Origin of the sequence: Pelagimonas phthalicica, assembly GCF_004364805.1 — a bacterium.
GTDB lineage: Bacteria > Pseudomonadota > Alphaproteobacteria > Rhodobacterales > Rhodobacteraceae > Pelagimonas > Pelagimonas phthalicica.
The window spans coordinates 621,397-676,649 of sequence record NZ_SOAP01000001.1 but is presented as its reverse complement, the minus strand read 5'-3'; the positions used below and the strand labels follow the sequence as shown (position 1 = coordinate 676,649).

At 57.6% G+C, this 55,253-nt stretch carries 58 protein-coding genes (2 of these 58 only partly in view); 37 read left to right on the top strand and 21 right to left on the bottom strand.

Annotation, left to right across the window (positions count from 1 at the left end; all coding sequences use genetic code 11):
- The 26 genes from CLV87_RS03325 to CLV87_RS03200 all read left to right on the top strand — a co-directional run.
- A protein-coding gene (locus CLV87_RS03325) for a phage tail protein (RefSeq protein WP_099243452.1) crosses the window boundary here: on the top strand, positions 1–176 show its 3' end. It extends 364 nt beyond the left edge of the window; 176 of the gene's 540 nt are visible here — the last part of the coding sequence; its start codon lies beyond the left edge, outside the window; it ends in the stop codon at positions 174–176.
- Positions 169–696, top strand: coding sequence for a hypothetical protein (locus CLV87_RS03320; protein ID WP_099243453.1), 528 nt, complete (start codon positions 169–171; stop codon positions 694–696). Before CLV87_RS03325 ends, CLV87_RS03320 begins: the two co-directional genes overlap by 8 nt.
- The gene (locus CLV87_RS03315) at positions 689–1,096 is read left to right on the top strand and encodes a phage baseplate assembly protein V (protein ID WP_166652652.1); all 408 of its coding nucleotides are present in this window, start codon (positions 689–691) and stop codon (positions 1,094–1,096) included. Before CLV87_RS03320 ends, CLV87_RS03315 begins: the two co-directional genes overlap by 8 nt.
- Entirely contained in the window at positions 1,068–1,484 is a 417-nt protein-coding gene (locus CLV87_RS03310; RefSeq protein ID WP_235871820.1) for a GPW/gp25 family protein, read from the top strand. Before CLV87_RS03315 ends, CLV87_RS03310 begins: the two co-directional genes overlap by 29 nt.
- Complete coding sequence (locus CLV87_RS03305; protein ID WP_099243456.1) at positions 1,481–2,383, top strand: baseplate assembly protein; 903 nt, start codon at positions 1,481–1,483, stop codon at positions 2,381–2,383. Before CLV87_RS03310 ends, CLV87_RS03305 begins: the two co-directional genes overlap by 4 nt.
- Positions 2,376–3,029: a phage tail protein I gene (locus CLV87_RS03300; RefSeq protein ID WP_099243457.1), complete on the top strand. Its 654-nt coding sequence runs from the start codon at positions 2,376–2,378 to the stop codon at positions 3,027–3,029. The genes CLV87_RS03305 and CLV87_RS03300 overlap by 8 nt, the downstream gene beginning before the upstream one ends.
- Positions 3,026–3,550 carry a phage tail-collar fiber domain-containing protein gene (locus tag CLV87_RS03295; RefSeq protein WP_099243458.1) on the top strand — a complete coding sequence of 175 codons (525 nt, stop codon included), beginning with the start codon at positions 3,026–3,028 and terminating at the stop codon, positions 3,548–3,550. Before CLV87_RS03300 ends, CLV87_RS03295 begins: the two co-directional genes overlap by 4 nt.
- Positions 3,551–3,565: 15 nt before the next feature.
- Entirely contained in the window at positions 3,566–4,237 is a 672-nt protein-coding gene (locus CLV87_RS03290; RefSeq protein WP_099243459.1) for a hypothetical protein, read from the top strand.
- Between the two features lie 12 nt (positions 4,238–4,249).
- Entirely contained in the window at positions 4,250–4,615 is a 366-nt protein-coding gene (locus CLV87_RS03285) for a hypothetical protein (RefSeq protein WP_099243460.1), read from the top strand.
- Positions 4,616–4,838: 223 nt separating this feature from the next.
- Positions 4,839–5,498: a hypothetical protein gene (locus tag CLV87_RS03280; protein ID WP_133840678.1), complete on the top strand. Its 660-nt coding sequence runs from the start codon at positions 4,839–4,841 to the stop codon at positions 5,496–5,498.
- Positions 5,499–5,608: 110 nt separating this feature from the next.
- Entirely contained in the window at positions 5,609–6,790 is a 1,182-nt protein-coding gene (locus CLV87_RS03275) for a phage tail sheath C-terminal domain-containing protein (RefSeq protein ID WP_099243462.1), read from the top strand.
- Positions 6,790–7,296 carry a phage major tail tube protein gene (locus tag CLV87_RS03270; protein WP_099243463.1) on the top strand — a complete coding sequence of 169 codons (507 nt, stop codon included), beginning with the start codon at positions 6,790–6,792 and terminating at the stop codon, positions 7,294–7,296. The genes CLV87_RS03275 and CLV87_RS03270 overlap by 1 nt, the downstream gene beginning before the upstream one ends.
- A gap of 9 nt (positions 7,297–7,305) precedes the next feature.
- The gene (locus CLV87_RS03265; protein ID WP_099243464.1) at positions 7,306–7,596 is read left to right on the top strand and encodes a phage tail assembly protein; all 291 of its coding nucleotides are present in this window, start codon (positions 7,306–7,308) and stop codon (positions 7,594–7,596) included.
- Positions 7,597–7,716: 120 nt separating this feature from the next.
- Positions 7,717–10,272 carry a phage tail tape measure protein gene (locus CLV87_RS03260; RefSeq protein ID WP_099243465.1) on the top strand — a complete coding sequence of 852 codons (2,556 nt, stop codon included), beginning with the start codon at positions 7,717–7,719 and terminating at the stop codon, positions 10,270–10,272.
- Between the two features lie 2 nt (positions 10,273–10,274).
- Entirely contained in the window at positions 10,275–10,688 is a 414-nt protein-coding gene (locus CLV87_RS03255) for a phage tail protein (protein WP_099243466.1), read from the top strand.
- Positions 10,657–10,875, top strand: coding sequence for a tail protein X (locus CLV87_RS03250; protein ID WP_235871819.1), 219 nt, complete (start codon positions 10,657–10,659; stop codon positions 10,873–10,875). The genes CLV87_RS03255 and CLV87_RS03250 overlap by 32 nt, the downstream gene beginning before the upstream one ends.
- Positions 10,866–11,873: a phage late control D family protein gene (locus CLV87_RS03245; protein ID WP_099243468.1), complete on the top strand. Its 1,008-nt coding sequence runs from the start codon at positions 10,866–10,868 to the stop codon at positions 11,871–11,873. The genes CLV87_RS03250 and CLV87_RS03245 overlap by 10 nt, the downstream gene beginning before the upstream one ends.
- Positions 11,874–12,496: 623 nt before the next feature.
- Entirely contained in the window at positions 12,497–12,715 is a 219-nt protein-coding gene (locus tag CLV87_RS03240) for a ribbon-helix-helix protein, CopG family (protein ID WP_133840677.1), read from the top strand.
- A gap of 106 nt (positions 12,716–12,821) precedes the next feature.
- Complete coding sequence (locus tag CLV87_RS03235; protein WP_099243470.1) at positions 12,822–13,556, top strand: hypothetical protein; 735 nt, start codon at positions 12,822–12,824, stop codon at positions 13,554–13,556.
- A gap of 104 nt (positions 13,557–13,660) precedes the next feature.
- Entirely contained in the window at positions 13,661–13,924 is a 264-nt protein-coding gene (locus tag CLV87_RS03230) for a hypothetical protein (protein WP_133840676.1), read from the top strand.
- Positions 13,925–13,937: 13 nt separating this feature from the next.
- A complete protein-coding gene (locus CLV87_RS03225) occupies positions 13,938–14,216 on the top strand; it encodes a hypothetical protein (RefSeq protein WP_099243472.1) in 279 nt (92 codons plus the stop codon).
- On the top strand, positions 14,209–15,678 hold the full coding sequence (locus tag CLV87_RS03220; protein WP_099243473.1) for a hypothetical protein: 1,470 nt from the start codon (positions 14,209–14,211) through the stop codon (positions 15,676–15,678). Before CLV87_RS03225 ends, CLV87_RS03220 begins: the two co-directional genes overlap by 8 nt.
- 166 nt (positions 15,679–15,844) lie before the next feature.
- The gene (locus CLV87_RS03215; RefSeq protein ID WP_099243474.1) at positions 15,845–18,523 is read left to right on the top strand and encodes an HD domain-containing protein; all 2,679 of its coding nucleotides are present in this window, start codon (positions 15,845–15,847) and stop codon (positions 18,521–18,523) included.
- Positions 18,524–19,229: 706 nt separating this feature from the next.
- Complete coding sequence (locus CLV87_RS03210) at positions 19,230–19,883, top strand: protein-L-isoaspartate O-methyltransferase family protein (protein ID WP_099243475.1); 654 nt, start codon at positions 19,230–19,232, stop codon at positions 19,881–19,883.
- A gap of 22 nt (positions 19,884–19,905) precedes the next feature.
- Positions 19,906–21,366, top strand: a complete 1,461-nt coding sequence (locus CLV87_RS03205) for a TolC family outer membrane protein (RefSeq protein ID WP_099243476.1) — start codon at positions 19,906–19,908, stop codon at positions 21,364–21,366.
- 72 nt (positions 21,367–21,438) lie between these two features.
- Complete coding sequence (locus CLV87_RS03200; protein ID WP_099243477.1) at positions 21,439–22,611, top strand: hypothetical protein; 1,173 nt, start codon at positions 21,439–21,441, stop codon at positions 22,609–22,611.
- Between the two features lie 123 nt (positions 22,612–22,734).
- Here CLV87_RS03200 and CLV87_RS03195 read toward each other — a convergent pair whose 3' ends face one another.
- Positions 22,735–23,055 (bottom strand): DUF6280 family protein, encoded by a 321-nt coding sequence (locus CLV87_RS03195; RefSeq protein WP_099243478.1) that lies wholly within the window; start codon positions 23,053–23,055, stop codon positions 22,735–22,737.
- A gap of 214 nt (positions 23,056–23,269) precedes the next feature.
- Here CLV87_RS03195 and efp point away from each other — a divergent pair, with 214 nt between their 5' ends.
- On the top strand, positions 23,270–23,833 hold the full coding sequence (efp, locus tag CLV87_RS03190) for an elongation factor P (protein WP_099243479.1): 564 nt from the start codon (positions 23,270–23,272) through the stop codon (positions 23,831–23,833).
- A 90-nt stretch (positions 23,834–23,923) separates the two neighbouring features.
- Positions 23,924–24,382: a GNAT family N-acetyltransferase gene (locus tag CLV87_RS03185; RefSeq protein ID WP_099243480.1), complete on the top strand. Its 459-nt coding sequence runs from the start codon at positions 23,924–23,926 to the stop codon at positions 24,380–24,382.
- Between the two features lie 75 nt (positions 24,383–24,457).
- Here CLV87_RS03185 and ygfZ read toward each other — a convergent pair whose 3' ends face one another.
- Positions 24,458–25,195, bottom strand: a complete 738-nt coding sequence (ygfZ, locus tag CLV87_RS03180) for a CAF17-like 4Fe-4S cluster assembly/insertion protein YgfZ (protein WP_099244823.1) — start codon at positions 25,193–25,195, stop codon at positions 24,458–24,460.
- Positions 25,196–25,256: 61 nt separating this feature from the next.
- On the opposite strand from ygfZ, the gene CLV87_RS03175 reads away from it, so the two are divergent.
- Entirely contained in the window at positions 25,257–25,934 is a 678-nt protein-coding gene (locus CLV87_RS03175) for a TIGR04283 family arsenosugar biosynthesis glycosyltransferase (protein WP_099243481.1), read from the top strand.
- A 2-nt stretch (positions 25,935–25,936) separates the two neighbouring features.
- Here the strand turns inward: CLV87_RS03175 and CLV87_RS03170 are convergent, their stop codons facing one another.
- Positions 25,937–27,700 carry an ABC transporter ATP-binding protein gene (locus tag CLV87_RS03170; protein WP_099243482.1) on the bottom strand — a complete coding sequence of 588 codons (1,764 nt, stop codon included), beginning with the start codon at positions 27,698–27,700 and terminating at the stop codon, positions 25,937–25,939.
- Complete coding sequence (locus tag CLV87_RS03165; RefSeq protein WP_099244825.1) at positions 27,693–28,421, bottom strand: fused DSP-PTPase phosphatase/NAD kinase-like protein; 729 nt, start codon at positions 28,419–28,421, stop codon at positions 27,693–27,695. The genes CLV87_RS03170 and CLV87_RS03165 overlap by 8 nt, the downstream gene beginning before the upstream one ends.
- A gap of 154 nt (positions 28,422–28,575) precedes the next feature.
- Here CLV87_RS03165 and CLV87_RS03160 point away from each other — a divergent pair, with 154 nt between their 5' ends.
- Complete coding sequence (locus CLV87_RS03160; protein WP_099243483.1) at positions 28,576–29,775, top strand: pyridoxal-phosphate-dependent aminotransferase family protein; 1,200 nt, start codon at positions 28,576–28,578, stop codon at positions 29,773–29,775.
- A 107-nt stretch (positions 29,776–29,882) separates the two neighbouring features.
- Here CLV87_RS03160 and CLV87_RS03155 read toward each other — a convergent pair whose 3' ends face one another.
- On the bottom strand, positions 29,883–30,140 hold the full coding sequence (locus tag CLV87_RS03155) for a histidinol phosphate aminotransferase (RefSeq protein ID WP_235871817.1): 258 nt from the start codon (positions 30,138–30,140) through the stop codon (positions 29,883–29,885).
- 125 nt (positions 30,141–30,265) lie between these two features.
- The gene (locus tag CLV87_RS03150) at positions 30,266–31,378 is read right to left on the bottom strand and encodes a pyridoxal phosphate-dependent aminotransferase (protein WP_099244829.1); all 1,113 of its coding nucleotides are present in this window, start codon (positions 31,376–31,378) and stop codon (positions 30,266–30,268) included.
- Positions 31,379–31,559: 181 nt separating this feature from the next.
- Here CLV87_RS03150 and CLV87_RS03145 point away from each other — a divergent pair, with 181 nt between their 5' ends.
- Complete coding sequence (locus tag CLV87_RS03145; RefSeq protein WP_099243484.1) at positions 31,560–32,885, top strand: lipoprotein-releasing ABC transporter permease subunit; 1,326 nt, start codon at positions 31,560–31,562, stop codon at positions 32,883–32,885.
- 98 nt (positions 32,886–32,983) lie between these two features.
- Positions 32,984–33,667: an ABC transporter ATP-binding protein gene (locus tag CLV87_RS03140; RefSeq protein WP_099243485.1), complete on the top strand. Its 684-nt coding sequence runs from the start codon at positions 32,984–32,986 to the stop codon at positions 33,665–33,667.
- A gap of 3 nt (positions 33,668–33,670) precedes the next feature.
- Here the strand turns inward: CLV87_RS03140 and CLV87_RS03135 are convergent, their stop codons facing one another.
- Positions 33,671–34,105, bottom strand: coding sequence for a DMT family transporter (locus CLV87_RS03135; protein ID WP_099243486.1), 435 nt, complete (start codon positions 34,103–34,105; stop codon positions 33,671–33,673).
- 134 nt (positions 34,106–34,239) lie between these two features.
- Here CLV87_RS03135 and CLV87_RS03130 point away from each other — a divergent pair, with 134 nt between their 5' ends.
- Together CLV87_RS03130 and CLV87_RS03125 are read left to right on the top strand one after the other, a co-directional pair.
- Positions 34,240–34,650: a c-type cytochrome gene (locus tag CLV87_RS03130; protein WP_099243487.1), complete on the top strand. Its 411-nt coding sequence runs from the start codon at positions 34,240–34,242 to the stop codon at positions 34,648–34,650.
- 1 nt (position 34,651) lies between these two features.
- Positions 34,652–35,062 carry a c-type cytochrome gene (locus CLV87_RS03125; RefSeq protein WP_099243488.1) on the top strand — a complete coding sequence of 137 codons (411 nt, stop codon included), beginning with the start codon at positions 34,652–34,654 and terminating at the stop codon, positions 35,060–35,062.
- A gap of 194 nt (positions 35,063–35,256) precedes the next feature.
- Here the strand turns inward: CLV87_RS03125 and CLV87_RS03120 are convergent, their stop codons facing one another.
- Together CLV87_RS03120 and CLV87_RS03115 are read right to left on the bottom strand one after the other, a co-directional pair.
- Entirely contained in the window at positions 35,257–37,566 is a 2,310-nt protein-coding gene (locus CLV87_RS03120) for a TRAP transporter permease (protein WP_099243489.1), read from the bottom strand.
- A 73-nt stretch (positions 37,567–37,639) separates the two neighbouring features.
- On the bottom strand, positions 37,640–38,695 hold the full coding sequence (locus CLV87_RS03115) for a TAXI family TRAP transporter solute-binding subunit (protein ID WP_099243490.1): 1,056 nt from the start codon (positions 38,693–38,695) through the stop codon (positions 37,640–37,642).
- A gap of 137 nt (positions 38,696–38,832) precedes the next feature.
- On the opposite strand from CLV87_RS03115, the gene CLV87_RS03110 reads away from it, so the two are divergent.
- Together CLV87_RS03110 and CLV87_RS03105 are read left to right on the top strand one after the other, a co-directional pair.
- On the top strand, positions 38,833–39,354 hold the full coding sequence (locus CLV87_RS03110) for a MarR family winged helix-turn-helix transcriptional regulator (protein ID WP_166652651.1): 522 nt from the start codon (positions 38,833–38,835) through the stop codon (positions 39,352–39,354).
- Positions 39,351–41,027, top strand: a complete 1,677-nt coding sequence (locus CLV87_RS03105; RefSeq protein ID WP_099243492.1) for a sulfatase-like hydrolase/transferase — start codon at positions 39,351–39,353, stop codon at positions 41,025–41,027. Before CLV87_RS03110 ends, CLV87_RS03105 begins: the two co-directional genes overlap by 4 nt.
- A 171-nt stretch (positions 41,028–41,198) precedes the next feature.
- On the opposite strand, the gene CLV87_RS03100 is transcribed toward CLV87_RS03105, so the two are convergent.
- The 9 genes from CLV87_RS03100 to CLV87_RS03060 form a co-directional block, all read right to left on the bottom strand.
- The gene (locus tag CLV87_RS03100) at positions 41,199–42,740 is read right to left on the bottom strand and encodes an acyl-CoA dehydrogenase family protein (protein WP_099243493.1); all 1,542 of its coding nucleotides are present in this window, start codon (positions 42,738–42,740) and stop codon (positions 41,199–41,201) included.
- 49 nt (positions 42,741–42,789) lie between these two features.
- The gene (locus tag CLV87_RS03095) at positions 42,790–43,653 is read right to left on the bottom strand and encodes an alpha/beta hydrolase (protein WP_208293324.1); all 864 of its coding nucleotides are present in this window, start codon (positions 43,651–43,653) and stop codon (positions 42,790–42,792) included.
- Between the two features lie 14 nt (positions 43,654–43,667).
- Entirely contained in the window at positions 43,668–44,132 is a 465-nt protein-coding gene (locus tag CLV87_RS03090) for a DUF3237 domain-containing protein (protein WP_099243494.1), read from the bottom strand.
- The gene (locus CLV87_RS03085) at positions 44,132–45,007 is read right to left on the bottom strand and encodes an amidohydrolase family protein (protein WP_099243495.1); all 876 of its coding nucleotides are present in this window, start codon (positions 45,005–45,007) and stop codon (positions 44,132–44,134) included. Before CLV87_RS03085 ends, CLV87_RS03090 begins: the two co-directional genes overlap by 1 nt.
- Before the next feature lie 9 nt (positions 45,008–45,016).
- A complete protein-coding gene (locus CLV87_RS03080) occupies positions 45,017–46,828 on the bottom strand; it encodes a feruloyl-CoA synthase (RefSeq protein WP_099243496.1) in 1,812 nt (603 codons plus the stop codon).
- On the bottom strand, positions 46,825–47,286 hold the full coding sequence (locus CLV87_RS03075; protein WP_099243497.1) for a MarR family winged helix-turn-helix transcriptional regulator: 462 nt from the start codon (positions 47,284–47,286) through the stop codon (positions 46,825–46,827). Before CLV87_RS03075 ends, CLV87_RS03080 begins: the two co-directional genes overlap by 4 nt.
- A gap of 4 nt (positions 47,287–47,290) precedes the next feature.
- A complete protein-coding gene (locus CLV87_RS03070) occupies positions 47,291–48,055 on the bottom strand; it encodes a crotonase/enoyl-CoA hydratase family protein (protein ID WP_218012913.1) in 765 nt (254 codons plus the stop codon).
- Positions 48,056–48,065: 10 nt separating this feature from the next.
- The gene (locus CLV87_RS03065) at positions 48,066–48,824 is read right to left on the bottom strand and encodes an SDR family NAD(P)-dependent oxidoreductase (RefSeq protein WP_099243499.1); all 759 of its coding nucleotides are present in this window, start codon (positions 48,822–48,824) and stop codon (positions 48,066–48,068) included.
- A 312-nt stretch (positions 48,825–49,136) separates the two neighbouring features.
- Entirely contained in the window at positions 49,137–49,586 is a 450-nt protein-coding gene (locus tag CLV87_RS03060) for a MarR family winged helix-turn-helix transcriptional regulator (protein WP_208293323.1), read from the bottom strand.
- A 129-nt stretch (positions 49,587–49,715) separates the two neighbouring features.
- Here CLV87_RS03060 and CLV87_RS03055 point away from each other — a divergent pair, with 129 nt between their 5' ends.
- Positions 49,716–51,602, top strand: a complete 1,887-nt coding sequence (locus CLV87_RS03055) for an FAD-dependent monooxygenase (protein ID WP_099243500.1) — start codon at positions 49,716–49,718, stop codon at positions 51,600–51,602.
- Between the two features lie 17 nt (positions 51,603–51,619).
- On the opposite strand, the gene CLV87_RS03050 is transcribed toward CLV87_RS03055, so the two are convergent.
- The 3 genes in view from CLV87_RS03050 to CLV87_RS03040 are tightly spaced (each overlapping or abutting the next) and all read right to left on the bottom strand, a layout consistent with a single transcriptional unit that may run on beyond the window.
- A complete protein-coding gene (locus tag CLV87_RS03050) occupies positions 51,620–53,584 on the bottom strand; it encodes a hypothetical protein (RefSeq protein ID WP_099243501.1) in 1,965 nt (654 codons plus the stop codon).
- Positions 53,581–54,708 (bottom strand): VWA domain-containing protein, encoded by a 1,128-nt coding sequence (locus CLV87_RS03045; RefSeq protein WP_099243502.1) that lies wholly within the window; start codon positions 54,706–54,708, stop codon positions 53,581–53,583. Before CLV87_RS03045 ends, CLV87_RS03050 begins: the two co-directional genes overlap by 4 nt.
- A protein-coding gene (locus CLV87_RS03040) for a DUF5682 family protein (RefSeq protein WP_099243503.1) crosses the window boundary here: on the bottom strand, positions 54,705–55,253 show its end. Its footprint extends 1,857 nt past the window's final position; 549 of the gene's 2,406 nt are visible here — the last part of the coding sequence; its start codon lies beyond the right edge, outside the window — the gene reads right to left on this strand; the stop codon is at positions 54,705–54,707. The genes CLV87_RS03045 and CLV87_RS03040 overlap by 4 nt, the downstream gene beginning before the upstream one ends.

The window sequence follows — 55,253 nt, the reverse complement described above, 5'->3', positions numbered from 1 at the left end:
TCATGGTGCGTCACGGCTCCAAGCGGTGGCAAATTGGCGAGGCTTTGATGCCCGTTTCAGATCGCATGATGATCTATCTCGAAGACAATGTTTTCGTGGATGTCGATTCCATCTTCATGAAGCATTTCGTGTCCGAAATTCGGGCCAGAACAATTCTGGGGGTTGGCAATGCCTGAAGAAATTGACCTGGGCGAGGCCCTCAACACAGTGGTTGAAACGTTGAAAGCCCAGTTTCCAACCTTCAAAACGGTGGCTGCCGAGGATCAGGACCGCAAAGAGCTGCAAATTCCGGCTATAATTGTTCAGATGACTGAGTTGGAACCGGATCTTGATAGCGATGCTCATACCGGACAATTTCCATGCCTTATCCACCTTGAGGCGCGTATTGTGATGGGGCATCGCACCCCCCAAGTTCGGCGCGAAGTCGTTAGGGCGGCGGGTGCTCTTTCAGCCTTTATTCATAGCGCGCGATTGGGGGTTGGATGGGGCGCGGCGCAGATCCTAGCTGTTGAGCCGGATGAATTTTCGCCCGTCGCTAACAGCTATGAAGTCTGGATGGTTGAATGGGTGCATTCTGCCGATATCGGGGAAAGCTATTTCGTCGATGACGGGGTGACGCCGACCCAGGTTTTGACCTCTTGGACTCCGCAAATAGGCGTGGATCATGAGGCCGATTACGAGGCGCAACATGTCTGAGTTCGCACTTTCTCAAATCATGCAGGCGATCGAGCGCATGGTGCGTGTTGCCACCGTTTCGCGCCGCCAAGGTGATCGGGTCAAAGTTATGTGGGCAGACGGCGCGGAAAGCGCTTGGCTAAAGCTGGCACAGTTGGGGTCTAACGAACAAAAATTCTGGATACCGCAAAATGAAGGTGATCAGGTTTTGGTGCTTTCCCCAGGCGGCGACACAACGCAAGGAATTGTCTATCCCGGCCCGTTTATTGGTGGGGCTCCGGGGCAGAACTTTCATGGCGATTTTACGTTTCAGGGCACGGTTCAGGGGCAGGGTGATGTTGTTGCCAGCGATATCAGCTTGGTTGAACACGTCCACAAGGATGTAACGCCTGGTGCAAGTGATACCGGGAAGCCGAAGTAGTGGGAAACCGCCAGAGGAAGCCGAAGGCCACCTGCGCCACTCTGGCGACATGTATGGCATTGACGCATCTACAGGCCGGAAGCTGGGCGGGCTTGACCATCTCCGCCAATCTATCCGCGATATTCTGACGACCCCGATCGGGTCGCGGGTGATGCGTCGTGACTACGGGTCGCGACTTTTCGAGTTGATCGACGCCCCTTACACATCAGCGACGCGCCTCGCGATCATTGCCGCGACCGCCGAAGCTTTGATGATTTGGGAGCCGCGCATTTATGTGGAGCAAATCAACCTCGTTTCCTATGAGCCTGGTCATGTGGTCATTGACTTGATTGGGCGGTACTTGCCAGATGGCAGGGAAATCAACCTCGACGGGGTTGAGATCACATGAGCGCTTTTACTGCGATTAATCTTGAAAAACTGCCAGCGCCGGAAGTGATCGAGCGCAAGGATTTTGAAGGCATTCTGGCCGAGCTCAAAGCATGGTTGATCGGTCGGGAACCCGGGCTTGAGCCTATTCTTTCGCTCGAAAGCGAACCGATTACCAAAATTCTTGAGGCTTGGGCCTATCGGGAAATGCTATTGCGCGTTGAATTTGATGACGCGGCGCGCGGCAATATGCTGGCCTTCGCCACAGGTGCGCAGCTTGATCACCTGGCGGCGTTTTATGGCGTCACTCGCCAAATCGTCCAGCAGGCCGACAACTCAGTCATTCCGCCCGTACCCGAGCTGACAGAAAATGACGCGCGCTTGCGTTTGCGCGTTCAACTCGCCCTTGAGGGGTTCACCACGGCGGGCCCGCGCGGTTCCTATGTGTTTTGGGGGCTTTCAGCGTCGGCACTGGTTAAAGATATCGGGGTGGAATCCCCAGCGCCGGGGCAAGTGCTTGTGACAGTTCTGGGGAGTGAGGGCGATGGATTGCCCACCTCCGACGTTCTTGATGCAGTCACCGCGCAGCTCAACGATGAAGATGTGCGCCCGCTGACCGATCAAGTCACTGTTCAGGCCGCAACGATTATTCCTTACGAGGTGTCGGCCTTGCTCACCTTATACGAGGGGCCGGATGCTGAGGTTGTGCGGCAAGCCGCCTTGGCTGCTGTTACCGCCTATGTGTCAGAGCATCACCGCCTAGGCCACGACATCACGATATCCGGGCTGCACGCGGCCTTGCATCAACCTGGCGTCCAAAAAGTCACGCTCACCAGCCCGATTGCGGATATCGTGGTGGCAACGTCCGAAGCCGCCTTTTGTGAACCACCCACCGTAGAAGTTGGGGGGCGCGATGTCTGACTTGCCCACATTGTTGCCGCCAAATGCGCGAAAGGTGGAATATGACCTAGAACAGCTTTCCAGCCGCTTGCAAGGCATGGCCGATCCGGTGGCCGCGCTTTGGGATGCAGAGATTTGCCCTGTTCATTTGCTACCCTATCTCGCCTGGGCGTTTTCGGTTGAGGTCTGGGATGCGTCCTGGTCTGAACAGCAGCGCCGCCAAGTTGTGATTGATGCGATCAAAATTCACCGCCGCAAGGGAACGGTTGGGGCGGTACGTAAAGCGCTGGCCGGTATCGGGTTTCGCACGGATCTTACCGAATGGTTTGAAACCGGGGGAGAGCCTCACACTTTCCGAATTGACGCCTTTGGTGATGATGTTTTCGAGGCGGGCTTTGGTATCAATCCCGAGCTGTTTCATCTGGTGACCCTTATTCTGGTCAATGTGAAGCCGGAACGCTCGCATTTCACGTTGCGGATCGGTGAAAAGAAGGGCGGCACCATCGAAACGGGTGTGGCGTCTTGCCAGCGGGTGAAGAATTGCAGGGTCGCAACGCCTGCGGTGCCAAGTGACGTTCACCAAACGACGATCAATGTGCGCGCGAACAGTGTGCAACGGGCGATCAGCCGTCAAAACCATACATTTTCTCTGGGAGATGCCGCATGACTGATGGGGTCGATATCTATACCAATCTGGGCCTTCGCAAGATCCGCGACGCGGCGGGCACCGCCAATAAGGTGAAGATCAAATTTATTGCTTTGGGTGATGCGGCAGGCGTGCCCTATGCCCCAGAAGCCACCCAAACAGGCTTGCGTCGAGAGCGCCTTCGCACCGAAATCGAACGCCACTACCCGGTCGGTGATAACGCTTGGTATGTGAAGGCTGTTTTTCCGTCTGGCTCCACCGAAATCACAGTGCGCGAGATGGGTTTTTTTGACGAAGATGGCGACCTCATCGCGTTATGGGCCGGTACGGATGTGGGCAATGGGCGCGGCACTGGCCCCCATGAATACCTCATTCAGCACGCGCTAGATTTTCGGGCCGTCGAAAGCGGCCTGATCATGATTGATGCGCCGCTTGATGACTACATCGATCATGCCGTGCTGAAGCTGACAACGGACGCAATCCAAACGGAGCTGTTGCTTAAGCAAGCCAAGAAATTTCGCGATATCGAAGTCGCGGCTTAACGGAGGATATCCAACATGGACCCGATGCAGAATTTGAACAACGCGGCGGATGCCCTCAACCTGGTGGCGCAACGTGCCGGGGGGTTTTGGGACGATGCCGATGCACGTATCTCCGCTAAGGAAGCCGAGGTTAACGCGTTTATCTCGGGCGCGCGCGACGGCATCATCAAGGCCGCGACGCTTCACCATGACCCGTCCGTCATTCATACCAAGGTCAGCTTGGCAGCCGCGGCGGATCCAGCAAACAACTTGCGTACAGAGTGGATCGAAATCGATCCGCTGCATAGTGATGCAGTCATCAGCGCGCAGGAAAGCGCTACTGCGATCTTGCACTTGTCGCGCCAATACTCCTTCAGTGATGGCGGGTTTGAAGAGCCGCCTTATTCTACCAACTGGTCCCGAACATGGTTCCGCGCGGTTCTCGCAACTGCCGGGACCACAAGCTCTGACATTGACAATCGCCTCGCAGAATTGGCCTTGGTGCCGGATCTGTTCGGCTCATGGGGCTCAACAGTCGCGGCGGTTGAAGTGCCGATCGTTGATGGCGTCGATGGGGGGTGGAACAAGCGGTTATTCATCCGCTTCGAGAATACCACACATTCCGGCACCGGTGCGCCCCAGCCGGTCCTGACCCATGGCGGTAATGCACAAATCGCCGTGAATGGCGTGTCGGTCTACAACGTTTAAGGAGCCTGTAACATGTCAGAAGCCCAAATCACCTTAGAGCAGCACGCGGCCCTAGAGGCCGAAGCGAAGCGCTCGCAAATTCGCCAATCCATTGCCCGCGATGCTGGCGACGTTGCAAGCTTGCTTGGGACAACATCAGACGCCGTGGCGCTCACCTTTTTCGGGTTGGCGCAAATGGCAGCGCAGCTATCAACGGCAAACAGTCTGGCAGAGGTGCGGGCCGCCACCGAGCCTTTCGCCACGCTATCAGCCGACTTTCTTGCCAAAGTGGCAAGCGGCGAGGTGGTATTGCCCTTTGAAGTCAAAGGGACCGACGCCGTATTGGCCGAAATCGAGCAGCGCGCGACCGCCGTGTCCAGCGCTTTGCAAGAGGCGTAGGAAGAACCGAAATGTGAGCGCTCGCGTTCTCTTAGGGCGCGGGCCGCATTGATAATTGCATGATAGTTTGCGTCGCTCGATTTGCGTTCAGCGATTTGAAGCCTTTTGAAATCGTGAGTCTAATTCACCACGGCACCTGTTCGATGTGGGTGAAACGATGAACAGTGTTTTTCCCCAGCCCCTGTGCTATTCGTTACTCTCAGTCGTGGGTTGGGAGCTGGGAATGCTGGGAAAGGATGATTTTAAAACGGAAGAAGGCCAGGCAAAAGGTTACCTAGCTTTGATGTCTGAGGCTAGGTTTCGGTTGCATGCAATCAACCTTTCGTATGCAGCTAAGTCCGAGTTGCCCCCTGCGATTGTGCGTGAGAACTGCTTTCTCCAATTGCGGATGCTTTGCGAACTGATATCTCTAGGATGCTTAGTCGCTCATGGTGATATTGAGTATGGAGCAAAGGTCGAAAAATCATATAAACCCAGGTTTATCTTGGAGAAACTAAAAGAACTCAGAGGCTCGTTTTTTCCTCAGGCAGTAAGGGTGCACCGTCCAAATGGGCGGTTTAAAATTCAGATAAATAATGAAGATTGTATTACTCAGGCCCAAATTTACGAGTTGTGGAACCTCGCTGGTAGCATTCTGCATCGAGGATCCGTCAAAAATATCTTTAAAGGGCCGGTAGCAAATCCACAGGACTTTTCTGACGTCTTTTACTGGACTAGGTTAATGACAAATTTATTGCAGGAACATTTAATAGTTCTAGAGGAAAATAAAGTTTGCATGTTGGTTGGCTTGAACGAAGAGAGTACCGGCCAGCCAAAGATATCTCGCCTTGAGTTTAAAGAAGCAGGTGGGCTCGATATATCAAGTTTCGATTTGAAACCGTGAATTGACCAGAGATGATCTAACAGACCTGCCCGTGGGGGAACCGCCAGAGGAATAGGCCAAAGGCAAGTGGAATGATGCGTCAAAGAACATCATCCGCAAGCGAGGCTCACATGGCATTTCTTCACGGCGTCGAGGTCATTGAAATCGATGCAGGCCCCCGCCCAATTCAGACAGTCAAATCGTCTGTGATTGGTGTTGTTGGTACTGCGCCGGACGCAGACGCCGATATCTTCCCGCTCAATACCCCGGTTATGGTGGCCGGATCTCGCGCCAAGGCCGCGAAGCTCGACACCACGGGCGACCGTAAGGGCACACTGCCCGCGGCGATGGGTGGCATTTTCGATCAGGCCGGGGCTGCGGTCGTGGTTGTTCGCGTTGCAGAAGACAACGACACTACCACCCAGCTTGCCAATGTGATCGGCGGTGCGCATGCCGGAACCGGGAATTATGAAGGGGTGCATGCGCTTTTGGGGGCCGAAAGCATCGTTGGGGCGTCACCTCGCATCATCATCGCGCCAGGCTTTACCCATCAGCGGCCCAGCAACCTTGCAAACCCTGTTGTTGCTGAGCTTCTGGGTATCTGTGACCGCTTGCGCGCGGTGCATTTTGCCGATGGTCCGAACACAAACGATGCGGACGCGTTGCAATTCGCCAGTGATTTCGGCTCCAGCCGGGTTTATGTGAGTGACCCTTGGCACAAGGTGTTGAGTGGGTCCGACATTATCGACGTTCCACCCTCGGCGCGTCTTGCCGGTATTCAGGCCCGTGTTGACAATGAAATCGGCTTTTGGGCTTCGCTGTCAAACCAACTTATCAATGGGATCATGGGCACCACCCGACCTGTTGATTTCAAGCTGGGTGATGCCAATTGTCGGGCGAACTTGCTGAATGAAAGCAAGATCGGCACCACCATTCAGCAAAACGGCTATCGCACCTGGGGCAATCGCAGCCTCACAGCGGATAGCAAGTGGCACTTCCTTTGTGTGCGTCGCACTGCCGACATCATCAATGACTCGCTCTTGCGCGCGCATCTGTGGGCCGTCGATCGCGGTATCACCCGCACCTATATCGAGGATGTTGAAGAAGGGGTGAACGACTACCTGAGCGGCCTTGTCGCCATGGGGGCCATTCTCGGCGGCAAATGCTGGGCCGACCCGGATCTGAACACGCCCGCGAATGTGCAGCTTGGCAAGGTGTTCTTCAACTTCGATTTCACCGCGGTTTACCCCGCTGAACACGTCACTTTCCGTTCCCATCTGGTGAACGATTACATCGAAGAGGTTTTTAACTGATGGCCGCTGAAGACATCCTCAAATATCTGAACCTTATTGTCGATGGTCGCGGCTATGCGGGCAAAATCGACGAGTACAGCCCGCCAGATTTGACCGTCTCCACCGAAGAATTTCGGGGCGGCGGCATGGATATCCCGATCGACATCGACATGGGCATGGAAAAGCTCACATGTTCCTTTGTCCTGACATCTTATGACGCGGATGTTTTGGCCCTATGGGGCGTCAAAGACGGGTCTACTGTGCGCATGACGGCCAAAGGGTCTTTGGAGAGCCCAGACGGTACGAAAACGCCGGTTGCGCACTTCATGCGGGGCAAGCTGACCTCTGTTGCCCGTGGCACCTGGGGATCTGGCGCGCGGCCTTCTCTGACCATCACGCTCAGCCTCAATTACTATCGTGAAACCCATGGGCAACGCACCATCAGCGAAATCGATGCGGTGAACATGGTGCGGATCATCAATGGCGTTGATCAGCTCGCAGAGCATCGCGCCAATATTGGCCTGTAAGGAGGGCACATGAGCGAGAATCCTAAGTGGTTGGTTGAAGGCGATGACGGTTCTATCACCATCAAATTTGACGACCTGAAAAGCGCGCCGGAAATCGACGGCACCAAAGTCAAGGTCCTGACCATGCGCGAGCCAACTGCGCAAGATCAGGTGACCGCTGACAAGAGCGCGGGTCATGCGGGTGACAAGGAAATCAGCCTGTTTGCGAACCTGACAGAACAATCGCCTGAAGCGATCGGGGCTCTGAAAATCCGCGCCTATTCGCGCCTTCAGGCCGCATACGAGCTTTTTACCAGCTGACCAGCGACCAAGTGAGGGTCGGGACATTGCGTCTGGCCCATCACACCGGCTGGTCAGAAACCGAAATTCTGGCGATGCCAACAAGTCGTTTCCTTTGGTGGCTAGAAGGTCTGCAAAAGCATGAGCAGTAAGAACCAGCGCCTGAATGCAACGATCACGGTTGGCGCGGCCCTGGAAGGGTCGGTAAAGCGCAATATCGGTTTCCTCAAAAGCGGCCTTGAACAGGTCGGTGACTCGATCAAAAAGGTTGAGCGCCGCCAAAAGGAATTGGACCGCCAACGCGCCGTTCTCAAGAAGCAAGGCAAATCGGTCGAAGAGCTCGATCGCGAATATCAGGACCTTGAGCGCACCTTAAACGATTTGCGGCGCGCACAAGAGCGGTGGAACCGGGCAGCCAAAGCGTCACGCCGCGTTGGTGCCACATTCAATTCCATGGCCTCGGATATCGGGCGAAACGCGCGCCGCATTGCGGTGGGAGCTGGTTTGGCCGGTGGCGCGATCTTCGGGGTCGCATCCTCGACTGCCGAGCTGGGCGACAATGTAGCTAAGACTGCCGACAAACTGGGTATCGGTATCGAGACCTTGCAAGAGCTGCGCTATGCGGCTGAGCGTTCCGGGGTGGCAACCGCCACCTTTGACGGCGCGCTAGAAAAGATGACCAAGAACATTGGTCTGGCTCTTGAGGGAACGGGCGCGCAAAAAGACGCGCTTGATGCCTTGGGCCTGTCTGCCGAAAATCTCGCCGCAATGTCACCCGAAGCGGCTCTTGCAGCGATCGCAGACAGTTTGCAGGGCATCGATAGCAATGCCGAAAAGGCGGCCCTGGCCAGCGACCTATTGGGCCGGTCGGGCATCAGCATGTTGAACATGCTGCGTGGTGGTTCTGAGGGCCTGGAACAACTTCGCGAAGATGCGCGCCGCACCGGCTATGTCCTGACGGAACAAGCGGCCCGCGACGCGGAGGTTTTCCAAGATACGCTCCTGGACACCGAACTTGCCTTAAAGGGGCTGAAAAATACGGTAGGCGCGGCACTCATGCCTGTTGTGACCAAGGCTATGAAGCGGGTAGGGGACGCCCTGATCGACAACCGTGAAGGCATCATCAAATGGTCAGAGGATTTCGCGAGCGGGGTTGAGCGTGTCTTGCCGCTGGTCGGTGAAGTCTTTGCCGGAATCAGCCGTGTCAGCTCCATTGTATGGGGCGTGGTTGAAGGCACCGCCGAGATGGTTGGCGGGTGGGAAAACTTTGGTGTTGTCATTGGTGCTGTTCTTGCAGCCCGAACCGTGACCCGTGTTGTCAAGTTCGGCGCGGCGGTATTCAGCTTCGGCAAAGCGCTCATTGGGTTGCAGGGGGTGTTGCCTCTGGTGGCCGGTGGACTCCGTGCGATCGGTGTCGCCATGATGATGAACCCGATCGGCTTGGCCGTCGCAGGTATCGCCGCGGCCGGAGCGGTGATCTATGCAAATTGGGACAAGCTCGCCCCGTGGTTCAAAGGCATGTGGGGGGATGTCAAAAAAACGTTCAACGGGTTCAGCAATTTCGTGGGCGGTGTGTTCACGGGCGACATGGATCGGGCCGCCCATGGATTAGAAACCATGTGGACGGGCTTAGAGGGCGCGTTTGATCGTACCCTCGCCACCATTGGCGATGCCTTTGCATGGAATTATGAAAACGTCATCAAGCCCGTCACTGACAAGCTGGGCTTGACCGAGCCGATCGAAAACCAATGGAAGATGTTCAAGACGGCCCACGGGGCTGTTCTTTCGGGCGTTGGCGACAATTTTCAATCGACCTGGACCGCTAAAATCAAACCCGTCATCGCGGGGCTTGTTGACACGGAAAGCATCCGCCTGGCGTGGGATGGATTGAAGGCCAATCTCAACCCCACCATAAGCGGAATAGGGATTAGTTTTGATGCGACTTGGACGGCATTCATCAAGCCGGTGATCGATGGTCTGAAGGCGACGGGCGGAATTGCCGGGGCCTGGGAAGCAGCCAAAGCTGCGCTCGATCCGGTTTTGACTTGGATTGGTCAAAAGTTCGATAGCGTCATGGCCTTTATCAAGCCGGTGATTGAGGCGCTGACCTGGACAATGGACAATGCCAAAAAGGCTGGTTCTGCCATTTCCGAAGCGGTCGGGATGGGGCGAAAGTCAAGTGTTCTGGACAGCAACCCCGGAGGGAACAAGAAACCGGGCCAGCCAAGTGGCATGGATCGGTTGCGCGGCAACATTCCTCCGTCGATGCAACCCGGCTCAGCAGTAACCAAGCGGGCGCTGGGCGGCCCCTTCAATCCCGGTTGGACTTTGACTGGTGAGCTGGGCCCAGAACTGAAATTTGAGAACCGAGCGGGGTATGTCGCGGACAATCGTGCCATGCGCCAGCTCGCTGATTACGCTGGCAAAGTGGGATCTGTGATAGGCGGGCGCTCAAAACGGCTTACGGCCCCCAGTGGCCTTTCTGAGCGGGTCAACGCTCTGTTCTCGAAAGCCGCGACCATGGCCCAATCAGCGGCGGCCCAAGCGGTCACTCAGCACGTCACGAAAAACTACACCATCCACGCCGCAAACGCGGATGCATATGAGGTGGTGCGCCTCCTGAAGCAAGAAGACAAGCGCGATCATCATAACGGCTTGTTTGACCGCGTACCGGCAACCGGGTTGCACGGGAGGTAGGAATGTCTGAAGTCATGCTGCAGCTCGGGTTTCTGCAATTCTCGATCAACAATGCTACCTATCAGCGCCTTAGCCGATCGACGGAATACCGCTGGGCACGCCAGTCGCGCATTGGCTCAAACGACGCCCTGCAATTCACGGGATATGGCCCGGAGAACATCGAGCTAGAGGGCGTGATTTATCCGCATTTCCGAGGCGGTTTGAAACAGGTGGACAAGATGCGCACCCAAGCCGGTTTAGGCCTGCCCATGCCCCTTGTATCCGGTCTGGGGCGGGTGCTGGGCCTCTGGGTGGTGGAAAGCATCACTGAAGGGCAAGAGCTGTTTGCGTCTCAGGGCGTGCCCCACAAACAAGAATTCACTTTGGCAATGGCGAGGTATGACGGTGGCCTCAGATCTTTACTACGTTACCTCTGACGGGGATGTCTTAGACCAGGTTGTCTCCGCTCACTATGGTGATGCGCTGGGCGGCAAGGTCGAGGCGGTTCTACGTGCCAACTCTGGGCTTGCCGCCGAGGGGGCCGTGCTTCGCGCCGGGCTGCGTATTGCCTTGCCGGAGAGGGGCAATCAAACCCCTGTTGAAACGGCTCAGCTATGGGGCTGAGTGATTTTCGCCCCTTTGCGCGCGTCACGATCGATGGTGTGCCCCTATCAAGCTTTGCGTTTTCGCATCTGACATCGATCAGGGTGACAGATGTTGCGGGCTTTGTCTCTGATACGGCTGAAATCGTCTTTGCCAACGCATCCCCCATTGGTCCTTTTGCAATGCCGGAGCCGGGTGCAGAGATCGAAATCGCCCTAGGCTATCTGGGAAACTTCAAATCAATGGGGCTTTATGTTGTCGATGATGTCTTCGAGGGTGGTCCGCCTCGATCCATCCGGGTTGTCTGCCGTGCCAAGGCCCAGGGGGAAACAAAGAGCGGCAAGGCACCAATTCACCAGCAAAAATCCTGCTCTTGGGACGAAAGCTTAACCCTGAATGATATCGTGACCACAATCGCCGGAGAAAATGGTTTGGAGCCCGGAGTTACCGAGGCCGCGGCCAAACTGAAGCCCGGGCATATCGACCAGATCGATGAGAGCGACATGTCAGTCCTAACCCGTATCGCGGCGGCATATGACTTGGTTGCGAAGCCCACCGGTGGGGTGCTTTTTGTCGGGCGGAAGGGGGATGCAATCAAAGCATCTGGTGAGCCTATGCCTGTACTCTCTCTCAGAGAAGCGGATGTCACACGCTGGGGGATGGGGCGCAGCCTTGGCGAGGCAACCGGCACCGTCATCGCCACCTATCGGGATCTGGATCAAGGCAAGGATATCGAGGTCAAAGTGGGCGAGGGGGAACCTGTGCGCCGATTACGCCACCGATTTGGTTCTCAGGCCGAGGCGCAGGCCGTTGCCCAGGTCGAAGCCCGACGCGCTGGGCGCTCCATGGAAACCCTGTCTATCGAGATGCCGGGAAACCCCAGTTTGGTTGCAGAGAGCAAAATCATACCGCTCGACTTCAGCGCGGCGGCGTCTGGCCAATGGGTGGTGGAAACTGCATCGCACGAACTGTCTGAGGCCGGATACAGCACCACGGCGCAAGCGAAGCGCATCGCTTAGCCATCAAGTGTTGACTTTGTGCGCATGTTGTGCGCAGGTATAGGTTAGGTCTCCCATGAATAGAGAATCCTGCGCCCCGGGTCGGGGCCATGGGATTTTCGAGAGGGAGATGTCTTTTCGCCGTCGTGTGTCTGCAATTTTGTTTCCTTTCATGTCCAGCGAGGCCATTGCTAAGACCTCTAAGTTTTTGATTTCAACCCAACGAAAACTAGCGCGCTCCACACACGCACAAGAATTTGTGAGGCGAGGCGTGCTCCAGTTTGAGTTGTTTGAGGAGGTAGGCTGATGAACCAATCATCTGCACTGCATCTCGAGCGCTCATTCTGGCCTCACCTCCGTAGCTATACGGAGAACAGGCCAGATGGCGCGCAAAGAGAACGGTAGACTTTATATCGATGGGTCCGATTTTGAGGACTTGAACGTAACTGACATGCCAGAAACACCAGTCAAAGGTGTGTGGGATTTCTTGAAACATGTCGTTCCGTCCAACCCTTGGATTGCTGGCCTTGCTACAATCATCGCCATTGTATGGCTGGGGGCAAACGCGCCCATGTCCGTACAAATCACCGCTCTGTTGAGCGCTGTGGTGATAACGGTCTCATCGACTTGGAAACGGAGCTCCGATGGGAGAACGAAAAAAGCCAATGAACCTGGCGATGTCGGAACGCACGCGGTCAAAGATCGAAGCGTTGAAGGAACGCCTGGACAGCGACTCACTCTCGGAAGTGATCCGCCGATCAGTGGAGCTGCTCGAGATACTGAGCGACCGGCAGAGTAACGGCGACACGATCGTCTTGCGAACGCCGGAAGGCAAAGAGACAGAAGTCATCATCTTGAGGTGACACGAAACTTAAGAGAGGGCTTCGGCCCTCTTTTTCTTTGACACATCTTGTCGCCAAAGCATTTTGAACGCAGTCTTTTGAGATCAGTGTTTCGAGGTGAGCAATTATGGCTGTCAGAAAGGTCGATGGACGCTTCACAAAGGTGCGTAAACCGAAGACGGAACCAGAAGCGCCCTCTGTCGAGATTGCACCAAACCTGCCTTCCGAAAACTCGCGAAAGATGACCTTTGGTAATTGGGTCGAAGTGTTGGCCTTGGTTGTAGCATCGATAGCTGCGGGGGTCTCGCTCTGGCAAACGAGGATATTGATCGAAACGATCGATACTCCATACAAAGCCAACCTTCAGTTGCGCCGGATCCAAGTTTGCGAAGAGTTTCTTGTGGCGACTAGAAGAGTTCAGTCTACCTTGACTTGGTCCGGAGGCATGAACGTGAAAGAATTGTTTCCAGACGACACCTTAGATTTAAACGGTTTTGTCGCTCCATTGTCCAAAGACCTCGACTTCGTAGATTGGTTAACAGCTTCCAAATCTGGTTATGTGTTTTCGATGCAAGTCGAGAGGGACAGCCAAGCAATTGAAGAACTTATAAATTCAGTCTCTGGAATCACAATATTTTTCGACGAAGATGAGCGTGAAGAAGCCAAGACTCTTAGTCAGAATTTGCAGTGGCTTTTGATCGACAGTCAGCTAAATTTCTTCGGCAAGGAAAACTATGCGTTTAGCGATAAGTTAGAGGGGCTGTTCCCAACTTTAAGGAATGACAGAAGGGCTTCCATCGAGCGAGCTTTATCTATCCTCACGCAGACTTGTGATCAGGCAATTCTTAACGCGCCTGAGTAGCCGACGGCACGAGAAAAATATTCCAAACAATAGGAAACCGCCAGAGGAAACCATCTCCCGTTTTCCCCATGTTCGCTTCAAACGAGGAGTCTAAGGGGAACGGCGTGTCAATTATGGAATGGTTTAAAGCCCTTTGGCCTGTGGTTGCGATTCTGGTCGGGTTCGGTATCCGGTTGGAAGTTGGGCAAGCCCTCAACAGGCAGCGCAATCGCGCGATTGAAAAAGATGTCGAGCGCGAGGCCGAGGCACGTAAAGACAATGTGACCGACCTGCATTCCCGGATCAGCCGCCATGAAAACTCGACTGGCCAAACCCTAAGGGAAATCCAAACCGACATCAAAACGCTGCTCCAGCGGCAGGGCAACTAAGTGGGGAACCAGCATGGCAAAAGGTGACATCGAATTGGTCCGCGGGTGGAACCTGCTAACACAGGCACCGGCGACGGGCGGAATCGTGTTCCAGACGAAACGCGGCCTGGATCTGAAGTTTCAACCGTCCGTTGGCAATGTCCAACCGGCAGACACAAGCGGTGCGCTGGAATGCCCGCCCGGCAAAGGTGAGCGCGGCACTTTGGCCGAGATATTCCTTGACGCCCCCGATGCGGATCATCTGTGGGTGTATGCGCCATTTGGCGGGCTGGTGTCGGTCCGACATGCCTAGTCGCCCTTTTCCGTCGCCTCTGGGCTCGCTCAGCCCGTTCCCGCGCCGCCTAGGTCTGGCGCTGCTGGATGCACGTCAATCTCTCGCTTCGGCGACATGGGTCAACGAGGGCAATGGGGTGTTTTCCACCCAGATCAACCTTGCAGACCCACACACACCCGGCGGAACCGGAAGCAACACGACCTATTTTGGTGTCTGGCACGGAAGCGAGTTCCTGGATTGGATTGTGGGTGGTGCAGACATTGCGGCCAACCTATCAACCCTAGCCGCTGAAGAGGCGGGATTTGCGGTCAATGTTTCCGGCTCCACCGAACAGGACATAAGATCTGATGCGTCAACCACCGGCCCCTTTGACCTCTTTGTAAAGCTACCTGGCGGAGGTGATCCAACGGGACAAGCTCTCTTTTGTTCTGACAAGGCGTCTCATGGCTTCTTTAATGGCCAGACTGTTCGCAAGGCTCGGATGATCGGTGCTTTCAGTAAGGATTCCTTGGGCGTTTCCGATTACGGCGACCCTGCCACCTTTGTGGATTGCGAAGTCATTGGGGCCGGGGGGCACGCCTGGGTTGGCCCGGCCCTTCTAACGCGGCATGCGGCCATTGGGGAACCGCGCTCGGGAATGTTTGACGCAGCTCATGGCCGCGCGTCAGGGGCAGCGGTCAATTTCTACTCGCCGCAATTCAACTCCGACATGGGTTTGACCATTGATGGCCTGACCGCAAAGAACTTTGCCAAGGCGGTCTACGCCCATGGCAGCGGCAACCAATGCTATCGCAAGGTCTTTGTGAGTGGCCTTGTCACCATCGACAATTGCCGGAGCGGTTTTGATGAAGACGCGGTAGGCGCTGGGCTGCTGCCCGTCTACAGCGCTGGGATTTTGAGCGATGCAGAGCTTCGCGTCACTGCGATCGACAACATGTTCAAATGTGCCGGCGTTTGGGAGTTTCTCGGCGGCGGGCGGATCGACACCACAGCCAATCCGGTCACGAACACAACCAACTTGGTCACATTCGCCGGGGCAAACAGCCACCTGACGTTGAAAGATACCGTAATCGCCGGTGGCGCGGCCAACAGCCTAAGCTACAAAAACCAGCTTTGCGTGCGCTCAACCGGCTCAGTTTTCAACGCGCCCACTCTGGTTTTGGATAATGTTCGCGATGAAAGCGACAATGACAAACGGTTCCTCTGGGTGCGTTGGCCCTCTGACGTCACTGTCGAGCAATCTCATCTCGTTTTGAAGGGCGGCACGGTCCTAAAGGACTTGGCCGACCAGGCGGGTCGAACCAACTTCCCGGCATCGATCACAGTAGAGGCGGGCTGCACCTTTGGCTTCGGCAACCGAACCGGTCCGGAGTTGGAGGCCGCTTTGACGGCTGCGGGCGTTCCACACTATATCAGCCGCGACACAACGATTGTCGGAGTGGACGGTTTGGTCCTTTCTGCACCGGGATGGAGCCATTGAAAACGGTGTAAACGCGTTCCATTTAGAGCTGACTCAATATTCTCGGTGAACCCAATGAAGGAACAAGCGCAATGTGGTGCCTATCTAAGTCACTGCACAACTTCCTGTAATCATTGCAACCAAAAGCCTAAAACAATATGGATTAATCAGAGGTTTCGAGGGTAGCATGGATTTTCAGACAACAGATTTGTGGCGACAGGCTTTTGAGCCGAGAGAAGATGATCAACATGAAGAGGCAAGATCACTTCTTCGGACAGCGTTGCTTTCTATGCGCGATCAGGTGAAAGAGCTGGTAACCCACATCCCCGCCGATTGTAAAAACTTAACGGTTCACGACATTTCCCATGTGGATGCTTTGTGGACATCAGCGGATCTCTTGTGTGGAAGCGAGTGGGAACTGAACCCTTCGGAGACCTTTGTATTGGGGGCGGCGATTTTAACACATGACGCCGGGCTTACATCCATTGCCTATCCAGAGGGGCGCGCAGGGCTTAAGAAACTTGATCTCTGGGACGACCTAGTTGCCGACGAATTGCAAAAGACAGGAGGCAGCGAAATTACCGCTGAGCAAGAAGCTTCGGTACTCTTCGCGGTTTTGCGTGAACTCCATGCAGAACGAGCGGGAAGCCTGTGCACGCAGGCCTGGGTATTGAAGCCTGGCAACAATGTTTACCTCCTAGAGAACAGTGAGCTTCGAGAAGCGTTTGGAGAGTGTATTGGGCGTATCGCCCACAGCCATCACTGGTCGATCAACCGTGTGGCTGAAGAGTTGTCGTCTCAAATTGGTGGTAGTCCAAGTCTACCTGCCGGTTGGGATATCAATGAGCAAAAGTTAGCATGCATTTTGCGATGCGCGGATGCAGCCCAAGTTGACCGGACCCGAGCTCCGCTCCTTCTCCAAGCGGCGGTAAACCCGACCGGCTTTTCGAAGGCTCACTGGCTAGCTCAAAGTAAACTGAACCGTCCGACTGTTTGCGGCGATTCTATTCAATTTACTTCCTCTTCTGTTTTTTCTTCTAAGGATTCGGAAGCGTGGTGGGTTGCGTATGATCTTGCCCAGATTTTGGATAAAGAAATCAACTCTTCAAACGCGTTGCTAACTGAAATTGGGCAGCCTCCTTTCGTTGTTCAGCGTGTTGCCGGTGCTAAATCGTCACGTTCGTTCGCCAATCTGGTAAAAACAACCGATTGGCACCCTATTGATGCCAGTATCCGAGTCACAGATCCGGTTTCTCTTGCAAAAAAACTGGGTGGAGAAAATCTCTACGGTCGAAACATACTTGTCCCGTTTAGGGAGCTTATACAAAACGCTGCTGACGCTATTCGCGCGAGGCGCGCCCATGAACAACGGGGCCAAGAATTTGGGAGAATAAACGTTACCATAGAAGCCCACCCAAGCGATGACACTCTTTGTTTGGTTCATGTAGATGACGATGGATTGGGAATGAGTTCGAGGGTTTTAACAACAACTCTGGTGGACTTTGGGAAGACCTTTTGGGATTCGAGTGCTCTTCGCGAAGAATTTCCTGGGTTAAGGTCATCAGGTTTCCAGAGAATAGGTAAATTTGGAATTGGATTTTTTTCCATTTTTGACTTCACGGACAAAGTTTCAGTTACTTCGAGGCGATATGATCTTGGCAAGCGAGAAGCCAATGCCCTTGAGTTTTCGGGATTGGCAGCGCGCCCTTTGTTGAGAACAAATGCAAGTGACAGATTGCCAAATGACACCTCGACACGGGTTACAATGTCACTAAAGAAAGCTGAACTTATCGAGGCAGAAGCTCCCCCAAAAAAAGACAAGCGAACCGCTAGGGGGTTGTTGCGCAAATTAGAGGCTGAAAGGAGGGCGGAGAACACTAAAAGTTTAGGTTTTACACAGAGGTTGTTATCAATGGTGTCTTTCTTGGATGTAGAGGTCCAATTCAAAGACCTAAGAACTGGCGAGCAGTTTCGACATCTCCCAGACATCTATGGGAGCGCTTCGACTAAGTTCCTAGACGAACTTTATTTTACTGGCTTTACGGAGCAATTTGAACGACACAAACCACAAAGCATGCTTAGTTCCATAACCGATGCCAGCGGTACAGTTCATGGTAGAGCCGCTCTGGACGTTGAGGAACTAACGAGAGGTAACTCAGGTAATTCAGGTTCCTTTGGTTGTGCGGCTGTTGGTGGTATTGTCACCGGTCAATTAGGAATCCCGATGACGACTTCCACAGGCGCCCCAATCCCATTTATTGGTGTAGTAGAATGCTCAACTGTGAGGGCGTCTAGAGAATATGCTCACCCCAATGCGCCAGAGAAGGCAATAGATCGCTGGCTAGAGGGGCAACTTAATATGGTCGATCTCGGTCTAATGACCAGGCATGAACAATTGCTCTTGGGTTCAGCCGTTTATAGTACGTTAGGAAAAAAGCTTGAAATTCCGCTTGTTCTTCATCGAGGAGTGGAAAGGTCGGCAAGGTTTTTGGAGGAGCTTGTAAAAAGAAGCGATAGAGTTATTGTGCCCGCTTCATTTAGCATCACGTCTCAATTTGGGATATTAGGTTATAATCAGTTGTCTCCTGAGTATTTTGAAGTTGAAACGGTAGAAGAGCTAGTAGTTTTTGGGCCCAAAGTTGATTACGTCGTGCCTAGGGAAGTTTCCAGAAAACTTCATAAGAGCAATGGGGGTAGCATCGCGATACCCGAGATGCGTTCGCAGTCTAGTGTTTTGTTTCCGTTGATAGACATGATGAAAAATAAAATGGGGCGAGATCCTGAATTGACTGTGGCTCAAGAGGCTCTATTTGACACTCGAATTCCGTCGCTTTCAAAGCCTGATTGGTGCCTTGTTATTAGTTGATTAAGCCTGATTTGCTACTGTGAGTTGGACTATGTGGAAGCTGTGCATGCGCACATGGAGTTTCAAATCAGACGGCTAAGGATCATGCGCAGCTATGCTGATGCAAGGCGATCCGAATGGTGATCAGCGCTATCACAACCAGCAAATGTCGGATTTCGGAGGCCCTGGCCAAACCTTATTAGGCGTGAGAACCAAAAGAACGTTTTTTCCAGCCTTCTTTTGGGCAGCTTCTTCGGTTTCAGCTCTTATATATCCTTGCCTGCGATCTGGCAGGGACGAATCTGGTCGGTCAATCGCAATGTAAACAAACATGCTATGATGATCAGACGAGATGGTTAACGACCAGTTTATACGCGTGTGGTTTGTATCGCAAAGTTTGAGTTTTGGGCAAAAGGGGGCCACCGCACTTTCACGATTTGTATTCGGTACGTTCCATGGGGCTGTCACACACCGAGCGCTTGAAAATGTTGGGGAAATTCGCGAATTTGCAATCCGCTGCGTCACCACTCCGCCAACTCGCCAGAGTGGAGGCCTGATTAGGCGGATGCGGCGGTGAGGTCAAGCGGATATCTTGGCAAAAACGACTGATGATGAAAAATAAGGTCACGCTGCCGCATAAGCTAAGATTGAACGCGCTCGGTCATTGCCGCGAGGATGCAAATGTGGCACAACCATCCGCAAGTATCTGAACGAAAGAGTTTAGTGCATGACAGACTTTGCCACCCGCCGCCGCATGATGGTTGACACACAGGTTCGTCCTTCGGACGTGACCGAGTTTCCGATCATTGAATCCATGCTCACCGTTCCGCGTGAGAAATTTGTTCCCGTGGAAAAGGTCGAAGCCGCCTATTCCGGTGACCATGTTGAGCTTTGGTCTGGACGTCATCTTTTGGATGCGCGCCTGTTTGCCAAAATGTTGGAGGTTTTGGACCTGACCAATGACGACCTGGTGCTCGATATCGGGGCGGGTCTTGGCTATTCCTCAGCCGTCATCGCCCGCATTGCCGAAGCGGTCATTGCTGTCGAAGACGATGAGGCGCAGGTTGCCGAAGCTCAGAGCCTTTTGAGCGAAAATCACTCAGACAATGTTGTTTTTCACACCGGTTCGCTGGCCGATGGCGCAGCCGAGCATGGCCCTTATGATGTCATCATCATCCAGGGCGGTGTAGAGGTTGTTCCAGCGGCGATTGCCGATCAACTCAAGGAAGGTGGCAGAATTGCCTGCATCTTTATTGAGAATGCCCTTGGAACCGTGCGGGTCGGACATAAGTTAGAAGGCGAAATCGCTTGGCGTCACGCGTTCAACGGAACGGCTCCGGTGCTCAAGGGATTTGAAAAGGCAACAGAATTCGCCCTGTAACATCAGGGGAACAGGGGGCAGAATGACCTTTGGGTATAAACGGTTTTGTGTAAGCGGCGCGATAGCCGTGTCTGTTTTGGTCTCCTCTGCCTCGGCCAGTTGGGCCGAAAACCTCGCAGATACGCTGGTTGCGGCCTACAAGCATTCCGGTCTGATTGAACAGAACCGGGCGGTCTTGCGCGCCGCTGATGAAGGCGTTGCTCAGGCCATGGCGGATTTGCGCCCTGTTTTGTCCTGGTCTGCCGGCGTGCAAAGGACGTTTGGCAAAGCGAGGAATTACCAGCAAGTAGCGACCCTGCCCGATTTTCCCTTCACGCCCATTCGTGATTATCGCACGACGGGTTTCGCCTCTCATGAGGCGACATTGCGGTTGCTTGCGTCTCTGACACTCTATGCCGGTGGTAGCAACCGGCTGAGGGTTGAAGCCGCCAAGGAAACCGTACTGGCGACGCGAGCGGATTTGTTGGCCATTGAGCAGCAGGTTTTGTTCCGCGCGGTTGGTGCATTTATGGAGATGCGGCGCGCCTATGACACCGTTGCCTTGCGTCAAAATGGCGTGCGGGTCATCCAACAAGAGGTGCGGGCGGCCAAAGACCGTTTTGAAGTTGGCGAGGTCACGCGGACAGATGTGGCTTTGGCCCAGGCGCGTTTGGCGCAGGGGGAATCGGCCTTGGCTGCCGCCAAAGGGCAGCTTGTGATTGCACAAGAGGAATTCCGGGCGGCAGTCGGACGCAAACCGGGCAATCTGCAAACGCCCAAAGGCGCACCGCGCTTGCCGCGGTCCGTTGATGCGGCCAAGAAACAGGCGGTTCGGTCTCATCCTGACATGATTTCGGTTCAACATCAGGTGGCTGGCGCGGAATTGGCCATCAATATCGCCGAAGCTTCGCTCAAGCCGCGCGTGACGCTGGATGGCAGCTACGGTGTGACGACAGATGATGACGACACCAATCGCTATACGCGCTCGGGTACAATCGGGTTGAACGCCACCGGGACAATCTATTCCGGGGGCAAGATCCGTTCGGCGATCCGCGAGGCACGTGCCAATCGTGACCGTGCACGCGGCGGGCTGCATGTGGTGCGCCATGCTGTGATCCAGAATGTCGGCAATTCCTATGTCCAATTGGACGTGGCCCGCGCCAGCCGCGAGGCGTTTGAGGCGCAGGTTCGCGCGGCTCAGGTTGCGTTCCGCGGTGTGCGCGAAGAGGCCAAGCTGGGCGCGCGTACGACTCTGGATGTTCTGGATGCAGAGCAGGATCTGATCGATGCACGCACCAACCTGATTTCTGCGCAAGTGGATGAAGTTGTGGCCTCCTATGCCATTCTTGCATCACTGGGTCAGTTGACCGCTGAGGCGTTGCACTTGGACGTGCCACAATATGATGCGGCTGAGTATTATAACTTGGTCAAATCTGCGCCATCTGCGACTTCAAAGCAGGGTCGAGAGCTGGATCGCGTGCTTCGCGCGATGGGAAAAGAGTAACTTTTTCAGCATCTGTTGTCTGAATCAGGCTCACCGGGTACAGTTATGCCCGAGGCGAGCGTGGTACAAAGAATGACCGACCCTGTTACGAATGTAGAAATTGAGGATGTTCTGTCCTCTATCCGACGGCTGGTATCGGATGATGCGCGGGTTATGAAACCTGTGCAGAATCCTGTGAAACAACCTGAAAAACTGGTTCTGACCCCGGCTTTGCGGGTGAGCGATGATGATCTGGCACCTGTCTCACCCGAAGACAGGGATGTCTCAGATGATGCGCCGAAATCCGAGGCCGACACAGCCGAATCGCAAGATGATGATACGCCGATCCTGTTGACGGATCTGGCCCCCCTTGTCGAAGAGGCCGCGCCAGAGGGCGTTGCTCTTGATGATGTCATCGAAGAGCAAGATGTAGACCCTGAGAGTGACGAGGCTCATTTAGACGTCGAACCGGATGAGCCTGCAGAGCCTGAGATTGACGAAGACGCTGACGAGGCGGCGGCTTCGGCAGTGGATGAGCTGAAGGCCGGGTTGGAGGACGAGGCTGAAACCGCCGATGAAGATCTGATCGACGACGGGGCCTTGCTGCAAATCGTTGAGCAAGAGGTTGGCGAAGCCCTTGCCGAAATGGTCGCTCCAGATGACGTGGAGGCCGAAGACCTAGATGCGGCTGAGGAGGTAAGCCAACCGGACAGCTATACGCAGGCCGCGCAGATTGAAAACCTGCACGAAGCTCTGAACGACGTCCTGGGCGGAGAGGCTGAGGATGTGGTTGGTCAGGAAGAGGAGGTCGAGCCGCCGGTTTCTGCGACTGATGACAGCCTTGAGGATAAGATCGCCGCGCTTGAGGCCTTGGTCGGTCGGGATCACGCCCAGGATTGGGAACCAGAGGACCCCGCTAGCGATGCCGAGGCCCCGATTTTTCAGCGTTCATCCGAAGTTTTGGATTGGCAAGACGCAGCGGACGCAGATCAAGGTGTCGCCCAGGATGATGTTCACGACGATGTGCAGGCCGCTCGCGCAAAGGTAGAACAGTTGCCTGGGGGTGAGGGGGCTGACATGGCGTCCGCAGAACCTGTAGCAAATGCCGATAACCTGACAATTGACGAAACCGTTTTGCGCAGCATGGTGTCAGAAATTGTGCGTCAGGAATTGCAAGGCGCGCTGGGGGAGCGGATCACTCGAAATGTCCGCAAACTTGTGCGCCGCGAAATCAATCGTGTGCTGATGAGCCAGGATTTCGATTAAACCTGAGCGCGGATCTATTCCACGCAGTATCGGTGAAAACCAAGACCCGCTGACAAGAAAAGATGAAATAAAAAACGCGCCCAAAATGGGGCGCGTTTTTTGATACAGGAAAACCCTGGAAAATCAGGCGGCTTCTGCCTGTTGTGCTGCATTGCGGCGCTCGCTCTCTTCACGCGAAAGCGCGACAGAGGTGCGGACACCTTTGGACACAAACTCCATCAAACCAGAAACAACACGTTCGTTCGGATCAATACCCGCGCAGGACAACACTTCGCGACCATCGCGCGAGCGTGCCCAACGGGCGATCTGTTCCGGACCGTTGCCGTATTTCTTGTCGTCAGCGATTGCGTCGTCTAGGGCAGCCAACACCACTGCTGCGAACAGCTTGCGAGCGCGATTACCTTGCTCTGCATTAAAAGCGGTGCCGTCAACGAAATCTCTCATATCTCGACCTTTGATTATTGCTCTTGTCTTTTTCGGCGTGAGGGCGTGTATGACCTATTCATACCGATTCGGGTACCCCATAGTTGCATAGCACCCATTCCGTTAACGCATAGCTTCGAAAAGGCGACCACGACATATCGTTGCCTTGCTTTGGCGGAACCTGCCAGATATAGGATGCGTCAAAGTTTCATCAACCTTTTGACAAGGTTTTGCTATGCCAAAGATCAACGGAAATGAAATCCGGCCCGGAAATGTACTTGAACATAACGGCGGCTTGTGGGCCGCTGTCAAAGTCGACCATGTGAAGCCCGGAAAAGGCGGTGCTTTTGCACAGGTCGAGCTGCGCAATCTGCGCAACGGTTCCAAGCTGAACGAACGTTTCCGCAGCGCCGACAAGGTCGAGCGCGTGCGCCTGGAACAAAAGGACATGCAGTTCCTTTATGAGGATGCTGGTCAGCTGATCTTTATGGATACCGAAACCTATGATCAGGTTCAGATCGCGTCCGAAATCCTGGGCGACCGCCGCCCGTTTCTGCAGGACGGCATGACCATCGTTGTGGAGTTCCACGAGGCCGAAGCGCTGAACGCCACCGTGCCGCAAAAGGTCACCTGTGTGGTCGAAGAGACCGAGCCAGTGGTTAAAGGTCAGACCGCAGCGAACAGCTTTAAACCGGCTGTGCTGGACAATGGTGTGCGCATCTCGGTGCCGCCATTCATCGCGCAGGGTGAATCCATCGTGGTGAACACCGAAACCATGTCGTATTCCGAGCGCGCCTGACCTCGGGGACCGCGCGCATATCCCCCGAAAAGCTGGGGGAGTGGGATTGAAAGAACAAAGCCTCCGGCACTTGGCCCGGAGGCTTTTTTGATGATTGTGATCAATCCGACCCTAGATGAGGTGCTGCCGCTGTTCCGCGCGCTGCACAATTTCCACGTGTGTCTGTCACCGCATATTTACCATGCCGAAGGGGCGGATGAGGCCTACCTGGATATCTTGCGCTCAGCCTTGTCAGAAGGGGGCAGAATCTATGCGGTCGACGCGGGGTGGGGATTGGTGGCTTACTTGCTCGCTTTGCAAGAGGACCGAACGCAGAATGGCCTGCGCCGTGGCGGTCGTCGGATCAAGATCGACCATCTCTATATCGCTCCGACCCATCGAGGCTTGGGTCTGGGGCACCAACTGGTGGCGCGGATGGAACAGGATATGCGTGATCAGGGGATCAGCCGTTGGGTCGTGTCCCAGGACGCGACCAACTTGCCTGCGACGGATTTCTATCGCTCGGTCGGGGCGGTGGACCGGGCTTTGATGTTGGAGAAATACCTGTAGGGGGCAGGGGCGCTGCCTCATCCAGAGCAGGCTCGGGACTCACCGGGATATTTTTGGCCCAAAGAAACCCTGGGGTCACCTTGTGTAACGAAGCTTGGCGCTGCCCGCCTGCATGTCGCCCTTGGCGCGATCAAAGCGCAGATAGGCGATGGCGCGGTTGCCCGATTGTGTGAACAGGGTGCCCGCCGGTTTTTTGCCGGCCAAAATCTCGGTTCCGGCGGGGGCGTCGCCCTCAATTTCCACCACGGCCAGACCTTTGCGCAGCTCGGTCTTGTGTTTCATGCGCGCGGTGACCTCTTGGCCGACATAGCAGCCTTTCTTGAAATCGACCCCGTTCAGCTGTTCGAAGCCGGCTTCGAGGATAAAGGTATCAGGGGTCAGCTCGATGCCGCTTTGTGGAATGCAGGCGGAGACGCGTAGGGCGTCCCAGTCAACGTCTTGGCCGGGTTGCCCATCATAGGCGCGCCAGCCCAAAGTTGGGTGGCGCGGATCGGCAAAAGCGCCCTCTGGCGCGTCGCCCAACCCGCGCGTGACTGCAAGATCCGTTTCCTCAATCGTCACGTCTGAGCGCAGTTTATACATGCTCAGCGCCTGGATCAGCCCCGGTGCGAGATCGGTCGCAACGTCGAGCAGAACCGCGTCAGTATCGGGCACCAGAAAGAAATCGGCGCGGTACTTGCCTTGGGGGGTCAGAAGGGCGGTGTAGACCAAGCCCTCTGTCAGCTTTTCCACATCATTGGTGACGAGCCCCTGTAGAAAAGCCGTCACATCCTTGCCGCTGAGGCGCAGCACTTTGCGTGTGGTGTCGCTCATGATCGTTTCCTTCTGTCCGTGATTGCCATATAGGCCGGTAAAGCCCAAACGAACAGACCCCATGCGCGCCCCAATCTCCGTTATCATCCCGACCTTGAATGCCGCTGATCGGTTGCCGCTTTGTCTGGCGGCGTTGGGCGAAGGCCTTGCGGAGGGATTGATCCGGGAATTGGTGATCTCTGACGGGGGCTCAACGGATGGCAGTTTGAGGATTGCCGAGGCCGCCGGGGCCACCATCGTCACCGGAGAAGCATCGCGCGGCGGGCAGTTGCGGCGCGGGGCAGGGGCGGCAGAAGGGGCGTGGTTGCTGTTTTTGCATGCGGATACGGTGCTGTCCGAAGGCTGGACGTCGCATATCTCGGCAGCTTTGGCGCAGAACGGGGCTTATTACGGGTGTTTGCGCTTTGATGCTGCTGGGTTGGCGCCGCAATTGGTGGCGGGCTGGGCCAATCTGCGGTCTCTCGCCTTTGGCCTGCCTTATGGTGACCAAGCGCTGCTGATTGACCGTCAAACCTATGCGCGTGTCGGCGGGTTTGCTGATATTCCTTTGATGGAGGATGTGGTGATGGCCCGTGCGCTCAAAGGGGGCTTGAAGGGCTTGGACTTCCGTGCGGTGACTTCGGCGGAGAAGTATCAACGTCAGGGCTGGCTCAAGCGCGGAGGGCGCAATCTGTGGACGCTGGCCCGATTCCTGACCGGGGCCAAGCCCGAGGATCTGGCGCGCGCTTATCGAAAGTGATCTTAGCCTTGATCAAACTGGAGCCTGCACAGCTCTGCATAAGCCCCACCTTTGGCCAGCAACTCTTCATGCGTGCCTTCTTCGATGGCGCGGCCATGATCCATGACCACAATCTTATCAGCATTGCGAATGGTGGCGAGGCGATGGGCGATGACCAGCGTTGTCCGACCGATGGCGAGGTGATCCAGTGCGGCTTGCACTTTGGCCTCAGATTGGGCGTCAAGCGCACTGGTCGCCTCATCCAGCAAGAGGATCGGGGTGTCGCGCAGCAAGGCGCGGGCGATGGCCACCCGCTGGCGCTGCCCGCCGGACAGGTTGGACCCACGCGGCCCAACCCTGCTGTCGAGCCCGGTTTCTAAACGCGGCAAAAAGTCGGTGATCGAGGCGGCCTCAAGCGCATTTTGCAACTGCTCTTCGCTGACATTGCGGTCCAACACGATGTTTTCGCGCAGGGTTTCGTCAAACAGCAGCGCCTCTTGGCTGACGACCGAGATCATGCCACGCAAATCGTGCAAGCTCATTTCTGATGGGGCGATGCCTGCAATTTCGACCCGACCATCCTTGGGATCGACCAAACGGGTCAACAGGTTGAGAACGGTGGATTTCCCGGCCCCGGAGGCACCGACCAAGGCGGTGGTCTTGCCCGCCTCAGCGGTAAAGCTCAACCCGTTCAGGATCTGTGCATCACCGTAATCCAGGGTAACATCCTTTAACCGTATGCCAGGCACGCCCTGCGGGGCGCTCACTGGTCGATCGGGGTCGCGCAACTGTGATGGAGTTTCGAGCAACAGCTTGATCCGCTCAATCGCCGCCGCCGCCATTTGCCAGGCTCCGCTGACCGCGCCCAGCCGGCGCAGCGGCTCAAACATCTGACCGATGGCAGTGAAAAAGGTCATGAACTCGCCAACGGTCTTTTCACCACTCAGGATCTCGCCACCGGCCAGGTAAAGAATGCCGAAAAAGCCAAGCCCGGACATGATATCGATCAGCGTCGGCAAAGAGGCTTGCCCAGCCGAGGCACGCACTTCGGTCCGAACCCGGCGTTTTTGCAGCTTGGCATAGCTCTTGGATTGATAGGTTTCGAGTTGGTTGAGCTTAACCGGCAGGATTCCGTGAAAAACCTCATTCAGCCGCGTGGATTGGTCGGCGGCGACCTCGCGGGCATGGCGCGAATTGCGTCTGACATAGCGTTGCAGGAACGCCGTGGGGCCGATCATCAGCGGAAGGCCGATCAGGGCGACCAGGGTCCAGACCCAATCGGTCCACAAGGCAACGGCCAGCAAAGCAACAAAGGTCACGGCATCGCGGCCCGCACCCGTCACCAAGGTCCGCCAGACTTTGGCGATGCCCGACACGTCGCCATCCACCCGTTGGATCAAATGGCCCGGCCCATGGGCGGCGTGGAAATCCACGTCGAGTCGCATCAGATGGGTCAACATGTCCTGTCGGATATCCGCCATGGACCGCTGTGAGATCGCATTCAGGATCACCTTATGCGCCATGCTAACTAGGCCACGGCCCACAAAAATCGCAAAAACGGCCAGACCCACCCAGATCAGAGCGTTTTGATCCGCGCCAAGAAAGACATCGTCAAACAAGGGCCGCATCATCAAGGCGAAACTGGCGGTCAGCCCGCCCTCAAGCGCCATCAACCCGCCAGCCAGCAACAAAAGCCAGACATAGCGTTTCAGGTAACGGGTCCAAAGCCACCGAAACAAGGGCCAGCTGGCGGCCTCTACGTTTGGCTCGGACGGCGTGTCAGGCATTGGTCTGCTCAAGGGTCATCAGATTTTTGGCAATCTCAAGTTCCGGCACCTTGTTGTCCCAGCCTTCCTGAATGGACGTTGCGGCATATTCGGTGCGGATCCAATCTTCGAACCCGATGTCACCCAGTTGCAACCGCGCTTCGTAGACACACAGGATATAGTCTTGCACCCCGGTTTTGGTAAAGTCGAGATGGATGTATTTCAGGCTAAGCTGCTTCTTGGCTTCCTGAACGCTGGCCCCTTCGAAAATCATCAAATACATCGCCGCAACAAATCCGGCGCGATCAGCCCCGGATTTGCAGTGAAACATCATCGGACGTTCGGCTTCGCGCAGGGCGTCGATCACCGGGATGATCTTTCTCGCCGAGGCCGCGTTGCGCGCCCAGAGTTTGGCATTGACCAGGGCCAGACCCAACTGTTCGCAGCTCTCTTTTTCAAAGAGGTAATAAGAAAATTTGTCTTCGCCGCGCAGGTTGATGACGGTTTTGATGCCCATCTGGGCATATTTTTCAAACCGCGCATGGGTGGGTTGGTTCGAGCGCCACACATTTGGGGCAACTTGGTAAAAATTGGTCCAAAAGACGCGCAGAAACGCATGATCGAACAGGTGATAGTGCAGCTTTGCCCAGCGTCGGGCCGACGGGGTCGAAATATCCTTGCCAAAGGAGCGGCGCAGGCGGCGCTCGGCATCGTCGAGTTTCGTCCAGAGTTTCGCCAGCATCATACGTCCCTTAGCTTCAGATGCGCGGTTTAAGCCTTGCGCGCGCAACTGGCAAGCATTCGCGCTATTGACGATCCCTAACGCAGCGGTACTCTGCCCCAAAGTTGCCAGGGCCGACTTGTCGGGAATGGTCGCTGTTTCAAAGGATTTGCCAATGTCACTTGCCAATGGGCGCCTTCACATGGCCCTGCCGGGGCCTTCTGTTATGCCGGATGCGGTTTTGCAGGCGATGATGCGGCCTGCGCCCGATATCTATTCGGATGAGTTGCGGGTGCTGACCGAGGGGCTGGTGCGGGATCTGAAATATGTCGCTCAGACGCAGCACCAGGTGGCGATCTACATAGCCAATGGCCATGGCGTTTGGGAGGCCTCGCTGAGCAATGTGGTGCAACCCGGTGACAAGGTTCTGGCCCCGGTCATGGGGGTGTTCGGCTTTGGCTGGGCGGAAATGGCGCAAAATCTTGGGGTTGAGGTCGAGCTGATCGATCACGGGCGTCAGACGCCCATTGATCCCGAACAGGTGCGCGCGGCGCTCTTGGCCGATAAGGGGCAACAGATCAAAGCCGTTCTGGCGGTGCATACCGATACTTCAACTTCTTTGCGCAGTGATATCAAAGCTTTGCGTCAGGTTCTGGATGAGGTTGGCCATCCGGCGCTGCTGATGGCGGATTGTGTGGCGTCCTTGGGTTGCGATGAAATGCACATGGATAAGTGGGGCGTCGATGTTCTGATCTCGGCCAGTCAAAAGGGGCTGATGGTGCCTCCGGGGCTGGGTTTTGTCTGGTTCAATGACCGCGCCATGGCGGCGCGTCAGGCGTTGGCCCGGGTGTCTGGCTATTGGGATTGGCAACCTCGGGTCGAGCCCGAGATCTTTTATCAGTATTTTGGCGGCACCGCGCCCACGCATCACCTTTATGCGTTGGAGGTTGCGCTGGGCATGATCAAAGCCGAAGGGATCGAAGCTGTCTGGGCACGGCACCAGGCACTGGCCCAAGCGATCTGGGCGGCGGTTGAGTATTGGGACAGCCCCATGGCGTTGAACGTCGCTGACCCCGAGCAGCGCTCTCATGCGGTGACAACGGTCAAGATTGGTGCGCCGGATGGCGACAGGCTACGGGAGTGGTGCAGCACCAATGCCGGTGTCACCTTGGGGATTGGCCTGGGCATGGGAACCGAGGCTGACCCGACCGGAGCCGGTGTGTTCCGATTTGGCCATATGGGGCATCTAAATGCCACGATGGTTCTGGGCATGTTGGGCAGTGTCGAGGCTGGGCTTGATGCCTTGGGTATCGCGCACAACCCGGGTGGGGTTGCGGCTGCGGCGCAGGTGATCAGCACAGCCTCATCAGTTTAGAAGGAGGCCCGGCAGGCCCGCGCATCCAAATTCCGTGCACGGAATTTGCAAAAGTTTTGTAAAACTTTTGTCAGCGCCTACCGCGCACGCAAAGCCAGGTATGGATGTCAGGTCTGGGGTTGCCGTGGGTCATCATCGCTGTCGTCTTGCGCGTTGATGCCAGCCGCCTCTCGTCGCAGGCCAAATTCGTAGCGGGTGATCAGATGGTTCAAGGCCGCACCAAGGATCATCACCGCCCCAATCCCCCAGGTTGACCAGATCACCAGAAAAATCCAAATCATATTGGCAAAGATCAAGATCAGATTTGCAACGGAGTTTGACCCGTTTACCTGCGGGCCAGATGGGCGAGGGTCAGCATCATGCATGGGACCGGCTCCTGTGATGGGCCAAAGGCTCGCGGTCCGAATGGGCTGCGGGCAGACATATGGCGTTGGCAGCGTGTGCCCCTTAGATTGCCCGTCAGGTGTCAATTTTTGGTTAAGCCCGAGCCTCAGCCGGTGTCGCGCGCTTTGGCCAAGGCTTTTGGCAGGGCGCGGGCAAAGGCGGCCATATCCTCGGGGCGACCGGCGCTGACCCGGATGCAACGATCCTGAGGCGCGACAAAAGGCATGCGCACAAAGACCCCATCCGCCACCAGATTGGCCAGCACCGCCCGGGCAAAGTCACCATCCGCCCCGCAATCAATCGTCACGAAATTGCTGGCCGAGGGAAGGGGCTCCAAACCGTTTTCCTCAGAAATCCGGGTGATTTCGGCCTTGGATTTCGCAACCTGAGCCAGGACATCCTGCAACCCGGTCTGATCCTTGAGCGCAGCAAGCGCCCCGACCTGAGCGGCCCGGTTCATGCCAAAATGATTGCGGATCTTGTCAAAAGCAGTGATCAGCGCCGGATGTCCGATGCCATAGCCAACCCGCGCCCCGGCCATGCCATAGGCCTTGGAAAAGGTGCGAAAGCGGATCACGCGCGGATCGTCACAGGCGATCTTGGGGGCAACGCCCTCTGGCGCGAACTCAATATAGGCTTCGTCAAGGATCAACAGGCAGCCCGCGGGGATCTGATCCAGCGCCGCTTCGATCTCGGCCCCGTTGACCCAACTGCCCATGGGATTGTCGGGATTGGCGAAATAGACCAGCTTGGCATCGACCTCAGCGGCTTTGGCCAGAAGCGCGGGCAAGTCTTCGCGATCATCGCAATAAGGCACCTTGTGCAACTGCCCACCAAACCCGGCCACATGATAGTTGAACGTCGGATAGGCCCCATCCGAGGTCACAACCGCGTCGCCCTGTTCGACCAGCAAACGCACGAGATAGCCCAGCAGACCATCAATGCCTTCGCCAACAATCAGGTTGTCCGGGGCGCAGCCAATATGATCCGCCAGCGCATGGCGCAGATCAAAGCTACTTGAATCACCATATTTCCAGATTTCTCCCGCCGCTCTCTGCAAGGCATCAACCGCCTTGGGCGAGGGGCCGAACATGTTTTCATTTGCTCCCAATCGCGCATCAAACGCCGCGCCACGGGCGCGTTCCTGCACTTCGGGGCCGACAAACGGCACGGTTTCAGGAAGCGAGGCGATCAGCGAGGGGTAGCGAGGTCCGGTCATGCCCGGGTTATTGGCCAAGACAGGCGCTTGGGCAAGGGGGAAGCCATGAGCGACGGGTTTGCGCAGCGGATTGCGGGAAAACCAGCACATCTTTGCCAGAAACCACGCCGCGATCAGATGCGCGCTTGACCCTGTGCGTGCAAACTGGTCAAGCGAAAGGGAGCAGCGAAAAGAGGCCAAGATGCCCAACGGGTCCGATAGCCCCAGAACCAGCAGTGTCAAAACCAGACAACCCGCGCCCTTCGCGCCTTATGAATGGATGATTGCCTGGCGCTATTTGCGCGCCAAACGTGCCGAGGGTGGCGTCAGCGTCATGACCTGGATCAGCCTGATTGGCATCACCTTGGCGGTGTTTGCCTTGATAGCGACCCTGGCGGTTCGTTCGGGATTTCGTGCAGAGTTTGTTGATACGATCCTGGGCAGCAACGCGCATCTGACCGTGTATCACATGCAGCGCCTTGACGAATATGACCGTCCCACGCGCACCCTGCCAGACTATGCGGGCATGGCCGAGGCGGTGCGCCAGGTGCCCGGCGTGACCCGCGTCGCACCTTTGGTCAAAGGGCAGGTCATGGCCAATGTCACGGGGGCCAATGCCGGGGTCGAGGTGTTCGGGATCAAGGCAGAAGACATTACCAAGATCCGCCGCATCGCTGATCCCGAAACCGGGCGCGGTGACTTAGCTCGCTTTGACGACGGGATCGCCATTGGCTCTGGCGTCGCTCTGACGCTGGGGGTCGGCGTGGGCGACACAATCAAACTGATTTCGCCAAACGGGGTGAAAACCGCCTTTGGCACCTCGCCTCGGATCAAAGCCTATGAGGTGGTCTATATTTTCACCGCTGGGCGCTATGACATTGATAAGACACGAGTCTATATGCCTTTTGCCGAGGCGCAGCTCTATTTCAATCGCGAAGGTGTCGCGGATGAGCTTGAGGTCATTGTCACCGATCCCGAAGCGGTTGAAACCCTGTCCACACCCGTGGCCCAGGCCGCTGGGGCCGGGGCGCTGATCTGGACCTGGCAGGATGCCTCGGGCGGGTTCCTGCGCGCGCTTGAGATCGAAGATAACGTGATGTTTGTGATCCTCTCGGTGCTTGTGTTGATCGCCACGATGAACATCGTGTCGGGGCTGATCATGTTGGTGAAAAACAAAGGCCGCGATATTGGGATATTGCGCACCATGGGGCTGACCGAAGGCTCCGTCATGCGGGTCTTCTTTATCTGCGGGGCCTTTACCGGGATACTGGGGACGTTGGCCGGGGTGATCTTGGGCTGCCTGTTTGCGATTTATATCGACCCGATCTTTGCCTTTGTGAACTACGTCGCCGGGGGCGGTGTTTGGGATCCATCCATTCGCGGCATCTATGCGCTGCCAGCCAAACTACAACTGGGCGATGTCCTGTCGGCAGTTGGCCTGTCCTTGGGCCTCTCCTTTATCGTGACAATCTTCCCGGCCCGCCGCGCGGCGCGGATGAACCCCGTCGAGGCGCTGCGCTATGAATAAAAATGCTGTCCGGGCGGTAAGCGCCCAAAACTTTTGCAAAAGTTTTGCAAATTCCGTCGACGGAATTTGGATGCGGTCCCTCGTTAAGGAGGCTGATCATGTCTGATCTCGTGTTGCGCCTGAAAGGAATTGAAAAGACCTATAACCGGGGCGAAGCGGGCGAGGTCCAGGTTTTGCGCGGTGCCGATCTGGAGCTCGGTCGAGGCGAGGTTGTGGCTCTGGTTGCGCCTTCTGGTGCCGGGAAGTCGACGCTGCTGCATATCGCGGGTCTGTTGGACACGCCTACGGCTGGAAGTGTGGAAATCTCAGGCGAGGCGATGCAGGGGCGCTCTGACCGCAAGCGCACGGCGACGCGTCGCTCTGAGGTTGGGTTTGTCTATCAATTTCACCATCTTCTGCCCGAGTTCACAGCCCTTGAGAACGTGGTTCTGCCGCAATTGGCCAATGGCGTCGGGCGCGGTGCCGCGCAGGCGCGCAGCCTTGATTTGTTGGACAGTGTCGGGGTTAAAGACCGGGCTGAGCATCGGCCCGGTGCCTTGTCGGGTGGGGAACAACAGCGTGTGGCCTTTTGCCGGGCCATGGCCAATGCGCCTAAACTGCTTTTGGCGGATGAACCGACCGGGAACCTTGACCCTGAAACCTCGGATCGGGTTTTTGCGGCCCTCATGGCGCTTGTGCGCGAGACGGGTCTGTCCGCCTTGATCGCGACCCATAACCTGGAGCTTGCCGCGCGTATGGATCGTTGTGTACATCTTGAGGCCGGGCTGCTGCGCGAAGGTTGAAGCTCAGGCGCGTTGTGTGATCCAAACCCCTAGAACCATAACAGAAATTCCCGCTGCACGCATCAGGTTGAGCGGGGTGACCTTGGCTCCGAACAACCCGAAATGGTCGATCGCGGCCGTGCTGATCAACTGGCCGAGCAGGACAAAAAACACCGCGTTGCCGACGCCGAATTTTGGGGCGACGAAGGTGATGGAGAGCACGTAGAAGGCGATCAGGACGCCGGCGAGGAAGAGGTGTTTGGGGGCAGCTACGGCCTCGGTCAGGCTGGGGCGGCCGAGGGTGAACCAGACCAAGGTTGTGCTGAGAATGGCTATGAAAAACAAGATCATAGCGGCGGAGACGGGCGATCCCAGCCGCACACCAAGCGCGGCGTTCAGGGCGGCTAAGACCGGGATGCCTATCCCGGCGGCGAGCATGGTTAACGCGTAATGAGTCATCGAAAATCCTGTTGGTTTTCATGGACTTGAGCATGGATTTGGGCGGTTGTCGAGGGGGCTGATGTAGATCAAGTCTGTCCAGTGTGGGGCAGAGTAGAATACAGCTAGGACAAGGACAAAGGGGGCGAGCTAAGATGCGGATATTATTGGGGATTTTTGGGGTCGCGGCGCTGGTTGGCGTGGTGGCCTGCGGCGAAATGGAGACGGAGTCCGAGCGGCGCGGAAAAGACCTTTACACAAGTTTTTGCGTTTCTTGTCATGGGGTTAGGGGTGTTGCGGATGGGCCGTTAGCACAAAGTTTACCAGTCGCTCCTGCCGACCTGTCACAACTCAGCGCCAGCAATGATGGCGTGTTCCCGACCGAGCGCGTCATGGTGCAAGTCTTTGGATATCCGGGGAAATTTCACCAAGGCCTGATGCCGGAATTTGGCCCCTTGCTCGAAGGGGAACAGGTGGAATGGGTGTCGCCCAGTGGCGAAAAGACCTTAACGCCCCGGGCATTGTTGGATATTGTCGCCTATGTCAAAACCTTGCAGGAGACGTAAAATGATAAGGGTTTTCAGTGGCTTGACCGCTTGTTTGGCCTTGCTGGCCTGTGTTGAGGCGGAAATGCCGCAAGCCTCTGATGGCAAAGCGCTTTTCATGGAAAACTGCGCGAGTTGCCACGGGGCGAATGGCAAGGGTGAGGGGCCTATGGCGCGGGCGATGGAAAAAACGCCCAAGGACCTGACGTTGATCCAAGTGCGTCATGGCGATAAATTCCCTAAATCCAAGGTGTTATCCACCATTGACGGCTATGCGCGCTCAGATATTGCCGGGCCGGGAATGCCGGAATTTGGCGCGCTGCTTGAGGGGGACCTGATCCCCTATGACAGCGGCGACGGGATCGAAACGCCAACACCGCGTAAGTTGTTGGCTTTGCTGGAATATATCGAGAGCATCCAAGAGAAGCGGTAAGGTTTGCGTCGGATTTGCGCGCGGAGTGGTGGGGTGAAACCCCACCCTACGTTAAGACGGCGAGCGGTGGTGGTAACGGGCCGCCCGGTCTAACCGCAACAGGGCAATCTGTACAAAACGCCCGGAGTTTAGGGTGGATTGCCCCGACCCGGGGAAGTCGGATCGGGGCGGTTATCCGTGCCTGAAAACGTCAATCAGGCGCGGATTCGCATGGTGGATGAGCCGTGCAAGAACAAGTGGTGCGCCGCAAGGATCACAACAGCGGCCCCAATGCCCACCCACATCACCAGCGCGGTTTTCCAAAGCACCAGCACGGCGACCAAAAGGCGGGTGGCCATTTCAAGCCGTGTCATCGCACCACGATCAAAGCGGGCCAGTGCAGAGGCCAGCAGGTAGAGCGCCAAAGCCAGGCGCAGCGCCAGACCGCCCAAAGCCAGCCAGTCGGTGGTGCCGGTGTAACCTTCGATCAATTGCTGGCGGCCACTCTCGTCAAGAATGGTCACGGCCTCTTCGATCAGCAACAGTTCGGGATACCAGGCAAAGACGAACGGGATGGTGAACATCACGATACCAACCCGCACAGCGGCAAACCCGGTGCGCATCGGTTCGGTTTTCGCGATGGAGGCTGCGGCAAAGGCGGCGATGGCCACAGGCGGTGTGATGGCCGAGGCCACGGCGAAGTAGAACACAAACATATGCGCGGTGAAAAAGCTGACGCCGAGATTGGCCAAAAGCGGGCCGAGCAGCAGCGCCACGTTCACATAGGCAGGCACAGTTGGCATGCCCATGCCGAGCAGGATCGCGCAGAACATGGCGCTGACCAGGGCGACCATCAGATAGACACCGCCGGTGATCGGGATGGTGAAGCCAAAGATCGTCACGGATTGCGCGTTTTCCAACCAGGCGGTGACGGCGCGGGTCAATTCTCCGGTCAGGCCGCTTTCATTAAGAAAGGCCGAGATGATCGACACCGCAAAGAGCAGCAGGAACAGGCGCGACAGCAGGATGCCGCCATCCGCCAGAGAATGCAGGATCTTGGATGGTTTGGCGCGGGTTTCGGGATCCAGGAACAAGAGCGGGATCAGCACGACAACCGCCCACCAACCAGCCGAAATCGCGTCACCCGTCGCGTTGACGATCAGTTGCACCACAAAACCGGGCAGCACGAGGGACAGGGGCCCGTTGGCCACGGCGTCTTTGTTGCCCAGCAGCAGGAAGAGGATCACCAGAATGGGCACAAAGATCATGATCACATTCAGCCAATCCTGGCGGAACATCTTGAGATCTTCGGGCACCTCCTCCATGGCGGCCACGTTTTCGCGCCGGGCCTGGAACATGACCGTCAGAAAGATCGAGATAAAGAAGGCCATGGCAGGCAGGAAGGCCGCCACGATGACCTTGGTATAGGGGACCGCGGTCAGTGCCACGAGCACAAAGGCGGCGACCCCCATCACAGGCGGCATGATCTGCCCGCCCGAGGAGGCTGCGGCCTCGACCCCGCCTGCAAAGCGGGCGTTAAACCCGTTGCGGATCATCATGGGGATGGTCAGCCGCCCGGTGGACAGCACATTGGTCACCGGGCCGCCGGTGATGGTGCCAAACAGCGCCGAAGACACAATGGCGGCATGGGCCGGGCCGCCACGCAGGCGACGTGTCAGGCGCACGGCCAGTTTGATCAGCGATGTCCCCCCGGCTGAGGTGCCAAACAGCGCGCCAAGGATCACATAGGGAAAGACCTGGTTCACGACGATATTCATGAACCGCCCCATAAACCCGTCCGGGGTGATAAAGACATTGGTCGCCTTTTGGATCGCAGCGGCGTGGGCATCGCCGCCATCTGCGCCGAGCTTGGTCAGAAAGAAATTGTTCGAGGAGAGATCGAACATCCAGACCAGCGCCGTGGCCACGGTATAGGCGACAACTACGGTGGCCACGATCACAAGCGGCGCGCCCCACATGCGGATATTATAGAGGAAGAACAGGCCGATAATGGTGAACAAGAGCGGCAAGATCCAGATGCCAAACCGGGCCTGACAGGCCGGAACCTCGGCGTCAAAGCTCATCCCCGGGATAACACCGGCGGCGCGTTGATTGGCCTCTTCGATCAGGCGCGCCCGTTCGCCGGTGATTTGATCGAACAGGCAAACCGCATCGTTTTCAACAAGGTAGCCCAGGGCACCAAGGGCGGCGGCCGTGACAAGGCCGATATCCAGCACCAGGCCCAGCCAACCGGGACGCCAGGGCAGCTGTCGATGCGACCACTCGGCCCAGGCACTGCCATGGATGGCCACGATCACCATCATCAGCAGGAAAATCGGCGGAAAGAAGTATTCCGGGGGAAAGCCGGACACGCGTAGAAAAGGCTGCCCGGTCAAGTCACGCATAAAGGCTTGTAGGCCGGGGATTTCGGGCATGGTGTTGATCATGCCGACAATCACAAAGGTGATGGCAAGCACCATGACGACCGTCTTGGCCAATGGGCGGGGGGTAATCGGATCTGTCATGTTTTGCTCGCGACGATGGGTTGTCCGGTCACAATGGGACCGGACAGCCAGATTTCAACTTGGGTGAGTGGGGTTAAGGGCGCAGGCAATCCGCGACGGTGTGCCCTTTGGCCTCAAAGGCGCGAATGGCACCGGGGTGCATCTTGATCTGAACCGCACCGCAGACGCCCTGCGACTTGCCGTCGATATCGGCAAAGGTCATGTTCAGATGCGGCCCGATGGGGGCGCTGGTCTCCATACGCTCCTGACCTTCAAGGAAGGCGGTGACGATGTTAAAGACCAGTTCTTCGTCCATGCTGGCCGGAACGATCTCGGCAAAGGCCGTGGCATAGCTGTCAAAGGTGTCGTCATCCACCACAACGGTCACATCATTGCCCTCATAGGCTTTGCGATAAACATCGATCGGAATCGAAACCGGTGCGTGGCCCGGCGCGTTGGCAATCTGCTGACCCAGCTCGCTGTTATAGATCTCGGAGGGGATATCGTGGATGGTGATGCCACCGGCTGCCGCGATGCGAATTTGGCGCGCCGAGGGCAGGCCATCGGGCGAGGTCCAGGCATCTACTTTGCCGCTGGTGATGGTGGGAATGGCATCGGGCCAAGGGGTCTGCACGCCTTCATAGCCTTCGCCCTCTTTCAAACCGGCCAAAAGCTGTACCGTGGCGCGGCCCGAGGTCAGCGCTGCCCCGCGTGGCGGGCCGTTCCAGATGCGCTTGCCATCCAGTTTGGTGATGTCGTCAATCGGGTTCGAATTGTAATAGGCGAAAATCTGGACCGAGGGTGCCATAAAGAAAATCGCCCGCACATTGCTGGCCAGCTCAGCGCCTTTTTCCGGACCCAGGCCCGAATAGGGGCCGATCCCCTTGGACATCAAAAAGGGCAGGATCAACGGGGCAGGGGCGATATCAAGGCGGCCCTCAGCCACGGCCTGCACCGAATTTGTCAGGGTCGCGCCTTCGGTCACCTGCAGATCAGCGATACCGGCATTTTGCAGGATCGAGGCAAAGGTTGTGTCGATGTAATGCGGGCTGGACCCGACGCTTGTTGTTTCAAGGGTCAAGGTTTCTGTCGCAAAAGCCGTGAGTGGCATGATCGCTGCGGCTGCCCCCAATATGGCGGATTTGAGCATGGTTTCCTCCCTGTTGCTCGCGCATCCCTCCTCCGAATGCGCGCCCCTGGTCGGGGTGTAATTAAAGGTACGCAAAAAATATATGACTTGTCACGTAATTTTTTTTCTGCTTTGTTTCAGGATATTGGAGGAGAATGATGGCGCAGAGTGACCTCAGAGAAGTCAGCGGCAAAGATGATCGGATTCGGGCAAGGCGCTTGCGCGAGACCCAGAATATTTTTGCACGTCTTCCCGCGACTTACGCGGCTTCGCGCAAGCAAGGGCAGCAGATTCTCAAGCGCGCGGCGGGGCTCTCCATCGTGGAATGGCGCACGCTTTGGGACCTGGCCGAAGTTGGACCATTGACGATTCGCGAACTGGCTTTGATCCAGCGAACCGACCATTCTTTGCTGTCGCGCGCCTTGCCGGATATGCGCCGCAAAGGTCTGGTCGAGATGCGCCGGGACGAAGAGGATGGTCGGCAGACCATCGTCGAGCTGACCACCGCCGGGCGCGAGGCCTTTGATCAGGCGGCCCCCTTTATGAAGCGCCGACGCGAGGCCATGCGTGCGCAATTCACCCCCGATGAACTGGCGTTGTTTGCGTCCTTTCTGGATCGTTTCGACGACTTTCTGAGCCAGCCCATTGATGACTTTCTGAACGAGGAGTCCGCAGAATGACCACCCCGACCACCCCACAAGGGGCCGAGCGCCCCAATGTCTTGTGGATCATGGCAGATCAGCTGCGCTTCGATTACCTGAGCTGCTATGGCCACCCACATCTGCACACGCCGCATATTGATGCGCTGGCGGCACGTGGGGTGCGGTTTGAAAATGCCTATGTGCAATCGCCGGTCTGCGGGCCGTCGCGCATGTCGTCCTATACCGGGCGTTATGTGCGCAGCCATGGCTCGACCTGGAATGGTATGCCTTTGCGGGTGGGGGAGCCCACGATGGGCGATCACCTGCGCGAGGCCGGAGCGCGCGCCGTTTTGGTGGGCAAGACCCATATGACCGCCGATCTCGAAGGTATGGCCTGGCTTGGCATTGATCCCAAAAGCGAGATTGGCGTCAGCCGCTCGGAATGCGGCTTTGACCCTTATGAGCGCGATGACGGGCTGCACCCCGACAGCGCGCGTCAGAAATGGTCTGCCTATGATGATTACCTTGTCTCGCATGGCTTTGACTCGGACAACCCATGGGGGGATTTCGCCAATTCCGGCCTTGGCGATGATCACGAAACCCTGTCGGCCTGGTTGCTCAAGAATTCGCGCCTGCCCGCCAATGTGCCCGAAGAGCATTCGGAAACCGCCTATATGACTGACCGCGCGATGGATTTCATGCGCGACGCTGAGGCCGATGGCAAACCCTGGGTCTGCCATCTGTCTTACATCAAACCCCATTGGCCCTATATCGTGCCGGCCCCCTATCACGATATGTATGACGAGCGTCACGTGATCGATCCGGTGCGCTCAGAGGCTGAACGCGAGACGGATCACCCCTTGATGCGGGCCTATCTCAACGCGCGCGTCTGCCGTAGTTTTTCGCGCGATCATGTGCGTGAACATGTGATCCCGGCCTATATGGGGCTGATCAAGCAGTTGGATGATCATCTGGGGCGGCTCTTTGCCTGGATGGAAGAAACCGGAATCGCCAAGAACACCATCATTGCCTTTACCTCGGATCACGGGGATTACATGGGCGATCACTGGATGGGGGATAAGGATTTCTATCACCAGCAATCGGTCAAAGTGCCCCTGATCATCTATGACCCGCGCCCTGAGGCGGATGGCACGCGCGGCCTGGTGACGGATGCTTTGGTGGAACAGATCGACCTGGCCCCGACCTTTATGGCGGCGGCGGGCTGTCGCCCCAAGCCGTGGATCGTTGAGGGGCGCGATCTGACGCCGATCCTGCATGGAACCGAGGGGTTCTCGCGCAAATATGTGATAAGTGAGCATGATTATCACTGGTCGGACATGGCGCGCGAGCTGAACCAGCCACAAGAGGATGCCCATACCACTATGATTTTTGATGGGCGTTGGAAATACATCCGCTGCGAGACCTTCCGCCCGGTCCTGTTTGATCTGGAAACTGATCCGGATGAGTTGGTGGATGTCGGAGGTTCTGAGAGCGAGGAACATGTCGCCGTGCGGGCGCGCATGGAAGAGGCGCTTTTGGCTTGGTCGATGCGCCACCACGCCCGTATCACCGCCACGCCCGAGGTGCTGGCGCGTCAGAGCAAGGCCGCCGAGGGGGGTATCCTGATCGGGTTCTGGGACGAAGAGGAATATGAGGCGGTCACCGGCAAACCCTTTGCCAGCCTGACACCGGTCGGGCGGGGCGGGGCCTGATCCTAGTCACATGGAACCGAAACCCGCTACATAGAAAAAGGCAAACACACAGGTTCGCGCCCGGCACCAAGGGGCGGGGTCATGTTGAAAGCATGCCTCTGGCATGAGCGCGAACCGGATCGCAGGCGATCCGGGGACATCAATTCTATGACAAGAATTTCGGTTCTGGGCCTATACGGTGTTTGCAGTGCAAAGCCGGTTGAGGCGCGCCGGATCGGGATGCAGCGCGGCATTCGCGGCAATGGTGGACCAGATACAGGCCAAAAGCGCCTTGGTGCTGTCCTCAAGAAAGCCCTGCGCCAGGCTTGCCGGATCCTCGGCCGTTTTCAACGCGTCCCGGCTGGCCTGCCAGTTGGTGACCAAGGCTTTGATGCCGCTGTCGGGGAAGTGCGCGGCCTGCGCCAAAAGGAATGCTTCAAACGCATCGCCGGGGGCACTGGCGGCCAAACGGGTGGCCAGCATGCGTGCGTGAATGCCGTTGGCCCCTTCGTAGATCGCGGTGATCCGCGCGTCGCGATAGGTTTGCTCGACCCGGTATTCGCGCAGGTAACCGTAACCGCCCAGAACTTGCATGCCCAATTCGGCCGCGCGCATGCCCGCTTCGGTGCAATAGACCTTGGCCAGCGGGGTCAGGAACTCGACCAGATCGGGATTATCGCCCCGTTCCATCGTCACCAGCGCCAGATGGGCAATCGCGCGCCCGCCAATGGCAAGGCTATCGGCCTCGTCCAGCATGCGGCGCACATCGGCATGGTGATCCAGCGTGACCGGCTGCCCATCCGCCCCGCGCCCCTGCACCCGTTCCGCCGCATAGGTTGCGGCGATATCATGGGCGCGCGCCGCATGGGCCACCCCCTGCAGCGAGACATCAAGGCGGGCGTGGTTCATCATGGTGAACATGGCCGCCAGCCCCTTGCCTTCCTCACCGATCAGCTCGGCCTCGGCCCCGTCAAAGGCCAATTGGCAGGTGGGTGAGGCGTGCAGGCCCATTTTCTCTTCGATCCGGGTGACAGTCACGGCGTTGCGGCTGCCATCGGCGCGGGTGCAGGGGCAGAGGAACAGCGACAGGCCCTTGACCCCGTTATCCGATGTGCGCGCCAGCACCAGATGCAGGATACGTTCTGACAGGTTCTGATCGCCGCCAGAGATAAAGATTTTCTCGCCGGTGATTGTCCAGCTGTCGCTTTGTTCGGCGCGGCAGCGAATGCGCGACAGGTCCGAGCCAGCGCCGGGTTCGGTCAGGCACATGGTGGCGATCACCTCGCCCGAGGCCAGGCCGGGCATGTGGCGCGCTTGCTGATCCTGGGACCCAAAGCGGGTCAAGACCCGCGCAGCGCCGGGCACCAGACCGGTGACCATCTGCAAGGCGTGATTGGCCCCGGAAAAGATCTCGGAGGTGACGGCCAGTGTCAGCGCATCCATGCCCTGACCGCCATGTTCCTCGGGCAGGGTCAGGCTGGGCCAACCGGCTTCGGCGTAAGCCTGGTAGACTTCTGCAAACCCGTCCGGCATGGAAACACGGCCATCTTTCAGACTGCAGCCCTGCATGTCTCCAGGTTCGTCCAGCGGGGCGATTTCGCCCTCGGCAAATGTCGCAAAATGACCGCTGATTTCCGAGGTAAAATCAGCGTCGTATTCAGGGACATCAGCAGCCCCCGCCACGTGATTGAGCGAGAAGAGAATATCGTCCAACGGCGCTTGGAACGGTTTCATCGGATTATCCTTTCTTGGCAGCGTGGCAGGGGGTGCCCCGGGTGCTGTCTTAGTCGTTGAACGCGTCTTTCAGGAACGCGACCACTGGCGCGACCTCGGCATTGAAGAGATCACCGCCATGGCCTGCGCCCTCGACAATGCGCAGCGCCACCGGGCCGGATGCCGCGCGTTGTGTCATGGCGTCGTAAAGCCGTTCGGTTTGCAAAGGCGAAATGACAAAGTCCTGATCACCATGCACAAGCAATGTCGCGGGGAGCTCGGTGCCCTCGGGCAGGGTTTCGAGGAATTTCAAAGGGCTGGCCGCATCGGCAAGAGCGCGATTTTCAGGAACAGGTGCGCCTATCAATTGGCTTTCGGGTGTTGGTTCCTTGGCCAGGTCGCCGCGATCTTTGACATCATCTGCGGCCCGGTCTGGTATAATTTGATATAGATCGGAAGGCGCATACCAGGAGATCAGCGCATCCAGCGCCACGTCGCCGCTTGCCGCCTGATCAAAAGCGGCCCAAAGCGCCAGATGCGCCCCCGAGGATTGCCCCCAGACCGCCATATCGCCGTTATCATAGCCGTATTCATCCGCGTGATCGCGCACAAAGGTCAGGGCCGCGCGCAGGTCATCGCGTTGCGCGGGCCAAATGGCCTGATCCGAGAACGTGTAATTGATCGAGGCAATGGCGATGCCGGCGTCGTTCAGGGCAGTGATGCGATCGTAAAGCGCGATTTGGCTCTTGTCGTTGCGGAACCAGCGCCCGCCATGCACAAAGACCACAATCGGCGGGGTGTCCACATTCTCTGGCAGATAGAGGTCAAGCTGCTGCCGCGCACCTTCGCCATAGGCAATATCGAGATGGCTGTCCGCCATCACCGGACCTGCCACTGCAAGGGCTAGGCCCGTCATCCAACATGTGGTTTTCATGTTTACCTCTTGGATTAATCGACTTTGTAATAGGCAATCTCGACCGCAGAGGCGCGGCGGATACCGGCGCAGACAAACAGCGTGTGATTGACCCAGTCATAGCGCGCATCCCCGGTTTCGAGCCGCGCCGCCGTGCGCATGTAATAGGTCGAGGGATCGACCTCTTCGCCCGCGGCAAGGCGGGCCAGAACCTCGGGCGGGCCGTGGCGGGTGCCGATATTGACGATCTCGATCACCGCGCCATCATCGGTTTTCACCGCATAGCGCGTGTCGAGATGCGCGGCACCATCGGCAAAGATCGTTTGCCAATCGGCCCCAAGGTTCATCACCTCGCCGGTGATGTCTGGCCCCAGCGCCGCGCCGCCCACAATCGGGATGATGCGGCGCTGCCCTGCGCGTCCCGGTCCCAGCTCAATAGGAGCGGCCAATTCCACGCGGAGAGTAAAGGCATGAGACAGGGCAGGAACCGGGATCTGCATCAGTCTGCAATCCCCAAGAGGCGCGCGGCATTGCCCTTGATGATATCCTCGCGCAGGTGATCCTTGATGTCGATTTTCTCAAAATCGGACAACCAGCGTTCCGGCGTGATCATTGGCCAGTCAGAGCCGAACAGCACCTTTTTCTTTAGGATCGAATTGCAATAACGCACCAGGATGGGCGGGAAGTATTTCGGGCTCCAGCCGGACAGGTCGATATAGACATTGGGTTTGTGCTGCGCGACGGCCAATGCCTCTTCCTGCCAGGGGAAAGACGGGTGGGCGAGGATGATCTTGAGCTCGGGGAAGTCCACCGCAACATCATCCATATACATCGGGTTGGAGTATTTCAGCCGCATACCATTGCCGCCGGGCATGCCCGATCCGACACCGGTCTGGCCGGTGTGAAACAGGGCAATGCCGCCCTCTTCGGCAATCGCCTCGTAAAAGGGATAGGCCATGCGATCATTGGGGAAAAAGCCCTGCATCGTCGGGTGGAATTTGAACCCTTTGACGCCGTAATCCCGCATCAGACGCTTGGCCTCGCGCACGGCCATCTTGCCCTTCCAGGGGTCGATACTGCCGAATTGGATCAGAACATCGCTGTTTTCGGCAACCGCTTCGGCCACTTCGTCATTGTCATAGCGGCGATAGCCAGTTTCGCGTTCGGCATCGACCGGAAAGATCACCGCCGCGATGTTTTGTTCGCGGTAATGCGCGGCGGTCTGGTGGATGGTCGGCGGATGTTCCCAGGGCGCGCCAAAATAGCTGGCCATGGTGGATTGCAGGTCATCATAGCCGTCATCATCATGGCAGCCGCAGGGTTCTTCGGCATGGGTGTGAATGTCGATGGCCCGGACTTTGGACAGATCTACCATTTCAGTCTCCTAGAGCGTGGTGACAGCCGGGTCGGCGTCAGCATAAAGGCGGTTCAAAAGGTCGGCGCGGCGGGTCAGGACCTTGCGGAAGTTCAGGTTGCCCTTGGCTGTCATTTCACCGTCGGGCATGGAGGCGGGTTCTGACAGGACGATGGCCCGTACCACACGTGTCGAACTGCTGGCACCCGTCGCGGCATGGGCCGCCAAGCGCCGGTGGATTTCCCCCAAGAGCAAGGGGCAAAGGATCGCGCCATTGTCGTCTTGCAGGGCAAAACCTTCGGCCTCCAGCTCGGACGTGTTGGGAAAGATCATCACGCCGATCTCGTTTTTGTCGGCCCCGGTGATCACCAGATCCGCCGCCAGAGGAGAGAGGAGCGCCAGCATGTCGATCCGCAGCTGCGCCGCGCGCACCCAGGTGCCGGTCAGCAGCTTGAAATCCTCCGAGATGCGCCCGTCGAATTTCATACCCTTGTTCAAATCATCCAGATCAACGAATTTCATCGCATCGCCGGTGATAAAGAACCCTTCTTCGTCAAAGGCTTCGGCGGTCTTTTCCGGTGCTTCGAAATAGCCCGGCATTAGGTTGGGCCCTTTGACACGCACTTCGCAGCGCATGTCGTCATCCGGGATCAGCTTGGCCGTCACGCCATTCAGAGGCACACCAACAACACCGGAATTTTCGGTTGGTTCATGTTGCAGCATCATGGCTGGCGCGGTTTCGGTCAGCCCCCAAGAGGAGGTAATCAACGGGATCTCGCCCTTGGTCTCCATCGCCATCTGCTCAAAGCCCTGCCAGATATCTTGCGGCAGCGAGGCACCGGCGTAGAAAATCATATCCAGGTCTTCGAAAAAGCGTTGGCGCAGGGGCGCGTCCTCGCGCAGTGCGCTTAGCAGCATGGCAAAGCCAACAGGAACGTTGAAACACAGGGTGCCGGTGACCAGTGACAGGTTTTCGAGGGTGCGATCAAAGACGCCCTTCACCGGCTTGCCTTCGTCGATATAAAAGGTGCCGCCATTGGCCAGCATCATGTTGAAATTATGCGACCCGCCAAAGACATGGTTCCAGGGCAGCCAGTCAACAATGCGCGGTGGGCGTGCCCGCAAAAAGGGCATGGCATCGGCCAATTGCGCCTGGTTTGCACACATCATGCGATGGGTCGTCATCACCGCCTTGGGGCTTGAGGTCGAGCCTGAGGTCATCAGCAATTTGACCACGCTATCGGGGCCAACCTGCGCATGGGCGGCGTCGATATCGACGCTGTTGTCCCCCTTGAGCAATTCGTCAAATGGGGTGGCGCCGGGGCCGGGGCGCGAGGCGATGATCTCGATCCCCTCCAGCGCGTCCAGTGCCAATGCTTCGGCATATTGCGCGGCATCGACCACATAGGCCATGCGCGGGCGGACCAACTCGATCGCGTGGCGCAGGCGACCATGCGCGCCATGGATCAGCGAATATTGCTCGGCCACGGGGACGGTTGGGATGCCAACATATTGCGCGGCCAGGGCCAGCAGGCCGTGATCAACGCCATTGCCAGACATGATCAAGATCGGCGTATCCGGTCCCATGCCACGGGCCAGAAGGGCAGCGGCCAGATTGCGCACCTTGTCCAGCGTCGCGGCATAGCTTTCTTCGCGCCAACCCGCGCCATAGCGTTCGGCAATAAAGGTGCGGTCGGGGGCTTCGTCTGCCCAACGATGCAACCATTCGCCGGTTGTGTTGGCCACCGGGCTCAGCGGTTCGGCTGAGCGCAGCAAAATCGTCCCATCGGCGCGATCTTCGCGGGTCACGTTATGGGGTTTGAAATTCGAGGTCCGTTTCATGTGCCCCTCACCTTGGAAAGTGTTTCAATCATTGCGGCGCGCATATCGTCATCAAGCCCGACAAACAGCTTTGCTTCATGCGCTTGGACAGCGGCAACGGCCTGTTCACAAAGCCGTTTCCCCGCCAGTGTCGGGATCAGGGCATAGGCCCGGCGATCCGTGGGAACGCGGGTGCGGTTGATCAGCTCGCGGCGCTCCAGCTCGTCGATGATCACGACGAGATTGGGACGTTCGATATCCATGGCAGCGGCCAATTGCGTTTGGCTGAGGCCGGGATTGTCGCAGATCAGGACCAGCGCCGTATAGGTCAACATGCGCAGGTCAAAAGGTTTCAGGGTCGCGGTCAGATCCGCCTGCACCACGTTAAAGGCGCGTTTCATATGATAGCCCAGAAAGCGGCGCAGGGTCTCGTCGCTCACGCGGGTGGGCTGTTCGATGTCTTGTTCTGGTGCTGGCATAGTGTCACCGGAACTTGGGCGCGCGTTTTTCAAGGAAGGCTTTGAGCCCTTCCTCAGCGTCGGGCGTTGTCTGTGACAGGGCGGCGGCCAGGCTTTCGGTGAACAATCCGTCCGAATTCGACATGTCATTGATCCGGGGAATGGCCTGGATCATCAGATAGTTGGACAGCGGCGCATTGCGCGAGATTTTCCCCGCCAGTTGCTGAGCCAAGCCCAGAGCTTCGCCGTCGCCAACGGAATAATGCGCAAGCCCCAGCGACACACCTTCACCCGCGCCGTATTTGCGGCCTGTCAGCATCATCTCGGTCATGCGATCCGGCCCCAGCAGGCGACCAACATGGGCCGTTGCCCCACCGCCGACAAAGATGCCGCGACGCCCCTCGGGCAATTGGAAAATCGTTGAAGGTTCGGCAATACGCACATGGGTGGCCGAGGCCAGTTCAAGACCGCCGCCAATCACCGCACCAAACATGGCGGATACGGTGGCCAGACCGCCAAAGCGGATCTGATCCATCAATTTGTGCCACTTGCGCGAGTGATACAGGTTTTCCTCAGCAGAGCGGTGTACATGTTCAGCCAGATCAAGCCCGGAACAGAAATGGCCCTCGACACCGGTCAGAATGACCACGCGCAGACCTTCGGGCGGGTTGAAATAGAACTCTTCCAGTGCGTGCAGCAGCTCTTCGCACATGGCGTTACGCTTGCCAGGGCGGTTCATGGTCAGGGTGGCGATTTGATCGTCGACCTGGATGTTCAAAATGTCGGACATTTGGGCTCCTTTAGCGCGGCGGCAGGCGCGTTGCGCCATCCAGTCGGATGGTTGTTCCGTTCAGGTAGGGGTTTGAAATGATCTGCGCGGCCATCAGCGCATATTCCTCTGGTGCGCCCAAGCGGGCAGGGTGAGGAATATTCGACACGATCTGCGCGGTGACCTCGTCGGGCAGCGACTCCATCATCGGGGTGTTGAACAGGCCGGGGGCAATGGTCATGACCCGGATGCCAGCGCGGGCGAATTCGCGCGCGGCGGGTAGGCTCATCGACGCGATCCCGCCCTTTGAGGCCGCGTAGGCCGCTTGCCCCAATTGGCCATCCTGAAAGGCGACCGAGGCGGTGTTGACGATGACACCGCGTTCGCCCTCTTCCGGGTCAAGCTCCATCATGCGCCGGGCGGCGTGGGTCATGACGGCATAACTGCCGAACAGGTTGACCTCGAGCGTGCGGCGGAAGGTGTCAAAGCTGGTCTTGCCTTCGCGCCCGACGATGCGGGCGGCCGTTCCGATACCTGCGCAATTCACGGCGATCCGGGGCACGCCCAGGGCGGTTTCGACCTGAGCGATGGCGGCGTCCACGGCGGTTTCGTCGCTGACATCGACCTGCGCGGCGACACCGTCAATGTCCTGCGCGACGCGGGTGGCCTGTTCGATGTTGAAATCCAGAACGCCCACACGGGCCCCTTGGGCTGCCAGATGCCGCGCTGTGGCTTCGCCCAGACCGCTTGCTCCTCCGGTGACAATCGCCACGCTTCCCTCGATCCGCATCCGAGCTCCTCCATTGGGTGCAGTTCATAATAGGTATGATGTATAACTAAATTGGCGCGGCGGAGTCAATCATTAAACTTTACGTGTTAATCAGTGGCTTGGGCCTGTGGACACTTACCATAGACCATCAGTTTCAGTCCAAAATTGCTCAGTTCTAGGCATTTGAGCGCAGCACTAGCGGGCTAATGCGAGCGAAAATAACGACGAAATGAGCAATTTTGGCGAAACAGCAAAGCTGCGAGACCCATTTTGCCTCTGCCTTCGTTGATTTCCCCTACCGATCAACCAGATCGCTGCGGGAAAATCGCCTCGTCAATGGCAAAATGGGTCTCGCGCTGATGATTTATGGTGATTGTCTGCAGGCCCTAGAGCCTTGCGGGCGAGATCGAGAAATTGCGCGCGTTCTTCGAGGCTTAGCCCAGGTAGGATGTCATCTTGCAATTTGCTGACCACGGGCATGGCCTGGGTCAGCAGGGACTCACCCGCCTCGGTCAGGCGCACTTCGCGGGCTCTGCGGTCGCGTTTTGACGGAGTTCGGGCGACCAGATCCTTGGCCTCCAGACGGTCAATCACCCCGCCAATGGTGGCTTTGTCATAGGCAATCAGGGCGGCGATCCCGGCCTGATCCGCGCCGGGATTGGCGTGAATGGCATCCAGAGCGGCGAATTGCACCGGGGTCAGGTCAAGGCCCGCCGCCTTGATACGGGCGGCAAAAACCTGGGTCGAGCTTTGATGCAGGCGGCGGATCAGGTGACCAGCCATGTGCTGCACATGCGTGTGTTTCAATGACATGGGGGCAAAATAGCGGCTGGGAAAAAGGATGTACACATACTTGTTGACTCAATATAGTAAGTATAGTTACTAAATGCGTGACCCCAAGGAGGACAGCTCATGCAATATCATCTGAACGGTTTCACGCCCGGCGACCCCGATATCCTGCCCGCCGATCCGGCCAGGGCCCGGAAAACCCCTGAACTGCCGCAGAAAGTTGATGTGCTGATTGCGGGCTGTGGTCCTGCTGGGCTGTGTCTGGCGGCGCAACTGTCGCGGTTTCCCGAAATCGCGACTTTGATCGTGGAACCCAAAGCTGGCCCGATGGAAAAGGGCCAGGCTGATGGGATCAGCGTTCGTTCGATGGAGATGTTTCAGGCCTTTGGCTTTGCCGATAAGGTCAAACGCGAAAGCCTTTGGATCAATGAAACCACCTTTTGGACGCCGGACTCTGCCGATCCTTCGCAGATCATGCGGGCGGGGCGGGTGCAGGACGTGGCGGATGGCATTTCTGAAATGCCGCATGTGCTGATCAATCAGGCGCGGGTGCATGACATGTTTCTCGACATCATGCGCCATTCGCCATCACGGCTGGAGCCGAATTACCAGCTGCGCGTCATGGATGTGCAGGTCGATGCTGATGGGCAGGATCATCCGGTGACCGTGACGCTGGAACATACGGCCCCGGATCGCGCGGGCGAGACCGAGACGGTGCGTGCAAACTATGTCGTGGGTTGCGACGGGGCGCGCAGCAATGTGCGCCGCGCCATTGGTGGCACCCTGCATGGGGACGCCGCGCATCAGGCCTGGGGCGTGATGGATGTGCTGGCGGTCACGGATTTCCCTGACATCCGCATGAAGTCGATCATCCAGTCACAGGCGGGCAATATTCTGGTGCTTCCACGTGAGGGCGGCTATTTGCTGCGTCTGTACGTTGAACTGGACAAGCTGAACGAGGATGAGCGCGTCGCAGATCGCGGCCTGGACATTGAGGATATCATCGCCAAAGCGCAGGCAATTCTCAGCCCCTTTGCCTTTGAGGTCAAAGAGGTGGTGTGGTGGTCGATCTATGAAATTGGGCATCGCTTGACCGACCGGTTTGACGATGTCTCTGCCCCCGAAACGTCCACCCGCACGCCGCGCGTGTTCACCGCCGGGGATGCCTGCCACACCCATAGCCCAAAGGCGGGGCAGGGGATGAATGTTTCGATGGGTGACACGTTTAATCTGGGGTGGAAGCTGATTTCGGTGCTGACGGGCCGCGCGGATCCGGCGCTTTTGCACAGCTATTCGCAAGAGCGTTGGGGCGCGGCCAAAGCCTTGATCGATTATGACCACGCCTGGTCCCGCGCGGTCAGTGCGCCGTCGGATGCCGGGGGTGACATGCCTGCGGTGCAGCGTAAATTCATTGAGGGCGGGCTGTTCACCGCCGGATTGACCGTCACCTATGCCCCATCCCGGTTAATCGGCACGGCGCAGTGGCAGGAGCGTGCGGCGGGGTTTGAGCTGGGGGCGCGGTTCCATTCGGCCCCGGTGGTGCGTCTGGCCGATGCCAAGCCCATGCAACTGGGTCACACGGTTGAGGCCGGACGGCGTTGGACCCTCTTTGCCTTTGCGCCAAAGGAGGATGCGCCGCTGCGCGAGCTGTGCGATTTTCTGGCCGATGATCCGATGTCGCCGCTAAAGGTGCATCGCCGCCCGCAGGAGGATATCGACACTCTGATCGACCTGCGCGCCATCTATCAACAGGGTTTTCGCGATTTGGAGCATACGCAAATGCACCCTTTGCTGCGCCCTTTGAAAGGTCGCCATGGGCTGTGTGATTATGAAAAGGTCTTTTGCGCCTCGACCCTGCCGGGTGAGGACATTTTTGACCTGCGCAAGATCGACCGTGACCAAGGTTGCCTGGTGGTGGTGCGCCCGGATCAACATGTCGCGGCCATATTGCCATTGCAGGCGCATCAGGACTTGGCCCGCTTTTTCGCAGGTATTTTCCTGAAGGTTTGAAAGGGGGCGAAGCCCCCTCAGTCAAGCGCGTTCAAAGCCTCTATCGCGGTCAATTCCCGGCACAGATATGCAGCGGCCAGCACATTGGCGGGGCTGGGATGATCCTGCAACAGGCGCAGACGGTCGGCCAGCAACAAAAGCTGGCGCGCCTCTGCCTGATTGGCCAGGCGGGCCAGGGCCTCGGGCTGGGCATGTCGGCATTGTTCGGCCAAAGCCGTCAGGGTTTGCGCGGCAAAACTAAGATGCGGGTTGGACTGATCGAGCCCTTGCCATTTACGCAAGCCTTTGCGCAGCCCGCCCTTGGCCCGCGCCAGCAAATTGCCCTCGGGGGCTGGGTGAAAATCCAGATTGGTTGTGCTCAGGGCGTCGCCCTTGGGCACAAACAGCGTGACGGCTTTGTGATGCAGGGCGTCTTCGCTCATGAAGGACAGGATCAAAAGCGCCGCGCCGGGGAAATGGCTGGGCAGCGATTGCAGATGGTCCAAATCCTTGGGGTGCGCGGATAGGGTCAGGGCACGGCCCGCCGCATCATGTGCCTGCCAAAGATAGCGCTGGCTGATATCGTCAAATTGCGGCGGGTCAATGGCTGACGGCTTGATCAGGTTTGGCAGCGGCACGGCCCCCCTGCGCAATCCATGCCCCATACGCTCCTGCATCGTGGCGACTAACGCGGCCCAATCGTCAAGCACCAACGGACTGTCCCAAAAGGCCCTTGCCTGCAGTGGTCCGTTCACCTGCGCCACGGTTTTGGCCGAGATCGACAACTGCCCGCTCTTATCCATATGCGGCGCGTCCAGCGAGAGGGCGGTGCCGCTTAGCGTTGAAAAAGAGCCAGCGCCCCAGATCGGGCTGTCATAGGCCCGTGCCGGGGTAAAGGTCGCATCCATGCCCGCCGCCCGCGCGCTTGTGGCGCTGTGCCAAGCGCCGGTTTCGGGGTTCAACAGGTAGAATGTCAGCCCGCGCGCCCCGCTTGGGGTGGCCCAGGCATTGGCCCCGAGCCCCCAGAGAGATACAGCAGGGCTGGGGGCATAGTTGCGCCGGGCGATCCCTAGCAAATCAGGGTCGTCCGGGCTTTGGCCCAGAGCCTTGACCAGGGCATAGGCCTGCGCCAGCGCGGCCAAAAATTGCCCTCCATCAAAGCGGATATCGCCCGCCTCGGCCCAGCCCGCTTGGGTGGAGAGGGAATGCAGATGGCCGGTCAGCCGCGGCGCCGATTGCACCTTGGCCGAGATGGCGAGATCCAAGAGCCGTTCCTGCGTCAATGCAGCTGAACCGAGAAAGACCTGGGTGATGGCAGCCTCTAGTGTTTGGGCGATATCGGGCAGCGTGTCTGTGGCCAAACTGGCGGGCGTTGGTGTTGCTGTCGGCGTGGCTTGGCTTCGGACGACCCCTTCGCGATCCCGGATCGCAAGGGCGGCAGCGGCGACCACCAGGCGTTTGCGGGTGCTTGGCCCTTTGAATAGCGCGGCGCTGAGCGGTTGATTGGCCACAAATGTCACCGAAGATTCCGGTGAGGCAAACCGCACAAGCGCAGCCTCTACCCGATCCTCAATCTCGGCCGTGGCGGCAAGCGTTGATGCCGGTGCAAAATCCGCCCCGGCGAATTTTTCCAGCAATTGAGTATCCATGGCGACCAGACCGGCAATTGCACCCGTGTCAGTTGGCGGTTCCGGAGTGGCCTCTTTGAGCGCTGCTGCGTTTTGTGGCTGGGAGGCTTCGGGATTTGCGCCCCGCAAGGCCAGCATTGCCGTCAGGATATGGCTGCACATGCCCGGTGCCGGGCAGGTGCATGTCGCGCTTTGCGGGCCAGTGGCGGGGATGTCCACCTGAAACCCGTCGACCTCCACCGTGGCGCTTTTATCGTTGAAATCATGAACCCGCGCGGCGCTTTCGGACTTTTTGGCGCGGCGCAGCAACCCTTTGTTGGCCAAGGCAACGAGGGCTTCGTCGTCGAAGGAGGCCACCAATGCGGACAGGCTCATCGCATGACCTCCGCCAGCCAAATGGCCAGCCTGTCCGGCGTCATCGCTCCGACATGCATGCCCAGCCCCGCCAGCCGCCCGGCGATTTGTTTATCCAGATAAGGATCGCCGAGATCGTCCAGAGCCGACAATCCGATCAGGCGGACCTTGGCTTCGTTCATGCGGGCAATGGATTGATAAAGCCGTCTTGGGCTTGCCCCTTCGGCGAAATCCGAGATCAGCACAAAGACCGTGCGCTCTGGCGTATCGACAAAGCGCTCGCAATATTCGACCGCCCTGCCAATGTTGGTGCCGCCGCCCAATTGCACAGACAACAGCGTCTCAAGCGGATCGGTGAGTTTGTCGGTGACATCAATGATTGAAGTGTCGAACAGGACCATCGAGACTTTGACCCCGGGCAAGCCAGAGAGGATGGCAGCCATGACGGCGGAATGGATGATGCTATCGGTCATCGAACCGGATTGATCGACACAGAGGATCACCGACCAGGGCAAACGGCGACGTTCGCGCGACACAAAGCGCAAATCATCTGCAATGATACGTCCGGTTTCGGGATTGTAATTCTTGAGATTGCGGCGCAGGGTGCCGCGCCAGTCAAAATTCGCAGCCGACGCTATATGAGAACGTTTGAAAGGGTTACGCCGACCGGAAAAGGCGCGCTGAATATCCGTGCGCAACCGCCGCATGACATCCTGGATCACGGCCTCCGCCACCTGGCGCAGCTTTTCCTTCATGTCCGGGCTGGCGCGGCCATGAAAGCTGAGCAGTGTTTTCAACAGCTCCTGATTGGGTTCGAGACTGTCCAGTGTCTTGGGATCTGTCAGCAGGTCGGTCAGCCCGTAACGGTCCAGGGCGTGATCCTGCATCACTTCGAACACTGATTGCGGGAACAGTTTGCGCGCCTCGCCCAGCCAATCCAGCGCCTTCATCTGTGTCGGGTCCAGCGATCCGGGCCCCGAAGGGCGATGCAGCCCGCGCCGATCATATTCGCGCCCATAAAGGTAGTCCAAGGCGCGATCTGTACGGGCCTCTTGTCCGCTTAGCCCGCCAAGCTGGCGTTCGGAATAGCGCCCCAGGGCCAGACGCCAGCGCCGTTTCGCGTGGTTCGGATCGGACTGGGTCATGCCTGCCCTCCTGTGATCCAATCCTCAAGCCTATCCGCGGCAAGGCTTTGGCGCAGGGCCAGCTCCATCGCAGCACCTGCTGCGGCTTCATCGGGGGCAATGTCATGGTGATGCACGCTGAAGTCGCCCGCCGAACCTCCGTGACGGCGGGACAGCGCCTCGGCAACCTGATCGGCCTCGCGCGGGTTGAGGGCCGACAGGGCCAGCCGCAGATGCGGGAGGACCTCGAGAAACTCAGTGTCTGACAGGTGGTTGAGGAACTCGTCCAGGGCGTCCAGCACCCCCGCCACGGTCCAAAGCAAGGAGGGCGACACCGCGAGAACGCCGCGCAGCCCGGCCAGACGCGTCGGTAAATCCGGCGCGCTCCCGCGCAGTTGCGCGGTCAGAAGATCGGGCAACTCATGCTCTGCCCTGCGTCCGCTTTCCACGCCAATGGCCGTGATTGCACCGATCAATTCCGGGGCTGGGTCGGCCTTGATGACGCGGTCCAGCGCCTCCTTGAAACGCTCCGCTTCAACCGCAGCCGCCGCGTCGCTGCGCAACAA

Bases quoted from the DNA above. Each gene is read 5' to 3' on its own strand.
- CLV87_RS03135 (WP_099243486.1), bottom strand. From the start codon at position 34,105: ATGACTCATTACGCGTTAACCATGCTCGCCGCCGGGATAGGCATCCCG.
- CLV87_RS03240 (WP_133840677.1), top strand. From the start codon at position 12,497: ATGGGAGAACGAAAAAAGCCAATGAACCTGGCGATGTCGGAACGCACG.
- CLV87_RS03285 (WP_099243460.1), top strand. From the start codon at position 4,250: ATGTCAGAAGCCCAAATCACCTTAGAGCAGCACGCGGCCCTAGAGGCC.
- CLV87_RS03105 (WP_099243492.1), top strand. From the start codon at position 39,351: ATGACCACCCCGACCACCCCACAAGGGGCCGAGCGCCCCAATGTCTTG.
- CLV87_RS03275 (WP_099243462.1), top strand. From the start codon at position 5,609: ATGGCATTTCTTCACGGCGTCGAGGTCATTGAAATCGATGCAGGCCCC.
- CLV87_RS03295 (WP_099243458.1), top strand. From the start codon at position 3,026: ATGACTGATGGGGTCGATATCTATACCAATCTGGGCCTTCGCAAGATC.
- CLV87_RS03300 (WP_099243457.1), top strand. From the start codon at position 2,376: ATGTCTGACTTGCCCACATTGTTGCCGCCAAATGCGCGAAAGGTGGAA.
- ygfZ (WP_099244823.1), bottom strand. From the start codon at position 25,195: ATGAGCGACACCACACGCAAAGTGCTGCGCCTCAGCGGCAAGGATGTG.
- CLV87_RS03090 (WP_099243494.1), bottom strand. From the start codon at position 44,132: ATGCAGATCCCGGTTCCTGCCCTGTCTCATGCCTTTACTCTCCGCGTG.
- CLV87_RS03210 (WP_099243475.1), top strand. From the start codon at position 19,230: ATGACAGACTTTGCCACCCGCCGCCGCATGATGGTTGACACACAGGTT.
- CLV87_RS03205 (WP_099243476.1), top strand. From the start codon at position 19,906: ATGACCTTTGGGTATAAACGGTTTTGTGTAAGCGGCGCGATAGCCGTG.
- CLV87_RS03045 (WP_099243502.1), bottom strand. From the start codon at position 54,708: ATGACCCAGTCCGATCCGAACCACGCGAAACGGCGCTGGCGTCTGGCC.
- CLV87_RS03260 (WP_099243465.1), top strand. From the start codon at position 7,717: ATGAGCAGTAAGAACCAGCGCCTGAATGCAACGATCACGGTTGGCGCG.
- CLV87_RS03095 (WP_208293324.1), bottom strand. From the start codon at position 43,653: ATGAAAACCACATGTTGGATGACGGGCCTAGCCCTTGCAGTGGCAGGT.
- CLV87_RS03155 (WP_235871817.1), bottom strand. From the start codon at position 30,140: ATGCATGATGCTGACCCTCGCCCATCTGGCCCGCAGGTAAACGGGTCA.
- CLV87_RS03200 (WP_099243477.1), top strand. From the start codon at position 21,439: ATGACCGACCCTGTTACGAATGTAGAAATTGAGGATGTTCTGTCCTCT.
- CLV87_RS03055 (WP_099243500.1), top strand. From the start codon at position 49,716: ATGCAATATCATCTGAACGGTTTCACGCCCGGCGACCCCGATATCCTG.
- CLV87_RS03080 (WP_099243496.1), bottom strand. From the start codon at position 46,828: ATGAAACGGACCTCGAATTTCAAACCCCATAACGTGACCCGCGAAGAT.
- CLV87_RS03075 (WP_099243497.1), bottom strand. From the start codon at position 47,286: ATGCCAGCACCAGAACAAGACATCGAACAGCCCACCCGCGTGAGCGAC.
- CLV87_RS03215 (WP_099243474.1), top strand. From the start codon at position 15,845: ATGGATTTTCAGACAACAGATTTGTGGCGACAGGCTTTTGAGCCGAGA.
- CLV87_RS03235 (WP_099243470.1), top strand. From the start codon at position 12,822: ATGGCTGTCAGAAAGGTCGATGGACGCTTCACAAAGGTGCGTAAACCG.
- CLV87_RS03175 (WP_099243481.1), top strand. From the start codon at position 25,257: ATGCGCGCCCCAATCTCCGTTATCATCCCGACCTTGAATGCCGCTGAT.
- efp (WP_099243479.1), top strand. From the start codon at position 23,270: ATGCCAAAGATCAACGGAAATGAAATCCGGCCCGGAAATGTACTTGAA.
- CLV87_RS03195 (WP_099243478.1), bottom strand. From the start codon at position 23,055: ATGAGAGATTTCGTTGACGGCACCGCTTTTAATGCAGAGCAAGGTAAT.
- CLV87_RS03220 (WP_099243473.1), top strand. From the start codon at position 14,209: ATGCCTAGTCGCCCTTTTCCGTCGCCTCTGGGCTCGCTCAGCCCGTTC.
- CLV87_RS03065 (WP_099243499.1), bottom strand. From the start codon at position 48,824: ATGCGGATCGAGGGAAGCGTGGCGATTGTCACCGGAGGAGCAAGCGGT.
- CLV87_RS03245 (WP_099243468.1), top strand. From the start codon at position 10,866: ATGGGGCTGAGTGATTTTCGCCCCTTTGCGCGCGTCACGATCGATGGT.
- CLV87_RS03070 (WP_218012913.1), bottom strand. From the start codon at position 48,055: ATGTCCGACATTTTGAACATCCAGGTCGACGATCAAATCGCCACCCTG.
- CLV87_RS03085 (WP_099243495.1), bottom strand. From the start codon at position 45,007: ATGGTAGATCTGTCCAAAGTCCGGGCCATCGACATTCACACCCATGCC.
- CLV87_RS03320 (WP_099243453.1), top strand. From the start codon at position 169: ATGCCTGAAGAAATTGACCTGGGCGAGGCCCTCAACACAGTGGTTGAA.
- CLV87_RS03305 (WP_099243456.1), top strand. From the start codon at position 1,481: ATGAGCGCTTTTACTGCGATTAATCTTGAAAAACTGCCAGCGCCGGAA.
- CLV87_RS03145 (WP_099243484.1), top strand. From the start codon at position 31,560: ATGCCCAACGGGTCCGATAGCCCCAGAACCAGCAGTGTCAAAACCAGA.
- CLV87_RS03315 (WP_166652652.1), top strand. From the start codon at position 689: ATGTCTGAGTTCGCACTTTCTCAAATCATGCAGGCGATCGAGCGCATG.
- CLV87_RS03170 (WP_099243482.1), bottom strand. From the start codon at position 27,700: ATGCCTGACACGCCGTCCGAGCCAAACGTAGAGGCCGCCAGCTGGCCC.
- CLV87_RS03100 (WP_099243493.1), bottom strand. From the start codon at position 42,740: ATGAAACCGTTCCAAGCGCCGTTGGACGATATTCTCTTCTCGCTCAAT.
- CLV87_RS03110 (WP_166652651.1), top strand. From the start codon at position 38,833: ATGGCGCAGAGTGACCTCAGAGAAGTCAGCGGCAAAGATGATCGGATT.
- CLV87_RS03125 (WP_099243488.1), top strand. From the start codon at position 34,652: ATGATAAGGGTTTTCAGTGGCTTGACCGCTTGTTTGGCCTTGCTGGCC.
- CLV87_RS03225 (WP_099243472.1), top strand. From the start codon at position 13,938: ATGGCAAAAGGTGACATCGAATTGGTCCGCGGGTGGAACCTGCTAACA.
- CLV87_RS03130 (WP_099243487.1), top strand. From the start codon at position 34,240: ATGCGGATATTATTGGGGATTTTTGGGGTCGCGGCGCTGGTTGGCGTG.
- CLV87_RS03140 (WP_099243485.1), top strand. From the start codon at position 32,984: ATGTCTGATCTCGTGTTGCGCCTGAAAGGAATTGAAAAGACCTATAAC.
- CLV87_RS03270 (WP_099243463.1), top strand. From the start codon at position 6,790: ATGGCCGCTGAAGACATCCTCAAATATCTGAACCTTATTGTCGATGGT.
- CLV87_RS03185 (WP_099243480.1), top strand. From the start codon at position 23,924: ATGATTGTGATCAATCCGACCCTAGATGAGGTGCTGCCGCTGTTCCGC.
- CLV87_RS03050 (WP_099243501.1), bottom strand. From the start codon at position 53,584: ATGAGCCTGTCCGCATTGGTGGCCTCCTTCGACGACGAAGCCCTCGTT.
- CLV87_RS03060 (WP_208293323.1), bottom strand. From the start codon at position 49,586: ATGGCTGGTCACCTGATCCGCCGCCTGCATCAAAGCTCGACCCAGGTT.
- CLV87_RS03115 (WP_099243490.1), bottom strand. From the start codon at position 38,695: ATGCTCAAATCCGCCATATTGGGGGCAGCCGCAGCGATCATGCCACTC.
- CLV87_RS03160 (WP_099243483.1), top strand. From the start codon at position 28,576: ATGTCACTTGCCAATGGGCGCCTTCACATGGCCCTGCCGGGGCCTTCT.
- CLV87_RS03255 (WP_099243466.1), top strand. From the start codon at position 10,275: ATGTCTGAAGTCATGCTGCAGCTCGGGTTTCTGCAATTCTCGATCAAC.
- CLV87_RS03290 (WP_099243459.1), top strand. From the start codon at position 3,566: ATGGACCCGATGCAGAATTTGAACAACGCGGCGGATGCCCTCAACCTG.
- CLV87_RS03280 (WP_133840678.1), top strand. From the start codon at position 4,839: ATGCTGGGAAAGGATGATTTTAAAACGGAAGAAGGCCAGGCAAAAGGT.
- CLV87_RS03165 (WP_099244825.1), bottom strand. From the start codon at position 28,421: ATGCTGGCGAAACTCTGGACGAAACTCGACGATGCCGAGCGCCGCCTG.
- CLV87_RS03150 (WP_099244829.1), bottom strand. From the start codon at position 31,378: ATGACCGGACCTCGCTACCCCTCGCTGATCGCCTCGCTTCCTGAAACC.
- CLV87_RS03265 (WP_099243464.1), top strand. From the start codon at position 7,306: ATGAGCGAGAATCCTAAGTGGTTGGTTGAAGGCGATGACGGTTCTATC.
- CLV87_RS03120 (WP_099243489.1), bottom strand. From the start codon at position 37,566: ATGACAGATCCGATTACCCCCCGCCCATTGGCCAAGACGGTCGTCATG.